Annotated in this window: 46 protein-coding genes (2 of these 46 only partly in view); 25 read left to right on the forward strand and 21 right to left on the reverse strand. The window is 67.7% G+C overall.

Annotated elements, in window-relative coordinates; translation table 11 throughout:
• The 5 genes in view from SLQ33_RS20810 to SLQ33_RS20830 are tightly spaced (at most 3 nt apart) and all read left to right on the forward strand, a layout consistent with a single transcriptional unit that may run on beyond the window.
• On the forward strand, window positions 1–1,548 hold the 3' portion of the coding sequence (locus SLQ33_RS20810; RefSeq protein ID WP_319455765.1) for an ABC transporter substrate-binding protein. Its footprint begins 108 nt before the window's first position; only the last 1,548 of its 1,656 coding nucleotides appear in the window; its start codon lies off the left edge, out of view; it ends in the stop codon at window positions 1,546–1,548.
• On the forward strand, window positions 1,548–2,585 hold the full coding sequence (locus tag SLQ33_RS20815; RefSeq protein WP_319455766.1) for an ABC transporter permease: 1,038 nt from the start codon (window positions 1,548–1,550) through the stop codon (window positions 2,583–2,585). Before SLQ33_RS20810 ends, SLQ33_RS20815 begins: the two co-directional genes overlap by 1 nt.
• Before the next feature lie 3 nt (window positions 2,586–2,588).
• The gene (locus tag SLQ33_RS20820) at window positions 2,589–3,551 is read left to right on the forward strand and encodes an ABC transporter permease (RefSeq protein ID WP_319455767.1); all 963 of its coding nucleotides are present in this window, start codon (window positions 2,589–2,591) and stop codon (window positions 3,549–3,551) included.
• Entirely contained in the window at window positions 3,548–4,552 is a 1,005-nt protein-coding gene (locus SLQ33_RS20825; protein ID WP_319455768.1) for an ABC transporter ATP-binding protein, read from the forward strand. The genes SLQ33_RS20820 and SLQ33_RS20825 overlap by 4 nt, the downstream gene beginning before the upstream one ends.
• Window positions 4,549–5,631 carry a dipeptide ABC transporter ATP-binding protein gene (locus SLQ33_RS20830; protein WP_319455769.1) on the forward strand — a complete coding sequence of 361 codons (1,083 nt, stop codon included), beginning with the start codon at window positions 4,549–4,551 and terminating at the stop codon, window positions 5,629–5,631. The genes SLQ33_RS20825 and SLQ33_RS20830 overlap by 4 nt, the downstream gene beginning before the upstream one ends.
• Here SLQ33_RS20830 and SLQ33_RS20835 read toward each other — a convergent pair.
• Together SLQ33_RS20835 and SLQ33_RS20840 are read right to left on the reverse strand one after the other, a co-directional pair.
• The gene (locus SLQ33_RS20835; protein WP_319455770.1) at window positions 5,525–7,246 is read right to left on the reverse strand and encodes an Hsp70 family protein; all 1,722 of its coding nucleotides are present in this window, start codon (window positions 7,244–7,246) and stop codon (window positions 5,525–5,527) included. The genes SLQ33_RS20830 and SLQ33_RS20835 overlap by 107 nt on opposite strands.
• An 80-nt stretch (window positions 7,247–7,326) precedes the next feature.
• Window positions 7,327–8,100 (reverse strand): hypothetical protein, encoded by a 774-nt coding sequence (locus SLQ33_RS20840; RefSeq protein ID WP_319455771.1) that lies wholly within the window; start codon window positions 8,098–8,100, stop codon window positions 7,327–7,329.
• Window positions 8,101–8,145: 45 nt separating this feature from the next.
• Here SLQ33_RS20840 and SLQ33_RS20845 point away from each other — a divergent pair, with 45 nt between their 5' ends.
• Complete coding sequence (locus SLQ33_RS20845; protein WP_319455772.1) at window positions 8,146–8,604, forward strand: nuclear transport factor 2 family protein; 459 nt, start codon at window positions 8,146–8,148, stop codon at window positions 8,602–8,604.
• On the opposite strand, the gene SLQ33_RS20850 is transcribed toward SLQ33_RS20845, so the two are convergent.
• Entirely contained in the window at window positions 8,605–9,258 is a 654-nt protein-coding gene (locus tag SLQ33_RS20850) for a L,D-transpeptidase family protein (protein WP_319455923.1), read from the reverse strand.
• 34 nt (window positions 9,259–9,292) lie between these two features.
• Between SLQ33_RS20850 and SLQ33_RS20855 the strand changes: the two genes are divergently transcribed.
• Entirely contained in the window at window positions 9,293–10,777 is a 1,485-nt protein-coding gene (locus SLQ33_RS20855; RefSeq protein WP_319455773.1) for a bifunctional phosphatase PAP2/diacylglycerol kinase family protein, read from the forward strand.
• On the opposite strand, the gene SLQ33_RS20860 is transcribed toward SLQ33_RS20855, so the two are convergent.
• On the reverse strand, window positions 10,731–11,396 hold the full coding sequence (locus SLQ33_RS20860; protein WP_413467673.1) for a phosphatase PAP2 family protein: 666 nt from the start codon (window positions 11,394–11,396) through the stop codon (window positions 10,731–10,733). The genes SLQ33_RS20855 and SLQ33_RS20860 overlap by 47 nt on opposite strands.
• 169 nt (window positions 11,397–11,565) lie before the next feature.
• Here SLQ33_RS20860 and SLQ33_RS20865 point away from each other — a divergent pair, with 169 nt between their 5' ends.
• Both SLQ33_RS20865 and SLQ33_RS20870 read left to right on the forward strand, forming a co-directional pair.
• A complete protein-coding gene (locus tag SLQ33_RS20865; protein ID WP_319455774.1) occupies window positions 11,566–13,227 on the forward strand; it encodes a hypothetical protein in 1,662 nt (553 codons plus the stop codon).
• A 35-nt stretch (window positions 13,228–13,262) separates the two neighbouring features.
• A complete protein-coding gene (locus SLQ33_RS20870) occupies window positions 13,263–13,748 on the forward strand; it encodes a hypothetical protein (RefSeq protein WP_319455775.1) in 486 nt (161 codons plus the stop codon).
• A gap of 107 nt (window positions 13,749–13,855) precedes the next feature.
• Here SLQ33_RS20870 and SLQ33_RS20875 read toward each other — a convergent pair whose 3' ends face one another.
• The gene (locus tag SLQ33_RS20875; protein ID WP_319455776.1) at window positions 13,856–15,355 is read right to left on the reverse strand and encodes an HNH endonuclease signature motif containing protein; all 1,500 of its coding nucleotides are present in this window, start codon (window positions 15,353–15,355) and stop codon (window positions 13,856–13,858) included.
• 154 nt (window positions 15,356–15,509) lie between these two features.
• On the opposite strand from SLQ33_RS20875, the gene SLQ33_RS20880 reads away from it, so the two are divergent.
• The 4 genes from SLQ33_RS20880 (at window position 15,510) to cysC (ending at window position 20,519) form a co-directional block, all read left to right on the forward strand.
• A complete protein-coding gene (locus tag SLQ33_RS20880) occupies window positions 15,510–16,880 on the forward strand; it encodes a sulfatase (protein WP_319455777.1) in 1,371 nt (456 codons plus the stop codon).
• A gap of 65 nt (window positions 16,881–16,945) precedes the next feature.
• A complete protein-coding gene (gene stf0, locus SLQ33_RS20885; RefSeq protein WP_319455778.1) occupies window positions 16,946–17,743 on the forward strand; it encodes a trehalose 2-sulfotransferase in 798 nt (265 codons plus the stop codon).
• Window positions 17,740–18,663 (forward strand): sulfate adenylyltransferase subunit CysD, encoded by a 924-nt coding sequence (gene cysD / locus SLQ33_RS20890; protein WP_319455779.1) that lies wholly within the window; start codon window positions 17,740–17,742, stop codon window positions 18,661–18,663. The genes stf0 and cysD overlap by 4 nt, the downstream gene beginning before the upstream one ends.
• Window positions 18,663–20,519: an adenylyl-sulfate kinase gene (gene cysC, locus SLQ33_RS20895; protein WP_319455780.1), complete on the forward strand. Its 1,857-nt coding sequence runs from the start codon at window positions 18,663–18,665 to the stop codon at window positions 20,517–20,519. Before cysD ends, cysC begins: the two co-directional genes overlap by 1 nt.
• Here the strand turns inward: cysC and SLQ33_RS20900 are convergent.
• Entirely contained in the window at window positions 20,516–21,283 is a 768-nt protein-coding gene (locus tag SLQ33_RS20900; protein ID WP_319455781.1) for a trans-aconitate 2-methyltransferase, read from the reverse strand. The genes cysC and SLQ33_RS20900 overlap by 4 nt on opposite strands.
• Before the next feature lie 90 nt (window positions 21,284–21,373).
• On the opposite strand from SLQ33_RS20900, the gene SLQ33_RS20905 reads away from it, so the two are divergent.
• Complete coding sequence (locus tag SLQ33_RS20905) at window positions 21,374–23,218, forward strand: glycosyltransferase family 39 protein (protein ID WP_319455782.1); 1,845 nt, start codon at window positions 21,374–21,376, stop codon at window positions 23,216–23,218.
• 25 nt (window positions 23,219–23,243) lie between these two features.
• A complete protein-coding gene (locus SLQ33_RS20910; protein ID WP_319455783.1) occupies window positions 23,244–24,452 on the forward strand; it encodes an alpha/beta hydrolase family protein in 1,209 nt (402 codons plus the stop codon).
• Window positions 24,453–24,455: 3 nt separating this feature from the next.
• Here the strand turns inward: SLQ33_RS20910 and SLQ33_RS20915 are convergent, their stop codons facing one another.
• From SLQ33_RS20915 to SLQ33_RS20975, 13 genes are all read right to left on the reverse strand, one after another.
• A complete protein-coding gene (locus SLQ33_RS20915) occupies window positions 24,456–24,932 on the reverse strand; it encodes a hypothetical protein (protein ID WP_319455784.1) in 477 nt (158 codons plus the stop codon).
• Between the two features lie 9 nt (window positions 24,933–24,941).
• Window positions 24,942–25,871: a type VII secretion protein EccE gene (gene eccE / locus SLQ33_RS20920; protein ID WP_319455785.1), complete on the reverse strand. Its 930-nt coding sequence runs from the start codon at window positions 25,869–25,871 to the stop codon at window positions 24,942–24,944.
• Complete coding sequence (gene mycP / locus SLQ33_RS20925) at window positions 25,868–27,199, reverse strand: type VII secretion-associated serine protease mycosin (protein ID WP_319455925.1); 1,332 nt, start codon at window positions 27,197–27,199, stop codon at window positions 25,868–25,870. Before mycP ends, eccE begins: the two co-directional genes overlap by 4 nt.
• A 53-nt stretch (window positions 27,200–27,252) precedes the next feature.
• Window positions 27,253–28,683, reverse strand: coding sequence for a type VII secretion integral membrane protein EccD (eccD, locus tag SLQ33_RS20930; RefSeq protein WP_319455786.1), 1,431 nt, complete (start codon window positions 28,681–28,683; stop codon window positions 27,253–27,255).
• Window positions 28,659–29,528, reverse strand: coding sequence for an ESX secretion-associated protein EspG (locus SLQ33_RS20935; protein ID WP_319455787.1), 870 nt, complete (start codon window positions 29,526–29,528; stop codon window positions 28,659–28,661). The genes eccD and SLQ33_RS20935 overlap by 25 nt, the downstream gene beginning before the upstream one ends.
• A gap of 6 nt (window positions 29,529–29,534) precedes the next feature.
• Window positions 29,535–29,825 (reverse strand): WXG100 family type VII secretion target, encoded by a 291-nt coding sequence (locus SLQ33_RS20940; RefSeq protein ID WP_319455788.1) that lies wholly within the window; start codon window positions 29,823–29,825, stop codon window positions 29,535–29,537.
• Between the two features lie 26 nt (window positions 29,826–29,851).
• Window positions 29,852–30,145, reverse strand: a complete 294-nt coding sequence (gene esxG, locus SLQ33_RS20945) for a type VII secretion system protein EsxG (RefSeq protein ID WP_319455789.1) — start codon at window positions 30,143–30,145, stop codon at window positions 29,852–29,854.
• Window positions 30,146–30,197: 52 nt separating this feature from the next.
• Complete coding sequence (locus SLQ33_RS20950) at window positions 30,198–31,772, reverse strand: PPE family protein (protein WP_319455790.1); 1,575 nt, start codon at window positions 31,770–31,772, stop codon at window positions 30,198–30,200.
• Between the two features lie 2 nt (window positions 31,773–31,774).
• Window positions 31,775–32,083: a PE family protein gene (locus SLQ33_RS20955; protein ID WP_319455791.1), complete on the reverse strand. Its 309-nt coding sequence runs from the start codon at window positions 32,081–32,083 to the stop codon at window positions 31,775–31,777.
• Window positions 32,083–36,060: a type VII secretion protein EccCa gene (gene eccCa / locus SLQ33_RS20960; protein ID WP_319455792.1), complete on the reverse strand. Its 3,978-nt coding sequence runs from the start codon at window positions 36,058–36,060 to the stop codon at window positions 32,083–32,085. The genes SLQ33_RS20955 and eccCa overlap by 1 nt, the downstream gene beginning before the upstream one ends.
• Complete coding sequence (eccB, locus tag SLQ33_RS20965) at window positions 36,057–37,577, reverse strand: type VII secretion protein EccB (protein ID WP_319455793.1); 1,521 nt, start codon at window positions 37,575–37,577, stop codon at window positions 36,057–36,059. Before eccB ends, eccCa begins: the two co-directional genes overlap by 4 nt.
• Window positions 37,574–39,406 (reverse strand): type VII secretion AAA-ATPase EccA, encoded by a 1,833-nt coding sequence (eccA, locus tag SLQ33_RS20970; protein WP_319455794.1) that lies wholly within the window; start codon window positions 39,404–39,406, stop codon window positions 37,574–37,576. Before eccA ends, eccB begins: the two co-directional genes overlap by 4 nt.
• Before the next feature lie 131 nt (window positions 39,407–39,537).
• Window positions 39,538–40,440, reverse strand: coding sequence for a class I SAM-dependent methyltransferase (locus tag SLQ33_RS20975; RefSeq protein WP_319455795.1), 903 nt, complete (start codon window positions 40,438–40,440; stop codon window positions 39,538–39,540).
• 60 nt (window positions 40,441–40,500) lie between these two features.
• On the opposite strand from SLQ33_RS20975, the gene SLQ33_RS20980 reads away from it, so the two are divergent.
• A complete protein-coding gene (locus SLQ33_RS20980; protein WP_319455796.1) occupies window positions 40,501–41,838 on the forward strand; it encodes an adenylate/guanylate cyclase domain-containing protein in 1,338 nt (445 codons plus the stop codon).
• Here the strand turns inward: SLQ33_RS20980 and SLQ33_RS20985 are convergent.
• The gene (locus SLQ33_RS20985) at window positions 41,835–42,728 is read right to left on the reverse strand and encodes an oxygenase MpaB family protein (RefSeq protein WP_319455797.1); all 894 of its coding nucleotides are present in this window, start codon (window positions 42,726–42,728) and stop codon (window positions 41,835–41,837) included. The genes SLQ33_RS20980 and SLQ33_RS20985 overlap by 4 nt on opposite strands.
• An 82-nt stretch (window positions 42,729–42,810) precedes the next feature.
• Here SLQ33_RS20985 and SLQ33_RS20990 point away from each other — a divergent pair, with 82 nt between their 5' ends.
• A complete protein-coding gene (locus SLQ33_RS20990; protein WP_319455798.1) occupies window positions 42,811–43,431 on the forward strand; it encodes a TetR/AcrR family transcriptional regulator in 621 nt (206 codons plus the stop codon).
• On the opposite strand, the gene SLQ33_RS20995 is transcribed toward SLQ33_RS20990, so the two are convergent.
• Window positions 43,428–44,009: a VOC family protein gene (locus SLQ33_RS20995; RefSeq protein WP_319455799.1), complete on the reverse strand. Its 582-nt coding sequence runs from the start codon at window positions 44,007–44,009 to the stop codon at window positions 43,428–43,430. The genes SLQ33_RS20990 and SLQ33_RS20995 overlap by 4 nt on opposite strands.
• Before the next feature lie 96 nt (window positions 44,010–44,105).
• On the opposite strand from SLQ33_RS20995, the gene SLQ33_RS21000 reads away from it, so the two are divergent.
• The 8 genes from SLQ33_RS21000 to SLQ33_RS21035 all read left to right on the forward strand — a co-directional run.
• Window positions 44,106–44,735, forward strand: coding sequence for a TetR/AcrR family transcriptional regulator (locus SLQ33_RS21000; RefSeq protein WP_319455800.1), 630 nt, complete (start codon window positions 44,106–44,108; stop codon window positions 44,733–44,735).
• A complete protein-coding gene (locus SLQ33_RS21005; RefSeq protein WP_319455801.1) occupies window positions 44,732–45,874 on the forward strand; it encodes an alpha/beta hydrolase in 1,143 nt (380 codons plus the stop codon). Before SLQ33_RS21000 ends, SLQ33_RS21005 begins: the two co-directional genes overlap by 4 nt.
• Window positions 45,871–46,827 (forward strand): 2-hydroxyacid dehydrogenase, encoded by a 957-nt coding sequence (locus SLQ33_RS21010; protein ID WP_319455926.1) that lies wholly within the window; start codon window positions 45,871–45,873, stop codon window positions 46,825–46,827. Before SLQ33_RS21005 ends, SLQ33_RS21010 begins: the two co-directional genes overlap by 4 nt.
• A gap of 63 nt (window positions 46,828–46,890) precedes the next feature.
• Window positions 46,891–49,062, forward strand: a complete 2,172-nt coding sequence (locus SLQ33_RS21015; RefSeq protein WP_319455802.1) for an acyl-CoA dehydrogenase — start codon at window positions 46,891–46,893, stop codon at window positions 49,060–49,062.
• 230 nt (window positions 49,063–49,292) lie between these two features.
• A complete protein-coding gene (locus SLQ33_RS21020; RefSeq protein WP_319455803.1) occupies window positions 49,293–50,618 on the forward strand; it encodes an ArnT family glycosyltransferase in 1,326 nt (441 codons plus the stop codon).
• Between the two features lie 163 nt (window positions 50,619–50,781).
• A complete protein-coding gene (locus SLQ33_RS21025) occupies window positions 50,782–53,511 on the forward strand; it encodes a helix-turn-helix transcriptional regulator (protein WP_319455804.1) in 2,730 nt (909 codons plus the stop codon).
• 79 nt (window positions 53,512–53,590) lie between these two features.
• Window positions 53,591–56,350, forward strand: coding sequence for a LuxR C-terminal-related transcriptional regulator (locus SLQ33_RS21030; protein WP_319455805.1), 2,760 nt, complete (start codon window positions 53,591–53,593; stop codon window positions 56,348–56,350).
• A gap of 64 nt (window positions 56,351–56,414) precedes the next feature.
• Window positions 56,415–57,671: the 5' end (the start) of a beta-propeller fold lactonase family protein gene (locus tag SLQ33_RS21035; RefSeq protein WP_319455806.1), read on the forward strand. The gene runs 2,013 nt beyond the window's last position; the window shows 1,257 of its 3,270 coding nt (coding positions 1–1,257); the start codon lies at window positions 56,415–56,417; the stop codon falls past the right edge of the window.

Below are 57,671 nucleotides of genomic sequence, written 5' to 3' on the forward strand. Positions count from 1 at the left end.
GGCGGCAAGGGCGGCGACATCAACATCACCATGACGTCGTTCCCCGACTACGTCGATCCGCAGCTCTCCTACACACTCGAGGGCTGGGAGGTCTTGTACAACACGTACACGCCGCTGCTCACCTACAAGCACGCCAAGGACGAGGCGGGCACCGAGGTGGTGCCCGCGCTGGCCACGGCGTTGCCCGAGGTCTCCGCCGACGGAAAGACCTACAAGCTGACGTTGCGGCCCAACATGAAGTACTCGGACGGCACCCCCATCAAGGCGTCCGACTTCACGTACGCCATCCAGCGGCTGTTCAAGGCCGATTCGGGCGGCTCGGTGTTCTACGAACCGATCGTCGGAACCACCGAATACGCCGAGGGCAAGGCCGACACCATCACCGGCATCAAGACCGACGACGCCACCGGCGACATCACCATCTCGCTCACCGAACCCAACGGAACGTTCGACGGGCTGCTCGCCCTGCCCTTCGCGGCCCCCGTTCCTCCGAGCACCCCGCTCGACAAGGACGCCACCCCGAAGCCACCGCCGGCCAGCGGCCCATTCATGATCACGAATGTCGAAGCGCCGCAAACCATGACGATGGAGCGCAACCCGAACTTCCAGACCGTCAAAGACGCAGGGGCCAGCGAGGTGGCCGACGCGGGCGTCGACAAGATCACCATCACGCAGAACAAGAGCAACACGGCCCAGGTCACCGGCGTGCAGCAGAACACCATCGACTTCATGGTCGATCCCCCGGACGCCGACCGGCTCGCCGAGGTCAAGGCCAAGTTCTCCGACCGCTTCCGGATGGAGGACTCGATCAACACGTACTACTTCTGGATGAACACCCAGAAGGCGCCGTTCAACGACCTCAAGGTGCGCCAGGCGATCAACTACGCCGTCGACCCGGAGGCGCTGAACCGGGTGTTCGGCGGCCGGCTTCATCCGACGCAGCAGATCCTGCCTCCCGGCATGCCCGGCTACGAGGAGTACAAGCTCTACCCCGGGCCCGACATGGAAAAGGCGAAAGCGCTTATCGCCGAGGCGAATCCGGCCGACAAGGACATCACCGTGTGGACCGATGACGAGCCGGACCGCAAGCGGATCGGCGAGTACTACCACGACGTGCTTACCCAGCTGGGCTTCAACGCCACGCTCAAGGTGATCGCGGGCGATGTCTACTGGACCACCATCGGCAACCAGTCGACACCCGACCTCGACACCGGCTTCGCCGACTGGTTCCAGGACTTCCCGCACCCGGACGACTTCTTCCGCCCGCTGATCAACGGCGCGAGCATCCTTCCGACCAACGGGAACAACTTCTCGCGGATCAGCATCCCGGAACTCGACGCCAAGATGGACAAGCTGCTCGAGCAACAACTCACCGACGACGTCAAGAAGCAGTACGCCGAACTCGACAAGGCCTACATGGAGCAGGCCGTCTGGGCGCCGTACGGCAACGAGGAGTTCACCACGTTCCTGTCTGAGCGGATGGACTTCGACAAGAGCTACCACCATCTGCTGTTCAACCAGGACTACTCCTCCTTCGCCATCAAGTAATGGGTGGCCTGATCGGGGCCGTCGAAGCACCGGGCGAGCAGCCACTGCCCGTCGGCGTCCCCCCTGAGGAGCTCAGGGGCCGCAGTCCGTGGCGGCTCGCCTGGATGCGGTTGCGTCGGGACAAGATGGCGCTGGCGTTCGGCGCGCTGTTCGTGCTCATCGTGCTGGTCTGCCTGGCCGCACCGCTGTGGGCCGACCACGTCGCGCACACCGGACCCAACCAGAACCACATCACCGACAAGGTGATGCGCGGCGGCCAGGAGACCTACGTGGTGTCGCCCGACGGCACACCGCTCGGACCCGGTCTGCACGGTCAGTTTCTGCTCGGCGCCGACCAGAACGGCCGAGACGTCATGGTGCGGCTGCTCTACGGCGGCCGGACGTCGATCTTCATCGGTGTCATCGCCGCGGTGGTGACCACAGTGTTCGCGGTATTGGTCGGACTGGTCTGCGGCTACTACCGCGGCTGGATCGACGCCGTGCTATCCCGCGCTCTTGAGGTCGTCTGGGCCTTTCCCGTGCTGCTGCTCGGCATCGCACTGGGCACCACGTTGTCCTTGGGCGGGTTGAAGATCGGTAGCCTCGTCGTCGCAGGTGACTCGCTGTGGATTCCGATCCTCATCATCGGATTCGTCTACGTGCCCTACATGGCCAGACCCATCCGCGGTGAGATCCTGGCGTTGCGGGAGAAGGAATTCGTCGAAGCCGCCGTGGCGCAGGGCAAGGGGCCGATCCGCATCATGGTCTCCGAACTGCTGCCCAACGTGGCGTCGACGATCATCGTGTTCTTCACCCTCAACATCGCCAACAACATGCTCCTGGAGTCGTCGCTGTCGTTCCTTGGCGCAGGCGTGCGTCCGCCGAACGCGTCGTGGGGCACGATGATCGCCGATGGCTACCAAACCATCTACACGGCACCGCATCTCACGATCGTCCCTGGCCTGATGATCGTGCTGACGGTGTTGGCGCTCAACGTGTTCGGCGACGGGCTGCGGGATGCGTTGGATCCGCGGGCCAAGATCCGGTTGGAGCACTAACCGGTGGCCCGCTTCATAGTGCGACGCGTGCTCGGGATGATCGCCGTGCTGTTCGCGATCTCCGTGGTCGTCTTCCTCATCTTCAACGTGATCCCGAACTCCGACCCTGCGGCGCGTATCGCGGGCAAGAACGCCAATCCGGCGCTGATTGCCCGCGTCACAACCGATCTCGGGCTGGATCAGCCACTGCCGGTGCAGTACCTGACGATGATGAAGCAGATCTTCACCGGAGAGCTCACGTCGTACGCGAGTTCCCAGAATGTCGTCGAGCAGATCTGGAAGGGGTTGCCAGCCACCTTCTCGCTGTGCGTCGGTGCCGCGGTGCTCTGGATGACATTGGCCGTCGTGTTCGGCTACCTGTCCGCCGTGCACGCAGGGAAGTTCACCGACCGGGCGCTGACCGTCCTGTCGCTGGTGGGCATTTCGATGCCGGTGTTCTGGCTGGCCGCAATCCTGTTGTATTACTTGAGTTTCAAGGCACAGTTGTTCCCGACGAGCAGCTACGTGCCGCTGACCAAGGACCCCGTCGAGTGGGCATATCACCTCGTCTTGCCGTGGATCACCTTGGCCGTGCTCTTCGTGGGCTTCTACAGCCGGGTGCTGCGCTCCAACATGCTCGACGTCATGAACGAGGACTACGTCCGCACCGCTCGCGCCAAGGGCCTTGACGAGCGTCAGATTCGCATCAAGCACGTATTGCGCAACTCCATGATCCCCGTCATCACGCTGTTCGGGCTGGACTTCGGAGCGGTGGTCGGCGGCGGTGCGATCCTCACCGAAACGGTGTTCAACCTCAACGGCGTCGGCCTCTACGCCGGCCAGGCCATCGGCACGCTCGACCTTCCCCCACTGATCGGCGTAACCATGTTTGGCGCGTTCTTCATCGTGCTGTTCAACACGATCGTCGACATGCTGTACGCGTTCCTCGACCCACGCATCCGACTGGGTACGGCGGCCCCCGCATGATGCTCTCGGTCGAGAACCTCAGCGTGCGCTTCGCCACCGACGGCGGCACGGTTCACGCGGTCGACGGGGTGTCCTTCGACCTCGCCGCAGGCGAGATCCTGGCCATCGTCGGCGAATCCGGCTCCGGCAAGAGCGTCACTGCGCAGACCGTGCTCGGGCTCACGCGAGCGCCCAATGCGACCATCACCGGTGCGGTCCACTTCGACGGCCAGGACCTCACCCAACTCAGCGATCGGCAGCTGCGCGACATCCGCGGCGAGCGCATCGCGATGATCTTCCAGGACCCGATGACGTCGCTGAACCCCGTGTACCGCGTCGGCGACCAGATCGCCGAGATGATCCGCGCGCACCGCGACGTGTCGAAGGGCGAGGCACGTGACCGTGCCGTCGAGCTGCTGCGTTCGGTCGGCATTCCGAATCCCGAACGGCGCGTGCGGAGTTACCCGCATGAGTTCTCCGGTGGCATGCGCCAACGCGTGATGATCGCGATGGCACTGTCCCTGGATCCGGACGTGCTCATCGCCGACGAGCCGACGACCGCACTCGACGTGACGGTGCAGGCCCAGATCCTGCGGCTGCTCGAGAAGCTGAACGCCGAACGCGGGCTCGCGGTCGTGATGATCACCCACGACCTTGGGGTGGTGGCCGAGGTCGCCGACCGCGTCGCGGTCATGTACGCGGGCCAGATCGTCGAGGACGCCACGCTCGAGTCGTTGTTCTATGACCCCAAGCACCCGTACACGTGGGGGCTGCTCGGCTCGTTGGCGCGGCTCGATCAACCCCGACCGGTCCGACTCGCCCAGATCGCAGGCCAGCCACCGTCGTTGATCACTTCGCCGACCGGCTGCCGGTTCGCGCCGCGGTGTCCCCACGCGTTCGACCAATGCGCGGAGCCGCCGCCGCTGCGCGACGGGGACCGCTGCTGGCTCGACCTCGAGCAGAAGCGGCGGCTGCGAGACGTGGACGGCCGCATCGGGTTGCGTCGGGCGGTCCCGACATGACCGGCGACGCGCTGCTCGAGGTGACCGACCTGGTCAAGCACTTCCCCATCAAGTCGGGACTCGTCGTCGACCGCGAAGTTGGCCGGGTGCGTGCCGTGGACGGGGTCAGCCTAGTGATTCGCGAAGGCGAAACCCTTGGCCTGGTAGGCGAATCCGGCTGCGGCAAGTCGACGCTGTGCCGGGTGATCCTCCAGTTGACCCCGCCGACGTCGGGATCGGTGCGGTTCGCCGGCGAGGAACTGGTCGGCCGCTCCCGGCGCCAGCTCCGTCCGGTACGCAGGCAGATCCAGATGATCTTTCAGGATCCGTACGCGTCGCTGAACCCGCGCAAGAGGGTCGGGCAGATCATCGGCGAACCCATCGAGTTGCACGGGTTGGCGAGCGGCCGCGACGTCGACAAGCGCGTCGCAGACCTGCTCGACCGCGTCGGACTTCAGCCCGAACACCGCGACCGCTTCCCCCACGAGTTCTCCGGCGGGCAGCGTCAGCGCATCGGCATCGCGAGAGCCATTGGGCTGCAACCGAAGCTGATCATCGCCGACGAGCCCGTCTCTGCGCTCGACGTGTCGGTGCAGGCGCAGATCATCAACCTGCTCAAGGATCTTCAGGCCGAACTAGGTCTGTCGTACCTGTTCGTCGCGCACGACCTCGGCGTGGTCCGGCACGTGTCGGACCGCGTCGCGGTGATGTACCTGGGTCGAATCGTCGAAAGCGCCACCGCAACAGCGCTTTACGAGCACCCATTCCACCCGTACGCCAGCGCCCTGCTGTCGGCGGTGCCGATACCCGACCCGAAACTCAACGTCGCCCGCGAGCGACTGATCCTCGAGGGCGACGTACCCAGCCCCATCGATCCGCCGTCCGGCTGCCACTTCCACACCCGATGCCCGTGGGCCACGGACGTGTGTGACACCGACGACCCCGTGCTCCGGGAACTCGAAGCCGACCACGTCGCCGCGTGTCACCATCCGCTCAGTACGGGAACTGCGGCTGCTGCGGATACTGCGGGTATTCCTGAGGGGGCGGCCCCGAGTTCGGCACCTGAATCGGGATCGGCACCGGGACGAACGGCACCGTGATGTAGCTCGTCGTCATCGTGGGCGTCGTCGTCGTGGTCGTAGTGGTCGTGGTCGTGGTGGTCGGAGTGGTGGTGGTCGTCGTCGTAGTCGGCGACGTCGTTGTGGTGGTCGTGGTGGGCGGTGTCGTCTCGACCGTCTTGGTGATGGTGACTGGCGGTTCGACCGTGGGCTCGGGCGGCGGCGGAGGAGGTGCCTCACTGGTCACGGTGACGATGCTCTGCGGCGCCTGGGTGGTGGGTGGCGGCGGCGGTTCGACGCTGGACCGCGGCACCGACGTCGCCGTCATCGGCGCATTGGTCGGCGTCGGCCCGGCGTCGTCGACCGCGTTGGTGAGCACCACCGCGACACCGCCGACGGCCAGCAGCGCCACCACGGCGACGACCCCAAGGATCAACTGGGGCAACCGTTGCCACGACCGCTGCTCGTCAACCGGAACCGGCCCGGTCGGAGGCACGTACTGGGCGACGGCACGCGTGGTCCCGGTGTCGTAGCCGTACCCCGAGTCGTCGGTGTACAGCAGCGAGTCGTCCTCGGAGTCGTCGGCCTGCGACCAGGCCAGCGCCCGGAACGTCGCCGAACCCGGGGCGACGTCGTCGACGGCAGGCGGGATCAACACGGTGGGGGCGACGCCGGTCGACGCCTCGGCATCAGCGGCGTACGCGGCGAAGATCGCGGCGCCGACCGCCGCGTCGAGCGCCGGTTGCGGCGTCGTCACGAGTGGGACCGCACTGTGCTCGGCCAGTCGCGAGGCGATCAGCGGGATGCGCGCACCGCCGCCGACCATGGCCAGTACGGTGACGTCCGTCGACGCAATTCGGTTGCGCAGCAACATATCGTCCAACGCCGACAGTACGCCGGCCAACCTGGCGTCCACCAGCGTCTCGAACTCGGGACGGGTGACCCGCACCACCGACGAGTACCCGGGCAACTCGACGCGGACGTCGGCGTCGGTGGCCTCGGACAGCGTCTCCTTCGCCCGGCGACACTCGTCGCGAAGCAGGCTCAGCGAGCCGACGGCGGCCGTGCCTGCCGGATCGATCGCCCCCGCTTCGGCGACGCCGTCGAGCACGTGTGTGAGTAGCGCCTGGTCGAGCTGGTCGCCCGAGAACTCCGCGTCGCGCACCGTTTCGATGGGTTCGAACGACGCGGCCGCATCCGAAAGCGTGATGCTGGTTCCGCCACCCCCGAAGTCGAGCAGCGCGACCACCCCGTGCGAGGGCAGTCCGGGATTGGCGTGCAGGGCCGTCAGCGCCGCCACGGCATCGGAGACCAACCGCGGCGCGACGCCGTTGGGCGCGAGGTTCGGCTTGTTGCGCAACTCGGCGCGAAGTCCGCGCAACGTGGCACCGGTCCAGTGTGCGGGCACGGCGACGGCGAGCTGGTCGCACGGGCCGTCGCCGACGAGGACGTCGAGCGCCTCGACCACCAACTGGTCGGCGTGGTACGACGTGCCGTCCGCCGCGACCAGGGGCACGGGGTCACCGACACGTTCGACGAATCCACTGAGCAGCTGACCTCGCAAGGTCAGCACGGAACGCCGGGTGACGGGTGGGTTGCCTACGCGAGCCGCGACCAGGTTTGTCGTCCCGATCGACAACCCCAATGGGTCGCTCATAACGGACCCACCATAGCCGCGCGCGGCGCCCGGATCGACCAGACACTCCGTCGGCAACGCTGTGAACAGTGTTGTCCGAGCTATGTTTTGGCTGTGGACACCCGTCGCGACACGGCCGAGCCCGCAATCCCTGCAACGATCAGGCCGATGCCGAGCGCGTCGGGAAGCGCGTCGGACACCCACCCCGCGATGCCCGTGACCACGATGAACGGCGGTAACCAGTCGAGTAGGCGCAGTGGCGATTCCGGCGCGTCGGTGGGCTCGCCGATCGACTGCGCGAACTTGGCCCCCGCGTAATCGGGGTAGAACTCGGTGAACTCGACGGCAAACAGGATCGCGGCGATCGGGAGGATCCATCCGGTCCAGAAGTCCTGATCGCGCAGGACGGTGTCGCCGAGCGCGCCGACGATCGCCGAGCAGGTGAACGAGGCCGCCCATACGCCCGAGATCGCGTAGTTGACGCGCTTGAACAGCGGGGTGTCCCAGTACTCCTCGGGAGTGGTGTCCTTGGCGTACGGAATGGTGAAGGGTTTGCCGATCACCAAGGTGACCACTGCGAACAGCGCCAGCCCAATGTTGCCGAGCTCGCCGGCCCACACCTCGAGCCATTCGATCACTCGATCCGGCGCCCAGAGTCCAAGGGCGGCTAGGACACCGAAGAAGCCTGCGCCGAATACCTCAAGGGCGTGCACGGGTACGCCGCGTCGCCAGCCCACCCACAGCGTCAGCAGCGTCAGGCCGAGCGCGGCCGAGGCGGCCTCCTCGAACCGTCCCGGCCCCGACACGACCACCAGCAACACCCAGGGCGCGATGCCCGAGAGCGGCGATTTGACGTATCCGTCAATGAAACTCATGACCGGACTCTATGCGCCGACCCACCGTTGTGTTGCAATGTCGACATGGGTGACATCGACGAAATCGAGCGGCTGAAGTATCGCTACCTACGCGCGCTCGACACGAAGCATTGGGACGAGTTCAGCGACACGCTGACCGACGACGTGGTCGGCGACTACGGCGAGTCCCTCGGTGAGGAGCACCACTTCACCGACCGGGCTTCACTCGTCGAGTTCATGACCACGTCGATGCCCGCCGACGTCATCACCGAGCACCGGGTCACGCACCCCGAGATCGACGTCGACGGCGATGAGGCCACCGGAATCTGGTACCTGCAGGACAAGGTGATCGTGCCGAAGTACAACTTCATGCTGATGGGCGCGGGTTTCTATCACGACCGCTACCGGCGAACCGCTGACGGCTGGAAGATCAGCGCCACCGGCTATGACCGCACCTACGACGCGTCGCTATCGACGGAGTCGTTGGGATTCAAGGTGAAAGCCGGTCGCGCCGTTAAGCTTTGATCACTTCGAGACGGCGATTAACGCGCCGGGTCGCAGCCACTGGATCAGCTTGACCATCATGGCGTCGCCGATCGCGACGCAACCCGCCGTCGGTCCGCCGTCGGTGGTGTGAAGGAAGAACGCGCCACCCTTTCCGGGGATGCGTTCCTTGTTGACGCCCATGACGACGGCGTGCGCGTACTGCGGGATGTCGAGGTTCTCGGTGCCGTCGCTCAGCGCCGTGCTGAACGGGCACTGGGACTTCTCGCACACCTGCATGAGGTTGTAGGTCGGGCTCTTCATATCGCCGTCCCACCAGTGGTTGGGTCCCACCTGGACGTACTGCAGACCGCCACCCGGATTCGGTTGTGTGCCAAAGGCGAAGTCGAGGGTGTAGATGCCCATTGGCGTGAGCATCGACCCGTCGAAGTGTTCGGGTGACATGCCCTTTTCGCCGATCTTCGCCGGAACCCCTGCGACGACGGCCTGCCAGCCGGCCGAGGTGCGCTCGTAGACGTCGACCTTGGCGTCCGAACCGCCCACGCCCACAACGGAAATCACCTGCGTCGCGTTGCCCACCTGGTTGGCGAACCAGGGAATGAGTTCGGCCTGCGCGATGGGCGCCGCCGTGAACCACACCGCCGCCGCGCACAACAGGGTCAGCAGTCGGCGCACGTCCGTCATCGTAGCTCCGGCTAGGTTGGAAACCATGGATCTCCTGCGGCGACGGCGAGGCATTCAGCAGATCGGGGAGGGCCTCGGCACGCTGGACCGCGAGCTCTTCGAAGCCGTCGCGGAGTCGCCCAGCCCCCTGCTGGACGCCATGATGCCTCGCCTTTCCTCCGCGGCCGATCACTCCAAGCTGTGGTTCGTCCTCGCGGCGGTGATTGGCGTCGCCGGCAGTACGTCGGCCAAGCGTGGTGCGGCCCGCGGCGTCGCCACGCTTGCGGTGACCAGCCTGCTCACCAACCAGGTAGCGAAGCGGGTCTGGAAACGCCCACGGCCCAACGTCACGACGGTGCCGCACATCAGGCGGTCACGAAGGATGCCCACGTCGAACTCGCTGCCGTCGGGGCACTCGGCAAGCGCGGCCGCGTTTGCCGTCGGCGTCGGACTGGAGAGTCCGCCGATCGGCCTCGGACTGGCGTTGCTGGCCGGCCTCGTCGGGATGTCGCGGGTGGCCACGGGCGCGCACTACCCGGGAGACGTCCTGGCGGGGTTCGGACTTGGCGCCGCGGTCGCCGTCCTCGGAGGCCGGGTAGTTCCCCCGATCGTCGAGACGCGGCTGCCCACCGCCGATCCCCTTCGCGTGGAGACGCCGCGGCGGCCGGACGGCGCCGGAGTCGTGCTGGTCATCAACCCCGCATCGGGTAGTGGGACGGGCGCCCGGGTGATCGACGAGGTCCAGCGGGAGCTGCCGAGGGCAGAGCTCGTCGAGCTCGACGGTGACGACGACATCGAGGTCGTCTTGCGCGACGCCGCCGGGCGCGCCGAGGTACTCGCGGTGGGCGGCGGCGATGGAACGGTGTCGTGCGCCGCAGGCATCGCACTCGAGGCCGGCGTCCCGTTCGCGGTGTTCCCCGCCGGCACGTTCAACCACTTCGCCAAGGACATCGGCTGTGACACCGTCGCGAAGACGGTCGCCGCGATCCGGGAGGGCAGCATCGGCTGTGTCGACGTCGTGCGGCTCAACGACACGGGCACGGTGCTCAACACGGCGAGCATCGGCGCGTACCCGGCGTTCGTCCGGACGCGGGAGAAGCTCGAACACAAGATCGGAAAGCCCCTTGCGGGCGCGTACGCCATCTTCCACACCCTGCGTCGCGAGGCGCCCGTGCGAATCGCCTACGACAACAAGGAACTTCAGACGTCGCTGTTCTTCTTGGGCAATTCCGTCTACCTGCCGTCCGGATTCGCGCCGTCCCGGCGCGGCCGCATGGACGACGGGCTGATCGACGTACGCATCCTCGAGACGGGACGTCGGCTGTCCACGTTGCGCATCGTGACGTCGCTCGCGCTGGGCCGACTGGTGCGCAGCCCGCTCTATCACGAGATGCGGGTGCCCGAATTCCGCTTCCACGCGGTCGACGGGCCCACCCCGCTCGCCCATGACGGCGAGGTCGAGCTGAGGTTGGACGAAGCCAGCTTCAAGGTGAACTATCGCGGGCTGCCGGTGTTTCGTCCGCTGCCGTGAACCGTGGCGGCAGCAGCGCCACGCACAGTACGAACCAGAGGTAGCCCAACGCCCAGCCCGCGACGATGTCGGAGGGATGGTGGACGTTGAGCACGACGCGTCCGACTCCGACCGCGACGACGATGAGCACGCCCGCACCGATCAGCGTCGTCCGGTACGAGCGCCCGACGGCTGGCAGCGCGACGGCGAGCAGGGCGAGCACGGCGGCCATCGTGCCGACGGCGTGGCCCGACGGGAACGACGTCGACGACGCGGAGACCAACGCGGTGGCGGGCCGCGGCCGATCCGCTGCGAATTTCGCGAGTTCGGTGAGCGCGCCGGTGAGCTCGACGCTGACGAACAGGAACAGCGCGACCCGACGCTGGCGCCGCATCAACGCCCACACGATGAGGCCGAGCACAAGCACGCGGAACGTCACCGGCGAGAAGACGGTGCACAACGCATTCCAGAAGGTGACCCAACCGGGGTGGGCCAGCCCGAATCGATGCGTGACGTCCAGGGCGGCGTAATCGACGGCTATCAGCCAGCCCCACTGCGCTGACCAGCCAATCCACGCCGCGACGTAGAGCGTCACGGCCGCGACCACCGTGACCATCCGCCACGACTTCGTCGACGTCACGTATAAATCTGTACCACCTGTAACACCTTGCACAGGAGTACCGATGTTCCAGCAAGCGCTCGTGCTGCCGCCACAACCCCGACTCTTGGCGGCAACACGGGCGTTTTAGCGCTCCGTGGGAACACGTTCGTCACAACGCCGAAACAACCCCGTTTTAGCTTTGCTAACCATGACGCAAGAGCTCAACAAGGAGCCAGAGGCTCCGGAGGACGAAGCCGCCCTCGACACCATGACCGCCACCAAGGAGACCTTGGAGGACTACACGCTGCGCTTTGCTCCGCGCAGCTATCGCAAGTGGTCGACGCGGGTCGTCGGGATCTCGGCACTGGGCGGCATCGCCTACCTGGCCGACTTCGCCATCGGCGCCAACATCGGCATCGCCTACGGCACGACCAACGCGCTGTGGGGCATCCTGATCTTCGCGGTCGTCGTCATGCTGACCGGTTTTCCCGTGGCCTACTACTCGGCGCGGTACAACATCGACCTCGACCTGGTCACCCGCGGCAGCGGCTTCGGCTACTACGGCTCGGTCGTCACGAACGTCATCTTCGCGACGTTCACCTTCATCTTCTTCGCCCTCGAGGGCTCGATCATGGCCCAGGGTCTGCAACTTGGCCTCGGCATACCGCTCTGGCTTGGGTACGCCGCATCGACGTTGGTCATCTTCCCGCTGGTCATCTACGGCATGAAGGTGCTCTCCACCCTGCAGGTGTGGACCACGCCGCTATGGCTGGTCCTGATGGTCGCGCCGTTCGTATACCTCGTCGTCAGCCACCCCGAGTCGGTCGGCCAGTTCTTCGCCTATCAGGGCAAGGACGGCATCGACGGGTTCGACATGGGTTCGACGCTGCTGGCCGCCGGCGTGTGTCTCTCACTGATCGCCCAGATCGCCGAGCAGAACGACTACCTGCGCTTCATGCCGCCGAAGACCCCGGAGAACAAGCGCAGCTGGTGGACCTGGATGTTCCTGGCCGGCCCCGGCTGGGTGATCTTCGGCGCGATCAAGCAGATCGTCGGCCTGTTCCTGGCCGTGTACCTGATCGGCCTGACCGCCGACAACCTCGGTATCGCGAATCAGCCCGTGCACCAGTTCCTGGAGATCTACCAGAACTTCCTTCCGGGCTGGTTGGCCATGACGCTGGCCGTCGTGCTGGTGGTCATCAGCCAGATCAAGATCAACGTCACCAATGCCTACTCGGGCTCGCTGGCGTGGACCAACTCGTTCACCCGAGTCACCAAGACCTACCCGGGTCGGTTGGTGTTCCTCGGCGTCAACCTGCTGATCGCGTTGATCCTGATGGAAGCCAACATGTTCGACTTCCTCAACACGATCCTCGGCTTCTACGCCAACTGCGGCATGGCGTGGGTCGTCGTGGTGGCCTCCGACATCGTGTTCAACAAGTACCTGCTGAAGCTGTCGCCGAAGGTGCCGGAGTTCCGCCGCGGCATGCTGTACGCGTTCAACCCGGTGGGCTTCGGCTCGATGCTGATCGCGGCTGGCGTGTCCGTGATCGCCTTCTTCGGTGGCCTCGGTTCGGCGATCACCCCGTACTCGCCGCTGGTCGCCATCGGGCTGGCCCTAGTGCTACCGCCGATCATCGCGGTCGCGACGAAGGGCAAGTACTACCTGCGCCGCACCGACGACGGCATCGACCTTCCGATGTTCGACGAGTTCGGCAACCCGGCGGACGATCACATCAGATGCCATGTCTGCCACCACGAGTACGAACGGCCGGACATGATCAAGTCCGCGGTTCACGAAGGATTCATCTGCTCGTTGTGCCTGTCGACCGACAAGACCGGCGAGCACGTTCTGCCAGCACAATCCTGACCGAAGGACGGCCATAGCCACTATTCTGCGTGGCTATGGCCGTCTTTCTGCGCAAGGCGCTTGGCATCGGAAAACTGCCCGACGATATGCGGTCCGCCGCCGAAGCCGAGGGGATCATCCACCTCGCGGAGTTCGTGGCGGTGACGTTCCGGTTCTCCGGCAAGGTGCCTGGCAAGACGGCACACGGCAACATCCGCAGCTACGTGGGGGCGCTGGTGCTGACCAACCAACGGGTCTTGGGCACGTTGTCGGTCGTGCCGAAGAAGGCTGGCCGGGCGGTCGACCATCAGTGGAATGCATCGGCGGGCACGATGGTGCAGGCGACACTCGACGAGTCCGGGCTGACGCTCGACCTACCCGACCTCTCGGTCGTCGACCCCAGCTTCTCCGGGACCCTGTCGCTTCACTTCAAGGATCCGCTGACCGACGACGTGCTGATGCGACTCCCGCAGCGGTCGTTCGGGTTCGACGTGCCGGCCAAGTTCGTCTACTCCGCGGTCGGCGTGCCCTTCCGCGGCTGAGCGCTACTCCTGCGTAAAGGCATGGGAGACATGGATCTTCCAGCCGCCATCATTGCCATCAGGACATACGAATGCCTGATTCATGGCCGAATTGTGCTGTACCGCAGCTAGAACGGTGGTGGGTTGGCGTCGAGGTGGGCCTGGTTGCGTTTGCGTTCGGCAGCGATGGCGCGGGCTTGTTGTTGGCGGCGGGTGTACTTGCGGATGGGCATCGCGAGGCCGCGCTCTGGTGCGGGCGTGGTCGGTCCGGCCGGTGAACCTGGTGGGGTGGGGGTGGTGGTGTCCCAGTGCGGGAAGTGGATGCGGCTACCCGGCGGGACGCGGTATTGGTGGCCGGTGGGGCTGGTCCACTCGATGGTGCCGTCGGGGAGTTGGCGATCGGCCCAGCCGCCTGCCCCGACCCAGAAGGTCTTGAGCAGGTGGTGTTTTCGGCACAGACATTTCAGGTTGCCGGGGTGGGTCAGCCGGCTGGATGCGTAGGCGATGGTGTGGTCGAGGTCGCAGTACTCGGCGGGACGATTGCAGCCGCGGAACCGGCAGGTTAGGTCGCGGCTGCGGACCAGGCGTTGCAGTCGTCGCGAGGGCCGGTAGCCCGGTTCGGCGCCGCAGTCGGCGGGGTTGGGTGCGGTGGTCACGACCGCGCCCATGGTGACGAGTTCGGCCAGCAGCGGAGTGGGCACCACCCCGCCGCCGGCGATGATGCCGATCGACGCACCGGTGGTGGCGGATGGCTCGCCGGACGGCTCGGGGTCGCTGGGTCCGGGGTCGATCGGGTCGGGGTCTGGGTCGGGCCGGGCACTGCTACCCGGGTCGGGGTGCTGGTCGGTGAGCACGGTGATGGTGATCGCCGATGCGCGGGCGTCGGACCCGGCGGCCGGGCAGTCGGCCTTGCCGCAGCGGCACGGCAGCTGGTCACCGCCGGCGGTGATCACCCCGAACGCATCGGAGCGGCGTTCGCCCACGGTGCGGGGATCGGCGGGGCACACCGCGCGCACCATCGCCTCCAGGCGTCGCTCAAGCAGTTCGGAGTCGGTGATCAGCAACCGGCCCCACAGTGATCGGGTGCCGGTGACGTCGTCGGGATCGCCCACACCGACGTCGCGGCCGCGGGCCGCCGCCTGGTACTGCAGTACGGCGGCGGGGTCGTGCCGTTGGATCAACGTGTCGACGGCGGCCTCGAGTTTGGCCTCCGACATCGGCCCGAACCGGTTCGCCGCAGCTGCTAGGTCGGCATCGACGCGCGCCGCCACCTCCGGATCGTCGACCAACCGGGTACGCCAGGTCAGCGTGGCCGCGATGCGCGCGGTGATGACCCCCTCGGCCAACAGGACGGCCACCTTCGGCAGCCGGTGGCGCAACGCGAGCGCTTGGCGCAGCAGTCCGGTGGCGGCGCGGTGGCCGATGCTCAGCGCGGCGGCGACCTCGGCGGCGACGCTGTCGAACGCGTCGCAGGCCCAGTACTGGCGCTGTTCGCCGAGTTCGGAGTTGCAGCGCCGGTCGGTGAGTTCGGCGATCGCGGCCAGCCGCCGCGCCGCCGCAGCGGCCTCCGCGCGGGCTTCGTCACCAATGGCGGTGACCAGCGCGGCATCGTCGGACTCCTCGAACATGCGTTCGATTCTGCCCGTCAGACACGACTCGCCACCACCACCGAAGCCCAAGTTGTGGATGAAACCCAGACTGTGGATAAGTTGCTTTCGATGAGCGAAAGGGTTGCCGACCGTCGACGGGCCGGGTTCGGTGTACGACGATGAGAGACGCCACGTGACCGAACCACAGCGCGACAACGTGCTGATCATCCATTGGCACGACCTCGGCCGGTATCTCGGCGTCTACGGCCACGCCGACGTGGTGAGCCCCCGACTGGACCAGCTGGCAGGAGAGGGCATCTTGTTCACCCGCGCCCACGCGACTGCCCCGCTGTGTTCGCCGTCGCGCGGGTCGCTGTTCACGGGCCGCTACCCGCACGACAACGGGCTGATCGGCCTGGCGCACCACGGCTGGGAGTACCGCGCAGGCGTCCGGACGCTGCCCAGCCTGCTCTCTGAATCTGGTTGGCATACTGCGCTATTCGGCATGCAGCACGAAACGTCCTATCCGGTGCGACTCGGCTTCGACGAATACGACGTGAGCAACTCCTACTGCGAGTACGTCGTCGAGCGCGCCACGGCCTGGCTCGCCGACGCACCGACTGAGCCGTTCCTGCTCACCGCGGGCTTCTTCGAGACGCACCGCCCGTATCCGCACGATCGGTACGAGCCCGCCGAGCCCGACGGCGTCACGGTGCCCGACTACCTCCCCGACACCGACGACGTGCGCCAGGATCTGGCCGACTTCTACGGATCCATCGCGGTCGCCGACGCGGCCGTCGGGCAACTGTTGGACACCCTCGAGTCGACCGGACTCGACCGCACCACCTGGGTGGTGTTCATGACCGACCACGGACCGGCCCTCCCGAGAGCCAAGTCCACGCTGTACGACGCGGGTACGGGGATCGCGTTCATCGTCCGTCCCCCGAAGGCGAACGACCGCGCCCCCATCGTCTACGACGAGCTGTTCAGCGGGGTCGACCTGCTCCCCACCCTGCTAGGCCTGCTTGGTGTCGACGTTCCCGAAGCGGTGCAAGGGATTTCGCACGCCGATCAACTGCGCCAAGCAAGCCGAGCCGAAACGGCACGCACCGAGGTCTACACCACCAAGACCTATCATGACTCGTTCGATCCGATACGTGCCATTCGCACGAAGGAATACAGCTACATCGAGAACTACGCCGCGCGGCCCGTGCTCGACCTGCCGTGGGACATCGCGGACAGCGCTCCCGGCCATGCGGTCGAACCGCTGACGCGCGGACCTCGTCCGGCCCGCGAACTGTACGACCTGGTCGCCGACCCCACGGAGCGCGACAACCTGCTCGACGGGGAACCGAGCGACAAGGCCGAGGCTATCGCGGGCGACCTCGCGCTTCTGCTCGACGCCTGGCGCCAGAAGACCAATGACGTCATCCCGTCCGACTTCGCGGGAACCAGAATCGCCGAGCGCTATACGGAGACCTACCTGCGCATCCTTGGCCTCCCACTACCCAGCCGGTCGGCCATCGCCTCCGACCGCGGAGTGCACGACGAAATCCAGCAATAGTTTGGCTCGTGGTGAGCAGAATATCGGCAGTGCAAGGGGTTTCGGCACCCGCTACGCTGCAGCGCATGGCCCCGACCGCCTATCTCGTGCTCGCTTCCCAGCGCAGTGGCAGCACCCTGCTCGTCGAGTCGCTGCGTGCCACCGGCGTCGCGGGCGAGCCTCAGGAGTTCTTTCAATACCTGCCCACCACCAGCCAGTCGCCGCAGCCTCGGCAGTGGTTCAAAAGCGTTGAGGACAAATCGATTCTGCAGCTGTTGGACCCGCTCGACGAGGGCAAGCCGGACATCGCTCCCGCGGAGATCTGGCGCGACTACATCCGCACCGTCGGCCGCACCCCGAACGGCGTGTGGGGCGGGAAGCTGATGTGGAACCAGACTTCGCTGCTGCTCGACCGTGCCAAAGGGCTGCCCAATCGTTCAGGCGACGGATTGCTGGCCGCGATCCGCGACGTCGTCGGCAGTGATCCGGTGCTCGTGCACGTCTACCGACCGGACGTCGTCTCACAGGCGGTGTCGTTCTGGCGAGCCGTCCAGACGCGCGTCTGGCGGGGCCGCCCCGACCCGGTGCGCGACGCCCGTGCCGAATACCACGCCGGAGCCATCGCCCACGTGGTCACGATGCTGCGTGCGCAGGAGGAGGGCTGGCGCGACTGGTTCGCGGAGGAGGGCATCGACCCCATCGACGTGGCCTATCCGGTGTTGTGGCGCAACCTCACCCAGATCGTCGGGACCGTTCTGGAGGCGCTCGGGATGGACCCCAGACTGGCACCTCCGCCTGTGCTCGAACGTCAGGCCGACCAGCGCTCCGACGACTGGGTGGATCGCTATCGGGAGGACGCCGAACGAGAGGGGCTGCCCATATGACGACCACGGTCACGTTCGACGACACCCACGTCGACGAGCTTCGTCTCCTCGAAGCCGAGGCGGTCCACATCATCCGTGAGGTGGTCGCGGAGCTACCGCGGCCCGTGCTGCTGTTCTCCGCGGGCAAGGACTCCATCGTGCTACTGCGGTTGGCGGAGAAGGCATTCCGGCCATCGCCGCTGCCGTTCCCGGTGCTGCACGTCGACACCGGCCACAACTTCCCGGAAGTCATCGAGTTCCGCGACCGCCGGCTCGCCGAGCACGGTCACCGGCTGATCGTCGGCTCGGTTCAAGAGACCATCGACAGCGGCCGGGTCGCAGACCCGGGCGAAGGCGCGTCACGCAACCGTCAGCAGACCCGCACGCTGCTCGACGCGCTCGAGGCAGGCGGGTTCGACGCTGCGTTCGGTGGCGCTCGCCGTGACGAGGAGCGCGCCCGCGCGAAGGAGCGCATCCTGAGCTTCCGCGACGAGTTCGGCCAATGGGACCCGCGCGCTCAAAGGCCCGAGCCGTGGTCGCTGTACAACGGCCGAATCCGCAAGGGCGAGCAGGTCCGCGTGTTCCCGCTGAGCAACTGGACCGAGCTCGACGTCTGGCGCTACATCGAACTCGAGGGCCTCGAACTGCCTCCGATCTACTTCGCGCACGAACGCGAGGTCGTCGAACGCGACGGCATTCTGCTCGCCGTCTCCGAGTACGTGCAGCCGCAGGGAAGCGAGACGTCGGCCGTCGAGTGGGTGCGGTACCGAACCGTGGGTGACCTCACCATCACCGGCGCGGTGCGGTCGCGTGCGACGGACATCAGCGGCGTCATCGCCGAGATCTCCGCGGCGACGGTGTCCGAGCGTGGCGAGACCCGCGCCGACGACCGGACTTCCGTGGCCGCCATGGAAGACCGCAAGCGTGAGGGGTACTTCTGATGACCCGCCAATTGCTGCGCATCACCACGGCGGGCTCCGTCGACGACGGCAAGAGCACGCTGATCGGCCGCCTGATGCACGACACGGACAGTCTGCCGCTGGACCACCTCGAGGCGGTCACCGATACCGACGGCATCGCCGACCTGGCCGCGCTGTCCGACGGGCTGCGGGCGGAGCGCGAACAGGGCATCACCATCGACGTGGCGTACCGCTTCTTCTCCACCGAGGCGCGCAGCTACATCCTGGCCGACACTCCGGGCCACGAGCGCTACACCCGCAACATGTTCACCGGCGCCTCCAACGCGCACGCGGCGATCCTCCTGGTCGACGCGCGCGCCGGAGTGCTCCGACAGACCCGCAGGCATGCCCGCATCGCGAAACTGCTTGGCATCCAACACTTCGTCGCCACCGTGAACAAGATCGACCTCATCGACTTCGATCAGGCCCGGTTCGCCGAGGTGGAAGCCGACCTCCACCAGTTGGCGGCACGGCTGGGTGCAGCCGACCTGACGGTGATCCCGATCGCGGCCAAGCTCGGCGACAACGTCGTGGCCCGCTCCACCCAGACGCCGTGGTACGACGGCCCGACCTTGCTGGAATACCTTGAGGGAATCGAGCTTTCGGCTCCCCAACCCGAGACTGCCAAGCTCCGCCTACCGGTGCAGTGGGTGTCGCGACCGACTGCCGACGAACGCAGAAGGTACACCGGCCGCCTTGCGGCAGGCACCCTGCGCGTCGGCGATCCGATCGTGTCCCTACCGTCGGGTTCGGCGTCGACGGTCACCGCCCTGGACACCCTCGACGACGCCAGGGGTGTCGCCGTCGCTCCGCTGTCGGTGTCCCTCGAACTCGCCGACGACATCGACGTCGGCCGTGGCGACGTGTTCGTCAGCGGCGCCGACGACGCGACGCTGCCCGTGCTGGCACGTGAGCTCGACGCGACGGTGTGCTGGTTCACCGAGACGCCGCTGCGCGCAGGCGACCGGCTGGCGCTCAAGCAGGGCGCAAGGACCGTGCGGGCCACCGTTCAGGCGCTGCACAGCAGGCTGGACCCCGAGACGCTCGACGATTTGGACGGCCCAGTCGAGTTGGTGCTCAACGACATCGGCGCGGTGACACTTCGCACCAGTTCGGTCGTCGTCGCCGATCCCTATTCCGACGTCCGCGACAACGGGTCGTTCATCCTGATCGACGAGACCTCCAACGACACCGTCGGCGCGGGCACCATCACCGAGGCGCGCGAAGTCAAGCCGGGTGAGCAGACCCGCAACGACATCCGTTGGCACCCTTCGTCGCTGGATCGCGACTATCGCTGGGGCAAGACCGGCCAACGCGGCGCGACCATCTGGTTCACCGGCCTGCCCGCATCCGGCAAGTCCACCGTCGCCGTCGCCGTCGAACGCGCGCTGGTCGAGTCGGGGCACGTCGCCTACCTGCTCGACGGCGACAACCTACGTCACGGGCTTTCCGACGACCTCGGCTTCTCCGCCGGTGACCGCGCCGAGAACATCAGGCGGGTAGGGCATCTCACGCGCCTGCTCGCCGACGCCGGGGTGATTGCACTCGCATCGCTGGTCTCCCCACTGAAGTCCGATCGCCAGATCGCGCGCGCGCTCAACGAAGCGGCGAAGCTGACCTTCATCGAGGTGTACGTGGCGACATCGCTTGCGGAGTGTGAGAAGCGCGATCCCAAGGGGCTTTACGCGCGGGCGCGTTCGGGCGAGCTCAAGGGCATGACCGGGGTCGACGCACCGTACGAGCCGCCGGAGGACGCGGATCTGGTGCTCGACACCGCCGGTGCCGACATCGACGCGCTCGTCGCCCAGGTGATCGAGTTGCTCGACAAGACGCGCTAGCCGCCCACCCGGGCGACCACGAAGATGCGCCGGAACGGGAAGAACGTCGTGCCATCCGCGCGGACCGGATAGGCCTGGGCCAGAAGCGGAATGATGGCCTGGCGGTACTGCTGCCACGCTTCCTCAGTCAACCGGCTCTTGACCTGAGTCAGCGCGGTGCCCGTGATCCAGTCCAGCACCGGGGTCTCACCGGTCAGTTGGTGGACGTAAGTGGTCTCCCATGCGTCGACGGCGCAGCCCGCGTCTGTGAGCACGTCGGCGTAGCGCTCGGGTACTTCGACGACGTCGGCCTCTCGCCATGGCATGTCCCGCAACGCTTCTGCGAACGGGGCACTGCGGGCGACCTCGCGCACCGCCTCGTGCGACGGTGCGTCGAAGTTGCCTGGCACCTGCATGGCGATCCACGCCCCCGCGGGCAGCGCGCCCGCCCAGCGGACCATCAGCTCGACGTGGTCGGGCACCCACTGGAGCGCAGCGTTGCTGATGACGACGTCGGTGTCCGACTTGGGTGACCACTCGTCGATGCCGCCGACCACCGCATCCAGCCCGCGCTCACGGGCGGCCGCCACCATCTCCGGCGAGCTGTCGACCGCCTCGATGACCGCGTCGGGCCACCGCTGCGCAAGCGTGACGGTGAGATTGCCGGGGCCGCAGCCCAGGTCGACGACGCGTCGAGGCGACTCGGCCGCGACCCGGGCGGTCAGATCGAAGAACGGCCGTCCGCGGTGATCGGCGAAGGCGAGGTAGACGTCGGGGTTCCACATGGGGCCATCATGTCCGATGCCGCTGTGACCCACAGTCGATTACCAGCCGCGCCGATGCCGACGGTCAGGGTCACCAGGCAGTGTGGCGACGTGACTGCCCGGTGGCCACGGTGGATGCTGGCTGCCCTGCTCGCTGCCACGTCCGTGCTGTATCTGTGGAACCTGTCCGCCTGCGGCTACGGGAACGCCTTCTACGCAGCGGCCGCGCAAGCCGGCGCGCAGAGCTGGTCGGCGTGGTTCTTCGGATCGCTCGACGCGCAGAACTTCATCACGGTCGACAAGCCGCCAGGCGCGCTGTGGGTGACCGGACTCTCGGTGCGGCTGTTCGGGTTGAGCAGCTGGTCGGTGCTGGTGCCCCAGGCCCTCATGGGCGTCGCGGCCGTGGCAGTGCTCTACGCGACGATGCGGCGCACCGTGTCGGACGCACAGCAGGGTCAGGTGGCGGGGCTGCTCGCCGGTGCGATCCTGGCCTGCACGCCCGCCGCGGCGCTGATGTTCCGGTTCAACAACCCCGACGCCCTTCTGGTGTTGCTGTTGACGATCGCCGCGTACTGCGTCACTCGGGCCGTGCAGTCGGGGTCATGGCGCTGGCTTGCCGTCGTCGGCGCGGTGATGGGCACGGCATTCCTGACCAAGATGCTGCAGGCCGCGGTCGTGCTCCCGGGATTCGCCGCAGCGTACCTGCTGGCAGCACCGATCGCGTGGCGAAAGCGACTGCTGCACTTGACCGTAGGGGCGCTCACGCTCATCGCCGCAGCGGGTTGGTGGGTGCTGATCGTACAGTCGATACCGGCGAGCTCCCGCCCGTACATCGGCGGTTCGACCGACAATAGCGTGCTGGATCTGGCGTTTGGCTACAACGGGATGAACCGGATCCTCGGCACGCCGTCCGAAGGCGCCTCAGACTGGGGCGGCCCGGCGGCCAGAATGCCGAACGCGGCCGTCGGCGTACATCGCCTGTTCACCGGCGAGTTCGGCAGCGAAATATCTTGGCTGCTTCCGGTCGCCGTGTTCGTCGTCGCATTCGGTGCGTATCTGGCGTTGCGCCGCAAGCTGGTTCGTGACGAGGTGGCCGCGCTGCTGACGTGGGGCGGCTGGTTGCTCATCACCGGGCTGGTGTTCAGTTTCATGAACGGTACGGTGCACCCGTACTACACCGTCGCCCTCGCTCCGGCGATCGGAGCGCTGGTCGGGTTGGGCGGAGCCTGGGCGTGGCGGGTGCTACCCGATTGGGACGGCCGGATGGCGCTGGTGCTCATGCTGGTACTGGGTGGCGGATGGTCGTCGATCATGCTCACCCGCAACCACTTTGGACCGGCCCTGCTGCCGTGGGCGGTGGCGGGTTCGGCGCTGGTCGCCGCGGCGCTGACGGTTCAAGGGCGGCGCAGCTGGGCGCGAATCGGGATTGTCGTTGGCATCGTGGCGGCGTGCGCAGGCACGGCGGGATACTCGATCGCCACTGCCATGACGCCTCACCACGGCACCGTGCCCAACGCGGTTGGCTCCGTGCACCGGACGTCCGAACAGACCGCAAAGCTCGAAGAGGTGGTGACTGCCCTCGCCGGTGCGGGCTGGACCGGTGACGAGGCCACGAACCGCGACCTGGCAGTCCTGCTCGCGTCCGCCAACACCCCGTGGTCGGCGGCGACCAACGGATCGCAGTCGGCGGCGGTACTCGAACTCGCCTCGGGCACTTCTGTGATGGCGATCGGCGGCTGGAGTGGAGACCCCGTCCCCACGCTCGCGCAGTTCATCGACGACGTGCATGCACGCAAGATCGCCTACTACGTCGAAGCAGGAGCGGGCGCGCGCTACGGCAGGGTCATCCACGCGGAGAGCCACACCGAGTCCCACACCCGCGAGATCGCCGACTGGGTGGCCGCGAACTATCGCCCGCAAACCGTTGGCGATTCGCTTGTATATCGGCTGAGTTAGGCCGCGCGCGGGATACCATCGGGCCGTGGCCAGTTCGAAGTCGAACACGAGTACCCCGGTCGATCCCCCCATTCCCGTTCCCGACGTCGCGGGCGCCGACGCCACCGCGGGCGGGCTGCCACGGCGCGCAGATCTGACGTGGGAGCAGAAGCTCGTCGTCGACGCCTCCGCCGTCGCCGATCTGGGGCTGCGCACCGCGATCGCCTCGCTCGTCGGTGCGGCGATGCTGCCGCGGGTGGCCGGTGCGGTGCTGCGCCCGTCGGACTCGCGCGCCGAGCACGATGGGTTGCGGTTCTACGCCGAGTTGGCCGCGGCCAAGGATCCGACTGTGTCGTTTCCCGCGCCAAGCGCCCCGCCCCGCGTCTCGTCGCGGCCGGCCAACCCCGTCGCGGAGTGGATGGCCCACGGCCGCGTCCAGAACATCAAGTTCGCCAGTAGCTTCGAGGCGATCAATCCCGCTGTGCGCGAACGCCGTCGGGGCTACGAGCGCAACAACGTCGTGCATGCGCAGCACTGGATGCACGACGACGGTCCGCACCCCACGTTGTGCCTCATCCACGGTTTCATGGGCTCGGCGTATCTGTTCAACGGCTTGTTCTTCTCGCTGCCCTGGTTCTATCGATCGGGCTACGACATCCTGCTGTACACGCTGCCGTTCCACGGCCGGCGCGCCGAAAGGCATTCGCCCTTCAGCGGTTACGGCTACTTCGCCGACGGCTTCTCGGGTTTCGCCGAGGCCATGGCGCAGGCCGTGCACGACTTCCGCTCGGTGCTCGACTATCTCGAGTACACCGGGGTGGACCGGATTGCGCTGACCGGGATGTCGCTCGGCGGCTACACTTCGGCGCTGATCGCCGCGGTCGACGACCGCATCCAGGCCGTCATTCCGAACGTGCCCGTCGTGACCCCGGAGTCGGCGTTCGACGATTGGTTCCCCGCGAATCTCCTGGTGAGGCTGGGCAATCGGGTCACTGGCACCGACGCCGAGCTGATGGCCGGCGCGTCGCGGTACCACTCGCCGCTAAACTATGCGCCGCTGGTGCCGAAGGACCGGCGCCTGATCATCACCGGCCTCGGTGACCGGCTGGCCCCACCCGAGCAAGCCGAGGCATTGTGGGAGCACTGGGACCGCTGCGCGTTGCACTGGTTCCCCGGCAACCACATCCTGCACGTCAGCCAGCCCGACTACCTGCGCAGGATGAACCGTTTCATGCGCGACTTCATGTTCGCCTAGGACCTACAACGGCCCGGGTAGCCCAAGCCCCGGGAGGAGTCCGCCCTCGGGCGGCTTCCCGTCACCTCCCGGTTGGTTGGGGAAGGCGGGCCGCGGTTCGGGGCTCACGCTGATCGGCGTCCGCAACGTGGGACTTGGCGCCGGCCGTGGCGCGGGCTCACTCGGCGGGGGTGGCTCCTGGGGCGGTGCGGCTGGCGGCGACTCCACGGCGACGCTCGGCGTCGGTTCCGGTGCTGGAGGTGGCGCGGGCTCGGCCGTCGTCGATTCGACCGACTGACTGGTGGTGACGGGCGGGGCCGGGGGATGCGTGGCCGGGACCTCCGGCGTGGTCACGGCCTCGACCCGCTCGGGCCACAGGAGCACGAGGACCAGCCCGACGATGGCCCCGGTGACCGTCGCCCCTGCCAGAAGCAGAAGCGACCTGCGCCGCCGACGAGGGGACGGCTCGGGCACCTCTGACGTCTCGACCTCCCCTGCCATGCGGCGATACTACAAGCGTGTTTGCTCAGCCAACGTCGAGTTGGCCGACTCGACGTGCCAACGGACCTGATCCAGCCGCCCGGGAGGCAGCGGAACTGGGGTGATGCCGATTCGCTGGACCGACCGCGGATCCAACGCTGCCAGCCGCGGGCGCTGCAGGCCCGACAGAACGACGAGGCCCGCCAACGGCGCACCCTTGCGCGGCGCATCGGTGCGAAACGCGCACGCCGCGGCGACGGTCGGACGGGTCGCCGTTCCGCTGAACTCCAACGCGGTCCAGGTCTCGCCCGGCTGTGCCCAGACTTCGGAGAGTCGCTCGGCGAAGCGGTCGTCGACCGGGACCCCGTATGCGGAGAGGGTTCCGGCGTCGTCGCGGACCCCACTCCACGTCTCGCGGCCGCCCTCGATCAACGGCGCGTCGGCCTCGCTGACGATGGTTGCTCCGAGCCCCGCTTCCCGCAGCTGGTCGGCAAGCCGCCGCGCGACGATCTCGGCCGTCTCGGTCAGCGGAAGCTCGGGCGAACGCGCCTGTAGGGCAGCGAGATTGGCAGCTGCATCCAGGGTCACGCCGATCCACGTCGTGCGTGCACCGCCGTCGTCGACGCTGGTGACCCGGACCTTGTCGCAGCGGATCCCGAACCGGTCGGTGTATCCCGCTATGAGTGACAGCGGCACCCCGACGCCAACGGGGTCGTCGACGAGCAGCAGCACCGTGGCCCGAGTCGATGGCCGTACCTTCGGCTTCGAGTGGTTACGGCGCCACACTGCGAGTCGGCGGCCGATCATAGTCGTGACGAACAGCCCACGCCACCAGGCGAATACGATGAGCACGACGGCGATCGCGACGCCGAGTATCCAGTAGTCCGTGTTCGACTGCCATGGATATGCCATGGCCGCAGGCACGATGACCAACAGGGCCAACGCAATTCGGAGGGTCACGACGGGGTGTCCTTTCGTCGGTGCGCGACGACGGCGGCCGTGAGGACGGCGGCCAGTGCCAGCGCAGCGGTGCCTGCGAGCGCAATCGTGCGCGGGGTGGAGTCCTTCGGCGCTGGGTCGGCCGGTGCGGCGACGGGTTTGGCCTCCGGCCCAAGGCCACCGTCACCGGCCTCGTCGATGTCCCAGGTGAGCGCGGCGACGGGATCGACGAGGCCCGCTCCGGTCAGGTTCGACGGGGCCCGCGCGGCACCTTGCGCCCCTGCCTTCAACCGATGCACCACCTGTTCCGCGGTGAGCTCGGGAAACCGACTGCGTACCAACGCCGCAACGCCGGACACGTACGCGGCCGCGAAGCTCGAACCATTGAGCGGGAAGAGCTCACCCTGATCGTTCGGCAACGCATTGGCCAGGCCACCGTCCTCGCCGTTGCCGACCGAGGCGACGTTCTCGCCGGGTGCCGCGACGCCCACCCACGGGCCAGCCATCGTGAACGGGGACGGCCTGCCGGTCGCCGCCAACGATCCGACGGACAGCACGTAGGGCTGCCACGACGACGGGATCGACACCGAGGTCACCGCCGCCCAGTTGCGCGGGTCGTCGGGCCGCGCCGGATCGGACAGCGGGTTGGACGGGCAAGCCGAGCCCGGGTTCAATCCGGCCTGGTTGTTGCCCGCGGCGGCGACGACGACGGCGTCCTTCTCGTCGACGGCATATCGCAGGGCCGCGCCGAGTTCGGTCTGATCGACGGTCTCGTCGGCCGCGAGGCACGTCACCGCCGAGACGTTGATGACGCGTGCACCGAGGTCGGCGGCGCGCACGATGGCCCGCGCGAGAGTGGCCACGTCGAGCGCCGCCCGCGCCGTCGCCTGGTCCTCGGCCGTGGCGCGCGGCGAGTACTTGGCGGACGTCGAACGGATCGACAGCACCCTGGCTTCCGGCGCGACGCCGGAGAAGCCGTCGGGTCCCGGCTTGCCTGCGATCAGGCCCGCCACCAACGTGCCGTGGCCGTCGCAGTCGGTCAGCCCGTCGGTCGATTCGACGAAGTCGCCACCCGCCTCGACGTTCGGCAACCGTGGGCCAGGTCGCACCCCGGTGTCGATGACGGCGACGAGTTGACCTTCGCCTCTGCTGTACTCCCACGCACCGGACAGGTTGAGCATCAACTGATTCGGGCTGACCGCACCGGGGTTCGTTCCGGTCAGGATGCCGGCGGTGACACACGGGCTGCGCTGCGCCATGGGCTGCACGGGTCCCGCGTTGCCCGATGGCGGCGCAACCTGGGGGTCCACCTGAGGTGGCGTGATCGCCTGTGCAGCAGGGCAGCCCATCGTTGCGACCACAAGTGCCGCGGCAAGGGCCGCGAGCCCGGAACGGGCATTAGTCACCGGTTCAGCACCCACGCGAATATTCCGACCAGGTAGGCCAGCACGGGGATCAGCGACGCGTCGACACTCGCGGCGAGGAATCCGACCAGGCGGCGCATCGGCAGCGAGTAGGTGTCCGGGGAGGCGACGCGCGGGAAGATCGCCGCGACGGCCCACACCGCCGTCACCGCCACCAGCGCCGCGAGCGCCCACCAGGCCGCGGGGTAGCGGCCGTCGGTCAGGTACACCGCGAGGAGCCCGATCGCGAGCAGGAACGGCTGGCTCAGCAGCCACGCCTTGCACGGTGCGGAATCCCATACCCGGGCCCGCAGCACGGCACCGAGCGCCACCGCGGCGACCACGTACCAGACCCAGTGCGAAGTACCCTGTGGGGCAGCAAGAGTCAGCGTTCCTGCCGTGGCCAGCAGCACGCCGCCCGCGATGAAGCCGGTCTGGTGCGAGTCGCTGATCCGCACCCGCCGGGGGAGGTCTGCGAGCACTTCCAGCGGCGGCGCCGACGGCGTCGGGTCACCCGGTGCGGGGATCACCGGCACGGGGAACCGCGCCCACAGTGCGGAGAATTGGGCGGCCTGAACGGTCACCAGCAGGGCGAGCACCACCAGCACGGACCCAACGACGACGGCGTTGAGCTCCCAGATCGCGGCGGCTCCCGCGGTGATGAGTGCGCCTGCGCCGACGACGGTGGCTGCGGTGAAGACGGCGATCGCACGCTCGGCGATGGTGATGCTGACGATCGACCACGCCGTCACGCCGGCAGCAGCGAGCAGCACCTGTGATGGCCCGAACTCTCCTGGGACGGCCAGCGCAAACGCTGCAGCGACGGGCCCGAGCGCGGCCACCGACAACGCGGTGGCCAACTGCGGAAGTTGCACGCGCGTCGCCAAGGCGCCAAGCACCGTCAACACCGCGACGGTGCTGGCCACGATGAGCCCGGCGTTGCCGCCTTCCGAGGCGTGGTGCAGCACGGCGACGACGGTGGCGAACAGGATCAGGCCGACGACGGCGACCCCCGCGAAACGCTCGACGTGGGCGGCACCCCATGGCTTCTCACGCGCGGCGGAGAAGATCACCGCGGCGTCACCGATGTCCTCGACGATCCGAGGCGCGGCCGGTCCGAGTGGAACCGGCTGCAGCGCAAGGAGATCCCCGTCGACCACGCCGACGGTGTCCAGTGTCGCGTCGAGGCTGAACGGCGCACCGCCCACCGGGGCGAGCGACAGCGCCGTCAGCGTGGAGTCGTCGGGGTCGTCACTAGGCGGAAGCGCCATCCGGCGTACCGCCGGAAGGATCTCCCGCAGCGGAAGTTCCGTTGGCAACGCCATGTCGGTGACCCGACCGCTTTCACCGCCGGCGAGCACGGCGACGCGGACGATCGGCATCACCGCGGGGCCGGTGGCCGAGCCTAGTGAGTGAGTGTCTGACGACATTGCTGTTGTTCCGTTCTCTGGTCGAAGTCTCGGGTCAGGTTTGACTGCGGGAACCAGGGCCCGTCAGGAAGCGTGGCGGTGAGCCGCTCGATCGCAGTGGCGATCGCCAACGGCGTACCAGAAGTAAAGGTGGACAACCATTCCCCGTCGAATGCCTTCGACGGGGCGACGAGCACGCGCCCCGCAGGCGTGTCGACGACGCTGACCCCGACGTCCGTGCTGACGCGGTGTCCGTCACGGTGGTCGCCCGCGACGATCTCCACGTAGGTGCGATCCGGTGAGTATGCGGCCTCCACCACGGGGCGCGCGGTCGCGGGAATGCCGAGGAACTCGATGACGTCGGCGAGTTCGGCTCCGCTGCGCAGCTGCTCGTCGGCGCGGGCTCCCACCCGGGCAGGGATGGCGAACTCGTCGAAGCGCGCCGGTTCCCGGCCCGAGAGCCCCGCGGTGACGATCGGCACGAACGCCTGCGGATGGTCGATTTCCAGTGCCGTGAACGTGACGAGTCCCCCTCCGCGGAACGCCGCGACGACATGCTCGTCGCGGCGTGCCACGATGCCGCGCAGCAGGTTGCCCGAGCCGCTGACGAACCGGAGTTCGAGCCAGCGCCGAGCGCGGCACGTCGTCGTGACCCATTGGCGCACTGAGGAATCGATCGTCCCATCGGCGGCCATCACGCCCATGTCCTTCAGTTCCGCGGCGCGCGCGGCCTCGAAGGCCGCGCGCAGCCCGACGTCACTGTAGGGCGGCGTGATGGCCAACACCCAGGGAAAGCTCCCTGCGCTGCACGTGTCTGCGACGAACCAGGCCTGCTCGGCGGTCAGCTCGACGGCGTTAGCGGCCACTGAATCTCATGCGCCCCACTTGGCGCCCTGCGCCGCGTCGCGTGCGCTCATCGAGATGGTGTTGGTCTCGTGAGTGCTTGCCATCGCCCGATAGGCGCGGACCAGTTCCTCGAGGCTCGTGTTCCACTGCGCCTGCCAGGCCTGGTAGCTCGTGCCGGTGTCGCCCTGCCATGCGCCGGACAGCGCAGCCTGCTCACTCGCGACGTCGGCACCGACTGCGTGCAGAGCGCCTGCGTAGCCGTTCATCTCGGCGGACAGAGCCAGCATCGCCGGGTAGTTATACATGATTTGAGACATCAGAGGTGTCCTTTCAGCTCAGCGGGTCAGATGACGTTGTAGGTGGAGGAGGCGGCGGCATCCTCGGCGACGTACGTGCTCGCGGCGTCGCCGATGTTGGCCTGCGCGATGTCCAGCAAGGCGTTTACCTTCGCCGACACCTCGATGAAGCGGGCGTGCGCAGCCTGGAACGCGACCGCCGACTCGCCCATGTGGAACGCCTGCGACGACTGGGCGGCCTGCTCGGCTTGTGCGATGGTGCTGCGCATCAGCGCGGCCTTGGCCGAGAACGCGGCCTCGGAGGCGACGAGTTGTGGGATGTGAGCGTCCAAGAGGCTCATGACACTTCCTTTCGAATTGTTTGGGTGCGACGGTGGTGGACTACTGGTCTGTTCAGCGGCGGGGTCCTCCCCCTTGGTCCCAATCTCCCGGCAGCAGAGGGTCGGTCGGACCGCCGCCGAACGTGTCGCCCGCAAGCTCGGTCAGCCCGGCGGCCTCCTCGGCGCCCACGTTGGTCGTGGTGCCCGTGAATCCCATGGCGCCTGAGCCCGTTTCCGAGGCGGTTACCCGGGGCCGGCGGATCGGTTCGGGTGGCGCCTCCTCGGGATCGGGTTCGTAGTCCATGTAGGCGTCGGCGTAGCCGCGCTCCTTGATGGCAGCGCCACGACGGCGCCGCGCCTTGCGCTTGGCCAACGAGGACGCCGCTGCACCGGCCGCTGCGAAGGCGGCGATGTCGGCAGCCGGGGCCTTGGCTCCGGTGCCCTCTCGCAGCGTCGGGGTAGGTCCTGGCCCGGGGTCGGGTCCGCCGACGGCGTACGGCGCCATCGGCGCGGCCACCCCTGCGGCCGACCCGACGCCCGGTGCGGTGCCGCCCGCCACGGACGTCACCGACGACGTGGGCGCGCTCGGCACCGTGGGTGCGACGGTCGCGGTGGGCAGCTGACTGGGCGCATCGACTCGGACGGGTTGAGCCGCAGGCTGTGGGGCGGGCGCAGGCGCGGGCTCGGGCTCGACCGGAGCGAGTTTGTCGAGGTACTGCTGAAGGAAGTGGTTGCCGACGGCCAGCCCGATCGCCAGCAGCGGTTGCAGCAGCAGCTGGGGGTAGGTCAGCGATGCCCCCACCCACGAAAAGGCCTGGTAGGCAACGGCGAACAGGAACGGCCCGTACTGCACCAATGTCGGGCCGGGGTTGGTCAGCAGCCCGGTGATCAATTGGACGGTGTTGCCGACGGGGTCTTCCAAGAAGGTGATGATCGGCTCGAACAGCGAGTAGGTGTAGTCGGTGTACGCCTGGTACAGCTGCGAAACCAACTGCAACAGTTGCGAAATGAGGTCCGACGAGTTCAGCGCCTGACCCGCGTCCAGCGCCTGCACCTGAGCGAACGTCTGCTGCGCGGTGGCGGCCGAGGTGCCCGCCTCCCCCACGCCGGGGGCCAGCAACATCGGCGCGGGCGTCGTGGCGGGGGTGGCGGCCACCGCAGCGGACGCGACCGCCTGGTAGGTGCTCATCGTGGTGGCGGCCTGGACCCACATCCGCACGTAGTCGGCTTCGTTCAGCGCGATGGGAATCGTGTTGATGCCGAAGAAGTTGGTGCCGATCAACACCCCGTGCACGACGTGGTTCGCCGCCAGCTCGGCTAGCGTCGGCATGGCGGCGACGGCCGTCGTGTAGGACGCTGCGGCGGTCTCGTGCTGGACCGCGGCCGCCGCACTGTTGGCGCTGGCCGTTGCCAGCCACGCGAGGTACGGCGCATGGGCGGCCACGTACTGTTCGGCGCTCGGTCCCTCCCAAGACCCGGCCTGAACGGCGCCGAGCAGGCCGGTCAGTTCGGCTGCAGCCGAGGAGTATTCGGTTGCCAGCGACTGCCACGCCCCCGCGGCGGCCAACAGCGAACCCGGTCCGGGGCCGCTGCTGAGCATCGTCGAATGCACCTCGGGTGGGAGGGCCATCCAGATGGGGGCGGTCACGGTCAGCTACCTGCGACCAGATACGACGATGCGGCCATGGCGTCGCCTGCGGCGTAGCTGGCTCCGGACTCACCGACTCCGACGCCGGAGCGGCCGAGTTCCTCGACGGCGTGCGCGGCAAGCGTGGTGTGCTCGGCGCCGTGCGCGCTGAGGCCGACGGCGGTCTGCAGCGACACCGCATCGACGGCGGGCGGCATCACCGCGGTCACCAATGGTGCCGCTGCGGTGTGCGCGGCGGCCAGTCGGGCGGTCAGAGCCTCGACCGCGGCGCCTGCCGCGGTGAGCCCCTCGGGAACGACACGCAGAGTCATCAGTTGAACTCCCTTCCACTACTTCTCGGGTTGGTGGTCCCCGCGGCTTCGTCGGCGAACGGGTTGACGAGTTGAACGAAGGTGGCGTCGTCGCCGTCGTCGAGCAGCATGGCGCGGCCCGTGGGCAGCCGGGTGAACCGGTGACCGCGCAACTTGCCGCTGTCCTGCGGGTTGCCCGACAACATGACGGTCGTGGCGCCGAGCTCGTTCATCCGGCGCAGCAGCGGTGCGGTCATGACCGCATGTGCCGAGCCCGTCGCACGGGCCGTCACGATGACGCGCAGTCCGAGTTCGGCAGCCTGCGAGAGCAATCCGACGAGAGCGGCCCACGGCCGCTGCCCGACATACGGGCCGCTGACGGCGGGCGCATCCGGGATCTGGTCGACGTCGTCGACGATCAGATAGTGCGTATGACCCTCATAGGTCCATCCGCTCATCTGCTGCGGCGTCAGCCCCTCCGCCGGGCGACGCTTCTCCAACAACGCGGCGAGCCCCAGCATCGCGGGGGTCACGCGGTCGACGTTCGGGGTGTACTCGTTGTCCGGGAACAGCGGTTCGTCGACGAGGTGCAGCCGCCGGTCGATCACCGTGAACGCGACCTGATCCGACGTCGAGTGCTCGCGGACGGTGCGGATGACGTGTCGCAGCAGGGTGGACTTGCCGGACTTGGCGTCGCCGAACACCATCAGCAGCGGGTTCGCCAAGAAGTCGACCGAGACCGCCGCGAGGTCCTCTTCGCGCTGGCCTATGACGACGCGCTCCGGTGCCGGGTACAGCGGGGCGACGACGGCCGGCGACAGGTTGGTCGGCAGCAGCCGCACCGGCGGCGCCGTCACACCCGGGTACCTGGCGTTGATCACGCCGATGTCGCGCAGTGTGGGTTCGGCGAAGAGGAAGTGCTCGGCCGCCATCGTCAGGCCGCGGCCCGGCTGGTCGGCAGGCACGGCGTCGGCCGGACGCCGCAACGCCCCCACCACGCGCACGTTGCTGTCCTGGGAGTCCGAGAGCTTGAGTTCGAGCCGCAGCCCGAGCCCGTCGCGCATGGCCAAAGGAACCTCGAGCCAGTTCGGCGTGGTGATGACCACGTGGATGCCGTACGACATACCCGTGTTGACCAGCTCGGTGACCTTCGCCAGCAAGGGATTCCGGGTGTTGAACGTGTCGGTGTTGTCGCGGCTGAACGCGTAGAGGTTGTCGATGACGAGGAAGACCTCGCCGTACTCGTCACGCTCGGGGCCACCGTTGCCTGCCCGACTGCCGTTGTGCCCGCGGACCTGCCGCGCGCGCAGCAGCTGCTCGAGCTCGCCGAACGTGCGTCGGATGCGCTCCGGCTCGACGGGTGATGCGACGCTGCCGACGTGCGCCAGGTCCTCAAGGCCCCGCAGCTGACCGCCGCCGTAGTCGAGACAGTAGAAGGTGACGTCGCGCGGCGAATGTAGCGCGGCCGCCGACAGGATGAACGTCTGCAGCGCCGTCGTCTTGCCCGACCTCGGACCACCGTGGATGAGCACGTTGGACGCAGCGGACGTCGCGTCGAACACCAGCGGGTCACGCCGCATGTGGAACGGTCTGTCGAGTTCGCCCAGCGGCCAACGCCATTGGCGCTCCGATACGTCCGAACGGGCCAGCAGTTCGTCGAGCGGGATCGGCTGGTCCAGCGGCGGCAGCCACAGCCGCGGCGCCTTGGGCCCGTAGTGCGCCAGCTGGTCGCCGATGGTGGCGACGAGCTTGCGCGGGGTCCGCTCGTCGTGGGCGGCTGGCTCGGTCGCGATCACGGTGTCCGGCGCCGCGTCGACGTGTCCTGCGGTGAACGGCTGCGGTTGCGGAACCGCCTGTACGACAATCGACTTCTCGACCCGCGGTGGGTCGTAGATCCCGTCGACGTAGGTGCTGCGGAACTTGAGCGGCAGCGCGCCGGGCGTCGGCACCAGGAAGCCCTCACCCTTGTGCTCGGGACCCGCCTCGATGTGGAACGCGTCCTCGACGCCGATGATCTGACGGCTGACACTCGGACTGGCCACCTTGAGCCCGATGCGGTACGAGGTGTTCTTGTCGATGTCCTTGATCCGGCCGACGTCGAGCGTCTGCGACGCGAACAGGATGTGGATGCGGAACGAGCGGCCCTTGCGCGCAACGTAGTCGAACAGGTCGGCGTACTCGGGGTGGTCTGCGAGCATCAGCGAGAACTCGTCGGCGACGACGAGCAGCGTGGGAAGCGGCGGAAGGTCGTGCCCCGCGGCGATGGCGGCCTCGTACTCGAGCACCGAGTTGAACGCACTGCCCTGAACGCGGCGGCCCGCCTCCATCAGCACCTGTTCGCGACGCGCCACCTCCCCGCGCAGGGTGTCGGCGAAACGGTCGGCGAGCGAACGCTTCTCTGCCATGTTGGAGATGACCGCGACGACCTGTGGGAAGTTGCGGAAGATGTCGGCACCCGCCTCGCCCTTGAAGTCGGCGTAGATGACGATCAACCGGTCGGCGGAATGAGTGGTCAACAGCGACAACAGGATCGACATCAGCGTCTGAGACTTGCCGGAGCCGGTCATGCCGATCATCAGCCCATGCGGCCCCATGCCGCCCTCGGCCTCGTCCTTGAGGTCGAAGAACAGCGGGTCACCGGTGGCGGTCACGCCGATCGGCACGCGCAGCTCGTCGGCACGCCCACGCGGCGCCCACAGGCTGGCCACGTCCAGTGCCGCCGCATCCGGAATGCCAAGCAGCGTCGAAAAGGTGGCGATACCCGCACTGCTGGTGCGGGCGTGGCTGGGGTTGGAGTCCCAGCGCGAGAGCCGGCGCGCGACGTGCCGGGCGTCCGCGACGTCGAGCCGATCGGCGGCGTCGACGTAAGGCTGCCAGCCGCCGGTCTGCCACCGCTCGAGACGCCCGTCGGTGATGCGCAGGATGGGACGCTCTGGATCCGCATACTGTTCGCGATGAGGCGGCTCTTCCGAACGGTGCACCAGGGTCACCCCGGCGAGGCCACCGCGGGGCAGTAGCACGGCCGGGTCGGTGTCGGGATCGTCGACCACGATGAGCAGGTGCTTGGCCCCGGGGTCGCCGGCCACGCCGAACGCCGGGCGATCGTCGAGTGCGGGGGCGAGCAGCGCACTCAGTTCGGTTACGCCTTCGGCGAGGTAGCGCGCGGGCCCGGCGCCGTCCACTGCGCTGGGAACGTCGCTGTGCGGCAGCCACTTCAGCCACGACCACTCGTCGGCCTCGAGGTCGGGCGTCACCAGGGCGACGCCGAGCACCGCGGGGTCGTGCCACGTGACGGCCTGCGCGACCCAAGCCCGCAATGCGGTGCGGACGTCGTCGGGTTCACCGAGCACGGTGATCCGCGACACCTTGGCGAGGTCGATGCCCGTCGGCGCCGCGCGGACGGTGCGTTGGACGTCGAGCAGCCCGCGCAGCGCGCTGTGCGACACCGGCTCGAGGTCGACCTCGTCGGCGGTGTCCTTCACTCGCAGGGCGGTATTCAGCGGCGCATCGTTCAATCCCGCACGGAGCACTAGGAAGTCGGGGTCGTACGGGTCGCGTTCCCACTGCCGGCGCGTGCCAGGTACCTCGGCGAGCAGCGTCGGGTCGGGATGGGACCACTCGAGCGCCGCGCGCTGCTCGGCGGCGTGGGCGCGGACGTTGTCGCGGATGACGGACAGATAGCGCAGGTAGTCCGCCCGCTCGGCGTCGACCTCCTCAGTGCGCATCTTGTTGTCGCTGCCGCGGTAGAGCGCCGTGGCGGCCAACAGCAGGACGAACGGGAAGAACAGCGTCGTCGGCGAGATGAGCCGCATCCCCGTTGCCACCAACGCCACGATCATGCCGACGATGAGGATGACGATCAGGTAGGGCAGCACCCGTCGCAACAACGACGGGGGTACCAATCGCGGAAGACTCGGCGGCGGCTCGATGGTGATGGTGCCCTTGCGCGTGACCGGCACCGGTATCCGGCGACGAGTCTCGAAGATGAGCCGGCTCACGGGGTCTCCCTCAGAACAGCGGGTTGGGGATCGGCGGCGAGCGCGTCGTGGGCCAGCAGCGCGTCGCCACGCGACAGCGTCGGGCCCGTGGCGAACTGACTCAGCAACGACCAAGGGATGGGTAGCGCGGGCATCGTGAGGCCCAGCGCGGCAACGGCTTTCTGATCGGCGTCCACGTCGATGCCGTAACGGACGCCGGTGTCGCTGACCCAGAAGTACGACCCGCCGCTGCCGACGAGGTAGCCACGGCCAGGTGTCAGGACGACGCGGTTGGCGGTGGTGCCCGAGCCCGCCCCGACCAGCTGGACGGTGCGAAGCTCGTCGGGCACCGGCAACGTCACGCCGGAGCGCAGAGTCAGAGCGCTGCTGGTGGCGTCCGCCGGATGGGTCCACTGGGCACACGTCAGCGGAGCGGCGGCGGCGTCGACCAGCGTGACCGGCTCGCTGGGGTAGGCGGCGGTGTCGATGTCAGCCGCGACCGGCAACCGCGCGACGTCGTCGGCGCCCAGCCGGGGCGGCTGGTCGAGCCCAAAGGAGTTGGCGTTGCGCAGAATCGCGGCCACCACGGAGGACACCGGCTGTAGTCCGTCACCGAGTACGGCGTAATGGCGCAGCGTGTTGTCGGTGTCGAAGGAGGTGACGACGGCGCCGATCGGTGCGGCCACCGGCAGCTGATAGCGCGGCGGCTCTCCCGCGCCGGGGATGGCCGGCGCGCTCAGCGCAGGCGCCTCGGGGATCGCATTGAACAGCCCTGGCGCGACGGCCCGGGGCGTATCGGCGGCCAGTCCCAGCGCACCGGTGACGGCCCGGTCGTTCAGGTCGATCGGGCTGCGGCGGCCGTCCCACAGCAGCCAGGTACCGGCGTTCGGACCGCCTGCGTTCGCGACCAGGATCGCCTCGTGCTTGGGCAGCGCGCCGGCCCGCTCGCCACCGTCGACCAAGGGACCCGCGATCACCGTCACTCCGGCGGCCGGTCCCGAGACACTGTCGCACACGGTCCACTCGGCGTCGCCAATGGTGTTCTGCACCATGCGTTCCGGCGCACCCGGAATGCCGATCAGATTGCCGCGCGGAAACTTGTCGAGCTCGCTGCTCTTGACCATCGTGGGGTTGTCGGGGCGGCCCGCGATGAGCCGGGCCGACGTCAGGTTCAGCACCGGATGCAGCTGATCGCCCAGCCGGACGTACAGCGCCGAGGTCTCGCGGTCGGCGAGGATCGCGCTGTCACCGGCGACGCCCGCGGGGCGGATGAGCGAGAAGATGAAGCACCCGATCACCCCGGTGACGAGTACCAGCGCGCCGACGAGCACTGCGCGGGATTGACTGCGCAGCGGGTCGACCAGCATGCGGGTGTCGTGCAGTGCGACACCGGATGCGATGCGCCGCATCAGGAATCGCCAACCCGACACCTGGTGGCGCGTGACGAAACCGCGGCGGTACACCACCTTCTCGGGATTGTCGTTGGCGGGTGTCCGCGATGTGAACCCCTGTCGCTCGTCGCTCTGATCGGCGCTCATTCGGGCACCGTCACACCGAGGCCGCGCAGCAGCGGAATGGCGGAGTTGTTGACGTCGGTATCGGTGATCGTCATCAGCTCGTCGTCGGTGAAGTCCTCGGCGTCGGAGTGGTCGAGCCGGTATTCACGCTCCTCCTCGGAACGTTCGACGAGGTTGCGGACGAAGCGACCGTTGCCCGCGATGTCGAGGCTGCGCCTGGCCACCCCGTTGGTATCGGGCGTCGAGGCCGTCGCGAGGTGACCGAACAAGGTCTCCATGTGTGCCAGCGCCTCCTGCTCGAAGACGCTGTCGCGCTTCTCGGCCATGCGCGTCGCGATCTCGACGAGCTCGTGCGCCGAGTACGACGGAAAGTCGATGCTGCGCGTGAAACGGGAACGCAGGCCTTCGTTGGTGTCGAGGAACATGTCGAGGTCGGCGCGGTAGCCGGCGACGATGACGACGAGGCGGTTGCGGTCGTTCTCCATGCGAGCCAGCAAGGTGTCGATGGCGACGAGCCCGAAATCGTTCTTCGCCCCGGTCGACACCAGCGCGTAGGCCTCGTCGAGAAAGAGCACGCCGTCGAGGGCGCTGTCGATGATGGCGTTGGTCTTGGCCTCGGTCTCGCCGATGTGCTGGCCGATGAGGTCGGCGCGGTGGACCTCGCGGACGGTCTCCTTCTTGAGAATGCCTAGCCCGCAATAGATCTTGGCGACGACGCGCGCGATGGTGGTCTTGCCGGTACCCGGGGGGCCCGCGAACACCAGGTGGTTGGTGCGTTGCGCGACCGTCAGCCCACGTTCCTGACGTCGGATCGCCATGGCCACCGAACTCTTGAGGCGGGCCACCTGATACTTGACCTCCTCGAGCCCGATGAACTCGGCGAGCTCGGCTTCGGCTTCGATGAGCAGGTGCGCCTTGCGTTCCTTGGCGCCAGGGTCGACGAAGTCGTTCTCGTCGGGCTCCGTCGCCGGATCCCACGGGTCGATGCGGGCCTCGATGCGCGCCGCGGTGGTTGGCACGATCCCGTAGGACGTGTCGGACAGCGCGACCTCGACCTGGTCGTGTTCGGGGTTGGCGGCGTAGAGCTCGGCGAGCACGTCGGTGGCCTCGAGGTCCTCACCCTGTGCGCGAAGGGACAACGCCTTGGCCAGCGTCCCGTCGACCGTGGCGACGTCGACCGGACCGCCGGGCTCCTCCAGGTACGACAGGGCGGGCGCGAACATGCCGAGCCGGGCCAGCGAGGTGCCGAGCGCGACGCGCGCGGCGTGGGCGTAGGCGTCGTCGAGCGCGGGGTCGTTGACCACCGGCGTGAGTAGGCGCACCACGTCGGACCACCGCTCGGCGCGGTAGCACATCGCAACCCGCAGCCATCTGGCCTGCAGCCAGCTGGGCCGCCGGTCGATCAGCGCGCCGACCAGCGCGTCGGCCTTCGCGAAGTCGCCTGCGTCGTAAAGCGTGGCGGCATAGGCCAATTGGAAGTCGTCCGGCGCGGACGCAGCGAACTTCAGGTACAGCCCGGTGTCGTAGGTGAACGCCAGGTCGCCCGCAGCCATGTCGAGTTGACGCTGCAGTGCGCCTGCCGTTGCCACGGTCTGCCAGACCGCTTCGATGACGCGCGCACTGGTGTCGCCGGAGGCCGCCAGCCCGGTCCACGCATCGCACTGCTCGCGAGCGATCCGAGTTAGCTCGCCGAACCCCGACCGCGCCGCGGCGAGGTCGGCCGGACGTCGCCGATCGTGGACGGTGAGGCCCAACGTGCGACAGCACGTGGCAAACCGACTGAGCACATCGCGATCGACGGGACCCCCGTTGCTCCTCGCGTTCGCGGCCGCAAGCGTGTCACTACCCATATGCGTGTTTCACGGGAAGCGACGTGGCCCCCGCAATCTCCCTTAAGTATGCCTAGGCTAACCTCGCTGAAGTTAGCATTGCATAACTTAACTGTCGAGACGCACGTGGTGTGAGCTTCAGGCGAGCCCGGTCACCCCTTGACGGCGTTGACCAGGCTGATCGATGCCACCATGGGCCCGGCCTCGGGGTGGTCCACGGGAATCGGCCGACCCAGCTCACTCAGGTACTCGGGCAATGGCGTCGCCTCCGCCGTCCATCCGCGGGCGCCGAACCACTCCTCGGCCGCGGCGTGCTGCTCGTTGTAGACGAGGGTGAAGAACGTGCCCTCCTCCCCCGCGGCTCGCTCCTGCTGCTTCTTCGCCTCGAACGCCTCGGTGGGCATGGGCCTGCCCTCCTCGACAGCGACCCAGCTACCGATGCTGGCCAGTTCGTCAATGCCAGCGAACAGCTGCTGCTGAGCGGTGGCGGGCAGGTAGATGAGTAGCCCCTCCGCGATCCAGGCCGAAGGAGCCGACGGATCGAACCCGCGGGCCTTTAGAGCGGCCGGCCAATCGTCGCGAAGGTCGACCGCTACCTCCCGCCGCTCGGCGGTCGGTTCGTCGCCGTGCTCGGCGAGTACGTCGCGCTTGAACTCCAGCACCTGCGGCTGATCCAGTTCGTAGACGACGGTGCCGTCGGGCCATGGCAGTCGGTACGCCCGGGAGTCGAGTCCGGCGGCCAGGATCACGATTTGGCGCACGCCTGCCGCGGCGGCGTTGGCGAAGTACGCGTCGAAGTACTTGGTGCGCGCGCCTTGGAAGGACACGAAGTGATCGCCGAAGTCGGACCGCAGCCGCAGCGCGCCGGTCTGACCCGCCGTGCCGTCGAGGACGTCCGCCCATTGACCACCCGCGGCGCGACAGAACAGCTCCGCGTACGGATCCAGCGCCAGTGGTTCGGCCTTCTGCGCTTCGAGCGCTCGGGCGGCGGCGACGAACAGTGCTGTCGACCCGACGCTGGTGGTGATGTCCCAGGTGTCGTCGTGAGTGCGCATGCCACCGGTATACCCGCGGAAACTGACAATCCCCGACCGACCTACTGCAAGACTATTGACGTGAGCGACGGGCGGGTGCGCTACGCGCGCAATGGGGACGCGCGCTTGGCATACCGCGTCTTCGGCGACTCTGGGCCGTTCGCCATCTGGATACCCGGTTGGGTGGTCGGCAACGTCGACACTATCGACGAGCCGGGCAGTCCCTACGAGAGCTTCTTCGACGTCGTCTCGGGGCACCTTCAGTTGGTCATGTGGGACCGGCGCGGCGCTGGGCTATCGGATCCATCAACTCACCTCCTTTCGCTGGACGAAAGCGTCGACGATCTCCGGGCCGTGATCGACGCAAGCGGAGCCGAGCGGCCCTCATTCATCGGATCCGGCGAGGGCGGCGCGGTGAGCATCCTCTACACGGCGACGTACCCCGATCGCGTGAATTCCCTCGCGCTGTACGGAGCCGCGGCGCGGTACTCCCAAGATTTGCCCGACTTTCCGTGGGGATTTACCACCGCCGAAGTCTCCGCACAGCTCGAAGACATCGAGAACCATTGGGGCCGGGGAGCCTTGGCCGAGCTGTTCCACGGACACAGTGCCGAAATGCCCGGTGTACGTGAGATGTTCGGCAAACTTCAGCGTTCGATCATGAGCCCAGCCATGGCCACCCTCTGGTGGCGCGCGCTTATGGAGGTCGACGTTCGTGCCGTGCTACCCGCGATACGCGTGCCGACGCTAGTGCTCGCCCGTCCCGGTGATCAGCTGGTACCGATCGAATCGGCGACGGCGTTGGCGTCTGCGATTCCGAACGCGCAGTTCCACGCCCTGCCGCAAGGCGCACACAACGCGTTCGATGTGCTCCACGAGATGGCTGAGCACATGTTGCGGTTCCTCGTTGACATGCCGGGCGCTCCGGCCGACGAGCGGCTGCTCAAGACTGTGTTGTTCACAGACATCGTCGGCTCGACGGAGAAGCTCAGCGCTCACGGCGACGCGAATTGGCGTCACCAGTTGAACAGCCACGACAGCGTCGTCGCCCACATGCTGACGCGATACGAAGGCGTCAGCGCCAACCACACCGGGGACGGTGTCTTCGCCCTCTTCGACGCGCCGACGAGGGCGACTCGCTGCGCGCTGGACCTCGTACCCGCGCTCGCCGCGCGTGGAATTCCGATCCGAGCAGGCATTCACGTCGGCGAGTGCGAACGGCGCGGCGACGAGTGGAGCGGCATGGCCGTGCACGTCGGCGCGCGCATCGGTGCGCTGGCAGGCGCGGGCGAGGTGCTGACCAGTCGCACAGTGCGCGATCTGTCGGCGGGTTCTGGACTGGCCTTCGAAAGCCTTGGCCCACAACGAATGAAGGGACTACTCGAGGATGTCGAGGTCTTCCGGGTGACGACGCACTAGACCAGCGGAAGTCCCTTGCGGACCCGCCGGTCGAGGTCCTTGAGCAGCACGTTGAATGGAAACTGGCGAACGAAGCTTGGCAGCGCGTGGTTGACGGCGCTCACCACCTTCATCAGGCGGTCGAAACGGCGCTGCCGGGCCGCGTCCCAGGGCAGCCGCATCTCGTCGCGGAAGCGTTGCGGCAGAAAGCCCGTGGTGATCAACAGCGCACAGCCGTCCGACCAACGCTGCAGCGGCCCAGGCAACTTCACGCCTCGGACGCGGCTCGCGGCAATTGGGTAGAGGTACTCGCGGACGGTGTCGTCGATGTGCACTTGATCCAGCGAGCGCTGCCAGTACTCGTCGAAGGCGGCCCGGTCCTTCGGCCACATGTCGGCGGGCACCTGCAACGTGGTGCCCATGCTCATGCCGTCCGCGTAGTGCTGGTCGGCGGTCTCGTCGTCGAACTCCCCGACGAAGATCCGGTAGACGTCGACTCCGCCCTTGTACAGGCAGGCGGCGACCCACAGCTGCAGGTCCGTGTCGAACGCGTTGTACTTGACCGGGCTCTCGTCGGTCGAATACACCTGCGCGTGCGCCTTGTTGACCGCGCGCCGATACGCCGCCTTCTGCGCGTCGCTGCCCTTCGTGGCCACCGCGAGGTAGGTGAACGTCGTTCGGGCCCGCTTGATCGGGTGGCGGTCGACCCGGCCGCTCTCGACGCGCGATTCGAGCACGCCGTAGCCGACGCCTGGCCGTGCCAACTGCATGATGACGTTCGCAGGGCCGGCCAACAGCGCCACGCCCATCAGGCCGTCGTCGAACCTGGCGCTCCGACCCCTGGCCCGCGGCCCGGTCACTCGGGCCGGTGCGCTAACCGCTCGATCGACCTGGCTGTCACTGACCGTCATTGGCCAACCCCTGTCCCGCAAATGTGGAAACGAATGTTTCCTAATATTGCCGTCCGCACGTGACGGGTGTCAAGATGGTCCTGTGCCCCAGGTCCGGCCGTATCGCGGCGTCGAAGCGCCCGAACGCCTCGCGCAGCGCAGACGCCAACTGCTCGACGCCGGCTTGGAGCTCCTCGGCGCCGCGGACGAACCGCCGGAACTGACGGTCCGCGCCCTCTGCAGGCAGGCCGGCGTCTCGGCGCGGTACTTCTACGAGAGCTTCACCGACAAGGACCAACTCGTCGCCGCGGTGTTCGACTGGGTCATCGGCGACATCGCCGCCACCACCCAGGCCGCCGTCGCGGCGGCGCCACGCGACGAGCAGAACCGGGCCGGCATCGCCAACCTCGTCCGAACGATCGCAGGCGACGCCCGCATCGGGCGACTCTTGTTCAACCCCCAGCTGTCGAACGCGGTGCTCGCCCGCAAGCGCGCCGAGGTAGGCGGCGTCTTCGCGCTCTTGTCAGGCCAGCACGTGACGAGCGCCTACCAACTGCCGGAGAACGGATGGACCAAGTCAGTCGCGCACTTCGTCGTCGGAGGCGTCGGCCAGACCATCAGCGCATGGGTGTCCGGCGACATTCGGCTGGATCAGGCGCAGCTGGTCGACCAAATCACGCGGATCCTCGACGGAGTCGCGGCGCGCGAACTGGACCGAAGCTAGTTGCCCGCGGCCACGGGCGGACGCCTGTCGGCAGCCGTCCTTGGCACGGTCACGGTGTCTTGCTCAGTGAATTCCTTGGTCCAGCAGGCGAACTCGAGCGTGATGCCGTCGGGGTCCTGGAAGTAGAACGATCGCACGTAGACGCCGGGGTGAAGCGTCGCCGACACCTGTGCGGGGCTCTCGTCATGGTTGAGCACGGGCCCCACGCGAACGCCCTTGTCCTTCAAGCGCTGCCGGTACTCGTCGAACTTCTCGGCAGGCACGTGGAACGCAAGGTGATTGAGCGACCCGACCGCGCTGACGATCTCACCGATGCCGGGAATGGATGCAGGGGCCGAGACACCCGGCACGCCGTCCGGTGCGCCCTTGAACCAGAAGAACGCGACGCAGTCGCCGTTGCCCGCATCGAAGAAGAAGTGCTGGCCCATCCCGCCGGGCAGATCCAGCGACTTGACCAGCGGCATGCCGAGCACGCCCGAGTAGAAGTCGACCGTCTTCTCCATGTCCGCGCACACCAAGGCGACGTGGTTGATGCCACCGAGCTCGAACTCTTGATTGGGATTGTCGGGCTTGATCACGTCGTCGCTCCTCGATCGCACCAAATATCTGGTCAAGATCAGTATCTGAACCTAACATCAGATTCAGTTTGGATCAACGACACGGAAGGCAACCGCGTGACGGTCGCGCCCCGCGAGCAACTGCCGACCCTACGTGGGCGGCAGACGCAGGCGGCCATCGACGCGGCAGCCCGGGCGGTCGTCGCGCGCAAGGGAATTCTCGCGACGACGATCTCGGACATCGCCGCGGAGGCCGGCCGGTCGACCGCCTCGTTCTACAACTACTACGACTCCAAGGAAGCGATGGTCCGCGAGTGGGCGGTGCGCTTCCGTGACGAGGCCCGCGACCGGGCGCGGGCCGCTGCCGCGCCGGATTTGAGCAACTCCGAGCGCGCCTACCGTGCCGCCGCCGCACACTGGAACACCTACCGCCACCGGTTGGCGGAGATCATCAGCGTCTCGCAGCTGGCGATGGTCAGCGACGATTTCGCTCAGTATTGGGCCGAGATCTGCGAGCTGCCAATAGAGCTCGTCACCTCGATGGTGAAACACGCTCAGCAGCAAGGGTTCTGCACCGGCGACGATCCACACCTCATTGCAGTCGCGCTGGTATCGATGCTCAATCAGTTCTGCTATACACAGTTGAGCGGTGACGGTGCGAAGACCGCCGACGACGATGCGTGCATTACGACGTTGGCCAACATCTTCTACCGCACCATCTACTACGAGGGGACTTCGCCGAGATGACGAAGAATTCGGGGGGATCGAGCACGCCGGGCGTGATGCGGGAGTTCATCGGGATGGACTCCCCGACCGCTCGGCGCGCCGGCTCTGGCGGGCACCCGTGCCAGGGCATCTACTACCGCGGGGTGGGCCGAAAGCCGAAGGTGGCCATGATCGCCACCCACTATCAGATCGACTTCTCGGAGCACTACCTTGCGGACTACATGGCTACCCGGGGGGTTGGATTCCTCGGCTGGAACACCCGCTTCCGCGGCCACGAGAGCAGCTTTCTGCTCGACCATGCGTTGGTCGACGTCGGCGTCGGCGTCAGGTGGCTTCGCGAGGTTCAGGGCGTAGAAATCGTGGTGCTACTCGGGAATTCGGGTGGCGGTTCGTTGATGGCGGCCTACCAGGCCCAGGCGGTCGACCCCAACGTGACACCATTGGAGGGGATGCGGCCCGCCGCCGGGCTCACCGAGCTGCTGCCCGCCGACGGCTACGTCGCAAGTGCGGCACACCCTGGCCGCCCCGATGTGCTCACGGCATGGATGGACGCCGCCGTCGTCGACGAGCTCGACCCGGTCGCGAGCGATCCCAAGTTGGACGCCTTCGACGAGCACAATGGGCCGCCGTACTCCGCTGCCTTCATCAAGCGTTACCGCGCGGCGCAGGTGGCCCGCAACCACGCCATCACCGATTGGGTCGAGCGCGAGTTCAAACGTGTTCGCGCGGCGGGATTCTCGGACCGACCGTTCACCGTGCTGCGTACGTGGGCCGATCCGAGGATGGTCGACCCGAGCATCGAGCCCACCAAGCGTCCGGCGAACATGTGCTACGCCGGGGTGCCCGTCAACGCCAACCGGTCGGCCCACGGGATCGCGGCGGCCTGCACCCTGCGGAGCTGGCTGGGCATGTGGAGCCTGCGCCACGCGCAGACGCGGGCCGAGCCCCATCTAGCCCGCATCGACTGCCCGGCCCTCGTCATCAACGCCGAGCAGGACTCCGGGGTCTACCCGTCCGACGCGCAACGCATCCACGACGCGCTGGCCGGATCCGACAAGTCGATGTGTTCGATCGACTCCGACCACTACTTCACCACCCCCGGGGCCCGCAGCGAGCAGGCCGACGTCATCGCCAAGTGGATCGCCAAACGGTGGCGCTGACGGTCCTCGCCCACTTCACACCCGGGCAAAAGGTGATGGAATTCCTTGCTCCGCACTCGGATTGGCTCGACGTCCGGTACTGCGCCGAGGATGACGACGACACCTTCTACCGGGAGCTACCGAGCGCAGACGTGATCTGGCACGTGCTGCGGCCACTGTCGGGTGCCGACCTCGAGCAGGCAACGCGGTGCCGACTGGTGCACAAGCTGGGCGCAGGGGTGAACACCATCGACGTCGACACCGCTACGCAACGCGGCATCGCCGTGGCCAACATGCCGGGCGCCAACGCGCCGTCCGTCGCCGAGGGCGCCATCCTGCTGATGCTCGCCGCCCTGCGCCGGCTACCCGCACTGGACCGTGCCACGCGGAAGGGACACGGCTGGCCGTCGGACCCGACGCTCGGCGAAACGGTGCGGGACATCGGCGGTTGCACCGTCGGCCTCATCGGGTACGGCAACGTCGCCAAGCGCGTCGAGACGATCGTGACCTCGATGGATGCCCGCGTCCTGCACTCCAGCACGCGCGACGACGGACAAGAGGGCTGGCGGTCGCTGCCGGACCTGCTCGCTGCGAGCGACATCGTGTCGCTGCACCTGCCGCTCACCGATGCCACCGCGGGCTTGATCAACGCCTCGACGCTGGCGCTGATGAAGCCCGACGCCGTGCTGGTCAACACGGCTCGGGGGCCGATCGTCGACGAGCAGGCCCTGATCGACGCGCTGTCCACGGGTCGGCTGGCGGCGGCCGGCTTGGACGTGTTCGCCGTCGAACCCGTTCCCGCGGACAACCCACTGCTCGCGCTCGACAACGTCGTCGTCACACCACATGTGACCTGGTACACCGTCGACACGATGCGGCGGTACCTGACCGAGGCCGTCGACAACTGTGCACGCCTACGGGACGGCCGGGACCTGATGAACCTAGTGAACGAGGTACCGGTTCAGCGGTCCTAAAGACCCGAGTACTCTCGTTCCCAACCCACCGGTTGATCCGCCGATGTCCTCCAAGGAGCAGGTATGCCCATCGCGATCCTTTCCGAGCACAACGATCTCGCCGATTCCGTCCGCGACCTGGTGAAGCGCGTCGCGCCGTCCGAGGTGCTGCACGAAGCGATGGAAACCCCCATCTCCAATCCACCGCCGTACTGGAAGGCCGCCGCCGAGCAGGGCCTGCAGGGCGTGCACTTGTCGGAAACCGTTGGCGGACAGGGCTTCGGAATCCTCGAGCTCGCCATCGTGCTGGCCGAGTTCGGATATGGTGCGGTGCCCGGCCCCTTCGTGCCGTCGGCGATCGCCAGCGCGCTGATCTCCGCGAACGACCCCGAGGACAAGCGTCTCGAAGGGCTCGCGTCGGGTGACGTCATCGCCGCCTACGCGATCGACTCTGGGCTGACCGCGACCCGGCAGGGCAGCGGCCTGGTCATCCGCGGCGAGGTCCGGGCCGTGCCCGCCGCCGCGCAGGCCGCGTTGCTCGTGCTGCCCGTCGCGATCGACAGCGGCGAGGAATGGGTGGTGCTCGACGCCGAGGTGCTCGAGATCGAACCCGTCGCCAGCGTCGATCCGCTGCGGCCGGTCGCGCACGTGCGGGCCAACGCCGTCGAGGTCGGCGACGACCGCGTGCTGGCGAATCTGAGCCGCGCTCGTGCCCGCGCCCTGATGTCGACGCTGCTCTCCGCCGAGTGCGTCGGCGTCGCGCGCTGGGCCACCGACACCGCCGCGGAGTACGCCAAGATCCGCGAACAGTTCGGCCGCCCCATCGGTCAGTTCCAGGCCATCAAGCACAAGTGCGCAGGGATGATCGCCGAGACCGAGCGGGCCACCGGTGCGGTCTGGGATGCGGCGCGCGCCATCGACGAGGACGACTCCTTCGAGTTCGCGGCGGCCGTAGCCGCCACGCTGGCCCCCGTCGCCGCGCAGCACTGCACGCAGGACTGCATCCAGGTTCACGGCGGCATCGGCTTCACCTGGGAGCACGACGCGGGTGTCTACTACCGGCGGGCCATCGTGCTGGCCGCCTGCTTCGGCCGGGCGGCCGACTACCCGCAGCGGGTGGTCGACATCGCGACGACCACCGGGATGCGTTCGATCGACCTCGACCTCGACCCCGACACCGAGAAGCTGCGCGACGAGATCCGCGCGGAAGTCGCTGCGCTGAAGGCCATTCCGAGCGAGGAGCGCACTACTGCCATCGCCGAGGGCGGCTGGGTGCAGCCACATCTGCCCAAGCCGTGGGGCCGCTCGTCCGGACCGATCGAACAGATCATCATCGCCCAGGAGTTCTCCACCGGCCGGGTCAAGCGACCCCAGATGGGCATCGCCGCCTGGATCATCCCGTCCATCGTCGCGTTCGGCACCAACGAGCAGCAGCAGCGCTTCCTGCCGCCGACGTTCCGCGGCGAGCTGATCTGGTGCCAGCTGTTCTCCGAACCCGGCGCGGGCTCCGACCTCGCGAGCCTGACCACCAAGGCCACCAAGGTCGACGGCGGCTGGCGCATTACCGGCCAGAAGATCTGGACCACCGGCGCGCAGTACTCGGAGTGGGGCGCGCTGTTGGCACGCACCGACCCGTCGGCGCCCAAACATCAAGGCATCACGTACTTCCTGCTCGACATGAAGGCCGAGGGCGTCGAGGTCAAACCGCTACGCGAGCTCACCGGCAACGCCATGTTCAACACCGTCTACATCGACGACGTGTTCGTGCCCGACAGCATGGTGCTCGGCGAGGTCAACCGCGGCTGGGAGGTCAGCCGCAACACGCTCACCAACGAGCGTGTCTCGATCGGTAGCAGCGAGCCGCCGTTCCTCGCCAGCCTCGACCAGTTCGTGCAGTTCTTGAAGGACGGTCACTTCGACCAGATCGAGCAGCACGAGGCGGGCCGGCTGATCGCGGAAGGGCATGCGGCGAAGCTGCTGAACATGCGGTCCACGCTGCTGACGCTGGCGGGCGGCGACCCGATGCCAGCGGCGGCCATCAGCAAGCTGCTGTCGATGAAGACCGGCCAGGGCTACGCCGAGTTCGGGGTGGCGTCCTTCGGCACCGACGCGGCAATCGGCGATCACGGCGAGGCATCCGGCAAGTGGGCCGAGTACCTGCTCGCCGGCCGGGCCACGACGATCTACGGCGGCACGTCCGAGGTGCAGCTCAACATCATCGCCGAGCGGTTGCTCGGTCTACCGCGCGATCCCTAAGGCCACCCCCACGCGGCGCACCGTTTCGCATTCCCGGGCAAATTCGGGCTCCGTTGCTTGTGCATGACCCGCCTAGTGCTCTTACGCTCCCAGTAGTTTGCAATGGGAAACAGGGGCCTAGGAGTTTCGATGGTCGACGGGGCGACCAACATGCCTGCGCTGCTACAGAGCCGCACCGGGGAGGCCGGAGCAATCGCGCGGTTCCTCGACGCAACGCAGTCGGGCTGACGGTGTCGGAACACCGCGTCGCCGGATGGCGTCGGCTGCTCCTGCCCGAGCGACGGTGGGACGCGCTCGCGATCGTGGCCATCGTGCTCGGCGCCGTGCTCAGGGTCGTGTGGATACTCGTCATCCATCATCCACAGGGCTCCGTGTACTCCGACATGAAGGGATACGTCACGCGGGCCGAGCGGCTCGCGTCCGGTGGGCCACTCGGACCGAACGACGCCTTCTATCCCCCAGGCACGCAGCTGCTACTGGCGTTGCCGATCAAGATCGTTGGCATCGAAGCCGGATTGTGGGCAGCGGCGGTGCTGTGGTGCGCGATGTCCACCGCCGTCGTATGGCTGGCGTGGCGCTTGGCCAGAGACCTGTTGACCCCGGCCGCGGCTGGCCTCACGGCAGTGATGTGCGCCGGGTCGCCGCTCTTCATCTCCTACGGCGGCTTCTTCACGTCGGAGACGCCGGCGCTGGCGTTCTTGCTCACGGCATTGTGGTTGGGACTGCTCGCCACTCGTCGAACGGGTCCCACAGCGGTTTGGCTGGCGCTGGTGTCCGGGCTTTCGGGGGGTGTTGCCGTCGCAGTTCGTCCGCAATTACTGCTCAACGTAGTGATGCTGGCGGCCATCGTGCTCTTCGTCTTTCGCAAGCGGATTGCCCCTTTTGCGAGTCTGGGAGCGGGCCTGTTCGCGGTGCTCTTTCTGGTCGTTGCGCACAACACCGTGGCGACAGGACAACCGACCGGATTGGCGACGAACGGCGGCCTGAACTTCTGGTTTGGACATTGCGAAGTCGGGAGGGTGACCACGCACGACCCCAACGGGCAGCAGACCGCGTGGTTTGAGCAGTCCGTGCCCGATCAATTGGGTCGCGGCGGTCAGTATGCGTTCAACGGAATCAATGTCTGGGACGAGGACTTCTTCTTCGAGCTGGGCTGGGATTGCATCGAGCAGGACAAGGAAGCACACGTGTTTCGGCTGGCCCGAAACGTGCTCGATATGACGGCTACGACGGTGCCATTTCCGCAGTCCGACGAACGCGGGTGGGCCAGAGATCTCGTGCAAGCGGCCAACGTGGGGTACGCGGTGTTGTTGCCGTGGGTGGTGATCGAATCGCTCTTCACGGTCTTTCGCCGGCGGCGGGCACTGCGGCCCCTGGGCGAGGCATTCATGCTCGCGAACCTCGCATGCGCAGCGGTAGTGGCAATGCTCATCCTCGGCGATCCGCGCGTGCGCAGCGTGTACGACGTCTTTGGGCTGGCACTGTTGTCGGCCCTGCTAGCCGACCGCTTCAATCTTGATGAACCCGAACGGCCGCGGCACCCAGAGCACCCTTGACTTCGGTGGACATCGCAAACGATAGGGAAAACACCCTATTCCGGCTGACGCTCGCGCGAATTTTCGTCAGTTCACGAATGGCGTTTGCTGCAGCTCAACATCATCGCCGAACGTTTGCTCGGACTACCGCGCGATCCCTAAGCCCTTGTGAGAGTGTTCGTGTGTGGCCACGGCCGTCGACGATCTTCTTGATGCGGCTTCGGTGGGTCCCGCTGGGCTGATCATCGAGGGCGAGCCCGGCATCGGGAAGACGACGCTGTGGGTGAAAGCGATCGACCGGGCCCGCGAGCGTGGCTTCGCGGTGCTGTCATCGCGGCCGGCACAGACCGAGTCCGTACTGGCCTACGCGTGCCTGGCCGACCTACTGAGCTCCGTCGACCCCGAGCTCTGGGCTGACCTACCGCGACCGCAGCGGCACGCGGTCGACCGGGTACTGCTGCGTGCTGAGGGCGACGAAGCCGCGACTGACCGACGTGCGGTGGCCGCCGCATTCCTGTCGGTGCTCGAAGCACTGGCGCGCAGGACGGCCGTGCTGTTGGCTATCGACGACCTCCAATGGGTGGATCTGTCCAGCGTGCACGTGCTCACCTTCGCTGCGCGCCGCACCACCGGCCGCATCGGGGTGCTCGGAGCGGTCCGCACCTCGGCGGACTCGGCACCGGCATCCTGGCTTCAACTCCCGCGCCCCGAGACACTGCGTCGAATCACCCTGCCTCCGTTGACCCTCGGGGCAACACAAGCGATGGTGGCGGATCGACTGGGCCGCTCGTTCCCCCGACCCACCATGGTCAGGATCTACCAGACCTCCGGCGGAAACCCTTTCTACGCAATCGAACTCGCGCGGGCGATTCATGAGAACCCCGACCGTGGCATGGAGCTGCTTCCCAGTTCGCTGAATGAGTTGGTCCAGGCCAGGATCGTGGGATTCGACTCGACGACTGCCACCGCACTGCTCGCCGCCTCTTGTACTGCCGTGCCGACCGTCGACCTAGTCGCGGCAGCCGTGGAGCGGGAACCTTCGCGTCTGCTCGAGATGCTGGAAGCCGCTGAGCAAGAAGGGATTATCCACCTCGACGGGGCGAGCATCCGGTTCTCTCATCCGTTGCTTGCCAGGGGCGTCTACTCGGGAGCCTCAGCTGCCAGCCGGCGTGCGATGCACCGCAGACTCTCCGAACTCGTCGAGGAACCAGAACTTCAGGCCCGCCATCTGGCGCTCGCCACGACACAGGCCGATCCAACAACGCTGAAGGCACTGGACGTGGCCGCCGAAATGGCCCGGAGCAGAGGCGCTCCCGACGCCTCGGCGGAGCTCGCCGCCCTGGCCATCCGGCTGGGTGGCGAGACGCCGGAGCGTCGTATCCGGTTGGCGGGGTATCACTTCAACGCCGGAGACTCCGAGCGGGCCCGCGTGCTGCTCGAGCAGACGATCGACGCCATACCGGCTGGAGCGTTGCGCGCGCGGGCGATGTATCTGCTTGGCGTGGTGCGCATGTTCGACGACAGCTTCACCGACGCCATCGACGTGCTGCAGCAGGCACTCGACGAGGTTGGCGACCACCACGCGATGCGGGTCGCGATGTTGGTCATCCTCGCCTTCGCACAAACGAATTCCGGACACGATGCCGCCGCGCTCGACAGGGTCGACGAGGCCGTCGCGCTGGCCGACCGCCACGGAATGCCGAGCCTGCTCAGCCAAGCGCTTGGAATGCAGGTCACCCTGCGGTTCATGGCCGGCCGCGGACTCGACCAGGTCGCCCTGGACCGGGCCCTGGAGTTGGAGGACCACCGCAACACCGTTCCGATCGCCATCCGACCCAGCGCGCAAAGCGCTCTATTGGCGTCGTGGAGCGGGCGTTTCGCCGAGGCGGGCGACGCGCTTGCCGCACTGCGCCGCCGTTGTATCGAGCACGGCGAGGACAGCGAGCTGTTCTTCGTCAGCTTCCACAGTGCGATCACGGCGATCTGGCGGGCAGACTTCCCGGCCGCAGAGCGCGCAACAGAGGATGCGGAAGAACGTGCGCCGCAACTCAACGGCGACGTCCCGAGATACGTCGCACTCGTCACCCGGGCGCTGCTGGGCGTCCACACCGGTGATGTCGAGACGGCCCGCCGCGATGCAAACGAGGCCCTCGCTGCGGGCGTGCGATCCGGCGCGGCCAACCTGTCGCAGTGGCCGGTGATGGCGTTGGGCTTCCTCGAGGTCTCCCTCGAAAACTACGAGGCGGCCCTCGACATGCTCGACTCGTTGTTGGCCCGCCTGCGTGGTGCCCCGGACTCTACCGAGATCGTCGCCGCCTGGTTCCTTCCCGATGCCGTCGAGGCGCTGATTCAGTTGGGGCGATTTGCCGATGCCGAGTGGTGGATAGACCTTCTTGAACGCAACGGTCGCCGACTCGACCGGCCGTGGATGCTCGCGGTCGGCGGACGATGCCGCGGGATGCTGTTGGCCGCCAAGGCAGACGTCGACGCGGCGGTTCAGTGCATCGAAGAGGCGATGAAGCAGCATGACCGAGTCGAGATGCCCTTCGAGCGAGCGCGGACGCAATTGGTGCTCGGTCTACTTCAACGCAGGCAACGCCACCAGGGCGCGGCGGCGACGACGCTCGGCGAGGCATTGCGCACCTTCGAACGGCTTGGCACCACCGTCTGGGCGGAGCGCACCCGCGCCCAGTTGGGGCGGGCCAACATCGGGCCCCGAGGTGGCGCCGAACTGACCCCATCCGAACAACGCGTGGCCGAACTCGCCGCCACCGGGATGACCAATCGCGACGTGGCCGCCGCACTGTTCATCAGCCCGAAGACCGTGGAGGCCAATCTTTCTCGGGTATACCAAAAGTTCGGCATCCGCTCCCGGGCGGAACTCGGCCGACGCATGGGGGACCCCTCGGAGTAGGAGGTCCAGCTGAACATCATCGCCGAGCGTTTGCTCGGTCTACCGCGCGATCCCTAAGCCCGTGTGAGAGTGTTCAAGGGTGGCCCACCGCAACGTAACCGGCGGGGCCGGTGGGCCGGCGGTCGACGATCTTCTTGACGCGGCATCGGTGGGTCCCGCTGGGCTGATCATCGAGGGCGACCCCGGCATCGGCAAGACGACGCTGTGGGTCGAAGCGATCGACCGGGCCCGCGAGCGTGGCTTCGCGGTGCTGTCATCGCGGCCGGCGCAGACGGAGTCCGTACTGGCCTACGCGTGCCTGGCCGACCTGCTGAACTCCGTCGACCCCGAGCTCTGGGCTGACCTTCCGCGACCGCAGCGGCACGCGGTGGACCGGGTACTGCTGCGTTCTGATGGCGACGAAGCCGCGACTGATCGGCGCGCGGTGGCCGCCGCATTCCTGGCGGTGATCGAAGCACTGGCGCGCAGGACGGTCGTGCTGTTGGGCATCGACGACCTCCAGTGGGTGGATCTGTCCAGCGTGCACGTACTCACGTTCGCTGCGCGCCGCGCCACCGGCCGCATCGGGGTGCTCGGAGCGGTCCGCACGTCGAAGGACGCGTCGCCCGCGTCCTGGCTGCAACTCCCGCGACCCGAGCAGCTGCGTCGAATCACTCTGCCTCCGCTGAGCCTCGGGGCGATACAAGCGATGGTGGCGGACCGACTGGGCCGCTCGTTCCCCCGGCCGACAATGGTCAGGATCTACCAGACCTCCGGTGGAAACCCCTTCTATGCACTGGAACTCGCTCGTTCAATTCACGGGAATCCCGCCCCTGGCGCCGAAATACTTCCTGGCTCCCTGAACGAGTTGGTAGAGGCCAGGATCGGCGCTGTCGACACCGCAACTGGGGCCGCGCTGCTTGCCGCCTCTTGCCTCGCCGCGCCAACCATCGAACTGGTGGCGGATGCGGTGTCGACCGACCCCCAGCTCTTAGTGGGGCTGCTGGAAGTCGTTGAAGGACAAGGGATCATCCGCCTCGACGGGACCCACATCCGGTTCACCCATCCGTTGCTGGAAAGGGGCGTCTACTCCAGGGCGTCGGCCGCGGACCGGCGTGCGACGCATCGCCGGCTCGCAGAGGTGGTCGAGGAGCCCGAACTTCAGGCCCGCCACCTCGCGCTCGCCGCGACCAGTGCCGACCCGACCACGCTGCGCGCCTTGGACGCGGCGGCGGAGATCGCGCGCCGCCGGGGGGCTCCCGAAGCCTCGGCGGAGCTCGTCAGCCTTGGGGTGCGGTTGGGCGGTGAGACGCCGGAGCGCCAGATCCGTTTGGCGAGTTACCATTTCAGTGCCGGAGACGCGGAGCAGGCCCGCGCCCTGCTCGAGAAGACCGTCGACCGCACCGCCGCCGGACCCCTGCGCGCCGGGGCGCTGTACCTGCTGGGCGTGGTGCGGATGTTCGACGACAACTTCATCGAGGCGGCCGAGCTACTGGAACGCGCACTAGACGAGGCCGAGGACAATCTCGCGTTGCGCGTCCAGACGTTGGTCACGCTGTCGTTCGCCCATTTCAACTCAGGCCAACTTGGCTCGGCGATCGAAAGCGTCGAGCGCGCCGTACCCGACGCCGAACGGCTTGGGCTGCCGGACCTGTTGGGCCAGGCGCTGAGCATGCGGGTGATGCTGCGCTTCTTTCATGGCGACGGCTTCGACGAGCCCGGCATGGACCGGGCGCTCGCGCTGGAGGACCTCGACGTGCTCGTCCCATCGGCCTTTCGCCCCAGCGTGCAGCGCGCCTTGCTACTGGCCTGCATCGGGCAACTCGACGTAGCCCACGATGAGATGTCGGCGATGCGGCGGCGCTACCTCGAGCGCGGTGATGAGAGTGGACTGCTCTTCATCGATTTCCACGCCGTCCTCCTCGAGATTTGGCGAGGCGATTTCGGCGAGGCCACTCTGGTCGCCGAGAGCCTGGTCGAGCGCACACGGCAGCTTGGCGGCGACTTCCCGCTGTGCGTGGGCCTGACGGCTCGGGCCGCGCTGGCCGCGTATGCCGGGCGGGTCGATCAGGCGCGCAGCGACGCCACCGAGGCGCTCGCGGCTGGCCGACGCACCCACTCGCACCTCCTATCGCATTGGCCGGTCACGGTCCTGGGGTTTCTCGACGTGTCACTGTGCAACTACGAAGCGGCGCTCGTCACCCTGCAACCGCAGCTATCCAGGCTCGAGGCAGCACCGGACGGCACGGAGATCATTGGCGCCTCGTTCGTGCCCGATGCCGTCGAAGCGATGATCAGCTTGGGTCAGCTCGCCGAGGTCGCGCCCCTGATCGAGCGGTTCGAACGCAACGCCCGCCGGCTGGACCGGCCGTGGATGTTGGCCATCGGAGCGCGCTGCCGGAGCATGCTGCTGGCCACCGGTGCAGACATCGACGGTGCCGTGCGGGCGGCCGAAGAGGCGATGGTGCAACACGACCGGGTCCCGATGCCCTTCGAGCGCGCCCGCACGCAGCTGCTGCTCGGACAACTTCAGCGTCGGCAGCGACGCCAGGACGCCGCTTCGACCACGCTGACCGACGCCCTGGACACGTTCGAACGCCTCGGTACCCCAGTGTGGGCGGAACGTGCCCGCGCCCAGCTCGCGCGCACCAACGTGGGACCGCGAGACGGCGCCGCACTGACCCCTTCCGAACAACGCGTCGCCGAACTCGCTGCCAGCGGAATGACCAACCGCGACATGGCATCCGCACTGTTCATCAGCCCAAAGACGGTCGAGGCCAACCTTTCCCGGGTGTACCGCAAACTCGAGATTCACTCGCGGGCTGAACTCGGCAGGCGGATGAGGGACATCACGGGGTAGAGAGGTACGTGCGTAGGGAAACACCCGATATATCCGAGTCCCTGCGCAAATTAGCGTCAGCGCCATGAGCAAGCGCAGGCGGGTTTCCAAGGTTGGAGGGTTGGCCGTCGTCGCCTATCTCGGCGTGGCGGTTGCCACTGGCCAGGGGGTGGCTTCGGCCGATCCAACGGATTCGGAGTCGACGTCATCGACGACCGAAGCTGCCTCGTCGGCCGAATCTCCGGCCGCCCCCGGCGTCGAGCCGTCGACTTCCCCGGCGTCGCCAGCCGCCGACGAACACCGCAACGACGCCGCTCCGGCAGCCGAGGCGGACCCTCGATCGGGAGTAGTGCAGAGTTCCGGTGGCGCGCACACCGGAACCTACTCGAGCGAGGCCGCAGCCGACGACGAGACAGCCGACGACGATGTCGCCGAGGATCAGACAACGGACGAGACAGCACATTCCGATTCGAAGCCCGAGCCGACGACCATCAAGGACAAGAGCCAGGCGCAGAGCACCCCGCAGGCCCCGGCCTCCATCGCTGCCCCGCCAGCCGCGGCCCCGGTGGTCTCGACTAGTACGACACCCAACGCCTCCATCGCACACCGCGCGGCCGATGTCACGGCCGAGCCCGCACCCGTCGCCCGAATGGCAACGCCCGCAGCGCTATCCGCCGCCATCGTCGAGCAGGTGGCGCCAACGGTACCGGCAGCGGCACCGTTGGCACCGGTCAGTCTGGTGACGACAATGTTGTCCGCCATCGGGTTCGCACCGTTGGTCACCAACGGCCCGATCGCTCCGGTCGAACCGCCCACCCTGTGGGCGGTCCTTGCGTGGGTACGACGCCAGTTCCAGGTGACGTTCTTCAACCGGACGCCGACCGCGACCCCCGTCCAGCTCACCCAGAGCGAAGGCGTGATCACCGGCACGATCGGCGCCGTCGACCCCGACGGTGACCGGCTGACCTACACCGTCACCCAAGGTCCCGCCCGTGGCACCGTCGTAGTGACCGCCGACGGCAACTACACCTACACGCCGAACACCGCGCTGGCCGCGTCCGGTGGAACCGACACGTTCACCGTCCTCGTCGACGACAACACCACCTTCCACCTCCACCTGTTCAACGGAACTGGTCGGATCTCGGTCCCCGTCGGAGTGACGGTCAACGCGCCTCCGACGGTTGTCGTCCCGCCCACGGTGGGAACGCCGAACGCCACCACAGGCGCGGTCAGCGGCGCGCTGAATGTCATTGACCCCGAAGGCAAGCCGCTGACGTACACGATCACGTCGGCACCGACCAACGGCCAGCTCACCGTGACCCCGGCGGGCGTATACACCTAC

Source organism: Mycobacterium sp. RTGN6 (assembly GCF_033804605.1).
Classification (GTDB): domain Bacteria; phylum Actinomycetota; class Actinomycetes; order Mycobacteriales; family Mycobacteriaceae; genus Mycobacterium.

Coding starts and splice junctions, on each gene's coding strand:
- SLQ33_RS20870 (WP_319455775.1), top strand. CDS start 13,263: ATGGCCGTCTTTCTGCGCAAGGCGCTTGGCATCGGAAAACTGCCCGAC.
- esxG (WP_319455789.1), bottom strand. CDS start 30,145: ATGAGCCTCTTGGACGCTCACATCCCACAACTCGTCGCCTCCGAGGCC.
- SLQ33_RS20830 (WP_319455769.1), top strand. CDS start 4,549: ATGACCGGCGACGCGCTGCTCGAGGTGACCGACCTGGTCAAGCACTTC.
- SLQ33_RS21015 (WP_319455802.1), top strand. CDS start 46,891: ATGCCCATCGCGATCCTTTCCGAGCACAACGATCTCGCCGATTCCGTC.
- cysC (WP_319455780.1), top strand. CDS start 18,663: ATGACCCGCCAATTGCTGCGCATCACCACGGCGGGCTCCGTCGACGAC.
- cysD (WP_319455779.1), top strand. CDS start 17,740: ATGACGACCACGGTCACGTTCGACGACACCCACGTCGACGAGCTTCGT.
- SLQ33_RS20875 (WP_319455776.1), bottom strand. CDS start 15,355: ATGTTCGAGGAGTCCGACGATGCCGCGCTGGTCACCGCCATTGGTGAC.
- SLQ33_RS20855 (WP_319455773.1), top strand. CDS start 9,293: ATGGATCTCCTGCGGCGACGGCGAGGCATTCAGCAGATCGGGGAGGGC.
- SLQ33_RS20840 (WP_319455771.1), bottom strand. CDS start 8,100: ATGAGTTTCATTGACGGATACGTCAAATCGCCGCTCTCGGGCATCGCG.
- eccA (WP_319455794.1), bottom strand. CDS start 39,406: ATGGGTAGTGACACGCTTGCGGCCGCGAACGCGAGGAGCAACGGGGGT.
- SLQ33_RS20985 (WP_319455797.1), bottom strand. CDS start 42,728: ATGACGGTCAGTGACAGCCAGGTCGATCGAGCGGTTAGCGCACCGGCC.
- SLQ33_RS20815 (WP_319455766.1), top strand. CDS start 1,548: ATGGGTGGCCTGATCGGGGCCGTCGAAGCACCGGGCGAGCAGCCACTG.
- SLQ33_RS20915 (WP_319455784.1), bottom strand. CDS start 24,932: ATGGCAGGGGAGGTCGAGACGTCAGAGGTGCCCGAGCCGTCCCCTCGT.
- SLQ33_RS20825 (WP_319455768.1), top strand. CDS start 3,548: ATGATGCTCTCGGTCGAGAACCTCAGCGTGCGCTTCGCCACCGACGGC.
- SLQ33_RS20955 (WP_319455791.1), bottom strand. CDS start 32,083: ATGACTCTGCGTGTCGTTCCCGAGGGGCTCACCGCGGCAGGCGCCGCG.
- SLQ33_RS20940 (WP_319455788.1), bottom strand. CDS start 29,825: ATGTCTCAAATCATGTATAACTACCCGGCGATGCTGGCTCTGTCCGCC.
- SLQ33_RS21005 (WP_319455801.1), top strand. CDS start 44,732: ATGACGAAGAATTCGGGGGGATCGAGCACGCCGGGCGTGATGCGGGAG.
- SLQ33_RS20975 (WP_319455795.1), bottom strand. CDS start 40,440: ATGCGCACTCACGACGACACCTGGGACATCACCACCAGCGTCGGGTCG.
- SLQ33_RS20900 (WP_319455781.1), bottom strand. CDS start 21,283: ATGTGGAACCCCGACGTCTACCTCGCCTTCGCCGATCACCGCGGACGG.
- eccB (WP_319455793.1), bottom strand. CDS start 37,577: ATGAGCGCCGATCAGAGCGACGAGCGACAGGGGTTCACATCGCGGACA.
- SLQ33_RS20835 (WP_319455770.1), bottom strand. CDS start 7,246: ATGAGCGACCCATTGGGGTTGTCGATCGGGACGACAAACCTGGTCGCG.
- stf0 (WP_319455778.1), top strand. CDS start 16,946: ATGGCCCCGACCGCCTATCTCGTGCTCGCTTCCCAGCGCAGTGGCAGC.
- mycP (WP_319455925.1), bottom strand. CDS start 27,199: ATGGGCTGCCCTGCTGCACAGGCGATCACGCCACCTCAGGTGGACCCC.
- eccD (WP_319455786.1), bottom strand. CDS start 28,683: ATGTCGTCAGACACTCACTCACTAGGCTCGGCCACCGGCCCCGCGGTG.
- SLQ33_RS20845 (WP_319455772.1), top strand. CDS start 8,146: ATGGGTGACATCGACGAAATCGAGCGGCTGAAGTATCGCTACCTACGC.
- SLQ33_RS20865 (WP_319455774.1), top strand. CDS start 11,566: ATGACGCAAGAGCTCAACAAGGAGCCAGAGGCTCCGGAGGACGAAGCC.